The sequence below is a fragment of the Eudoraea sp. genome, from assembly GCF_049665975.1.
Taxonomy (GTDB): Bacteria; Bacteroidota; Bacteroidia; order Flavobacteriales; family Flavobacteriaceae; genus Eudoraea.
Genome location: NZ_JBATGR010000303.1, coordinates 1 through 42,541, shown reverse-complemented (window position 1 = coordinate 42,541; position 42,541 = coordinate 1). Strand labels below are relative to the sequence as shown.

Annotated in this window: 38 protein-coding genes and 2 tRNA genes; 21 read left to right on the top strand and 19 right to left on the bottom strand. The window is 36.2% G+C overall.

Annotated elements, in window-relative coordinates:
• The 3 genes from WBN20_RS10885 to WBN20_RS10875 all read right to left on the bottom strand — a co-directional run.
• Nucleotides 1-759, bottom strand: a 759-nt coding sequence (locus tag WBN20_RS10885; protein ID WP_424281687.1) for a sodium/proton-translocating pyrophosphatase, incomplete at its 3' end; no start/stop codon positions are given.
• 87 nt (nt 760-846) lie between these two features.
• Nucleotides 847-3,339: a DUF5686 family protein gene (locus WBN20_RS10880; RefSeq protein ID WP_424281686.1), complete on the bottom strand. Its 2,493-nt coding sequence runs from the start codon at nt 3,337-3,339 to the stop codon at nt 847-849.
• Between the two features lie 159 nt (nt 3,340-3,498).
• Nucleotides 3,499-4,476, bottom strand: a complete 978-nt coding sequence (locus WBN20_RS10875; RefSeq protein ID WP_424274339.1) for a pyruvate dehydrogenase complex E1 component subunit beta — start codon at nt 4,474-4,476, stop codon at nt 3,499-3,501.
• 186 nt (nt 4,477-4,662) lie between these two features.
• Between WBN20_RS10875 and WBN20_RS10870 the strand changes: the two genes are divergently transcribed.
• The 8 genes from WBN20_RS10870 (at nt 4,663) to WBN20_RS10835 (ending at nt 12,056) form a co-directional block, all read left to right on the top strand.
• Nucleotides 4,663-5,409, top strand: a complete 747-nt coding sequence (locus WBN20_RS10870) for an electron transfer flavoprotein subunit beta/FixA family protein (RefSeq protein WP_424274338.1) — start codon at nt 4,663-4,665, stop codon at nt 5,407-5,409.
• A 59-nt stretch (nt 5,410-5,468) separates the two neighbouring features.
• Nucleotides 5,469-6,437: an electron transfer flavoprotein subunit alpha/FixB family protein gene (locus WBN20_RS10865; RefSeq protein WP_424281685.1), complete on the top strand. Its 969-nt coding sequence runs from the start codon at nt 5,469-5,471 to the stop codon at nt 6,435-6,437.
• An 85-nt stretch (nt 6,438-6,522) separates the two neighbouring features.
• On the top strand, nt 6,523-7,152 hold the full coding sequence (locus WBN20_RS10860) for a bifunctional nuclease domain-containing protein (protein WP_424271669.1): 630 nt from the start codon (nt 6,523-6,525) through the stop codon (nt 7,150-7,152).
• 18 nt (nt 7,153-7,170) lie between these two features.
• Nucleotides 7,171-8,634: a NupC/NupG family nucleoside CNT transporter gene (locus WBN20_RS10855; protein WP_424271670.1), complete on the top strand. Its 1,464-nt coding sequence runs from the start codon at nt 7,171-7,173 to the stop codon at nt 8,632-8,634.
• 109 nt (nt 8,635-8,743) lie between these two features.
• Nucleotides 8,744-9,568 (top strand): thymidylate synthase, encoded by an 825-nt coding sequence (locus WBN20_RS10850; RefSeq protein ID WP_424271671.1) that lies wholly within the window; start codon nt 8,744-8,746, stop codon nt 9,566-9,568.
• Nucleotides 9,569-9,626: 58 nt separating this feature from the next.
• Nucleotides 9,627-10,787, top strand: coding sequence for an ergothioneine biosynthesis protein EgtB (gene egtB, locus WBN20_RS10845; protein ID WP_424281684.1), 1,161 nt, complete (start codon nt 9,627-9,629; stop codon nt 10,785-10,787).
• A 16-nt stretch (nt 10,788-10,803) separates the two neighbouring features.
• The gene (gene egtD / locus WBN20_RS10840; RefSeq protein WP_424281683.1) at nt 10,804-11,772 is read left to right on the top strand and encodes an L-histidine N(alpha)-methyltransferase; all 969 of its coding nucleotides are present in this window, start codon (nt 10,804-10,806) and stop codon (nt 11,770-11,772) included.
• 2 nt (nt 11,773-11,774) lie between these two features.
• Entirely contained in the window at nt 11,775-12,056 is a 282-nt protein-coding gene (locus tag WBN20_RS10835) for a DUF427 domain-containing protein (RefSeq protein ID WP_424272119.1), read from the top strand.
• A 52-nt stretch (nt 12,057-12,108) separates the two neighbouring features.
• Here WBN20_RS10835 and WBN20_RS10830 read toward each other — a convergent pair whose 3' ends face one another.
• Both WBN20_RS10830 and WBN20_RS10825 read right to left on the bottom strand, forming a co-directional pair.
• The gene (locus WBN20_RS10830; protein WP_424258638.1) at nt 12,109-12,405 is read right to left on the bottom strand and encodes an isoamylase early set domain-containing protein; all 297 of its coding nucleotides are present in this window, start codon (nt 12,403-12,405) and stop codon (nt 12,109-12,111) included.
• Nucleotides 12,406-12,558: 153 nt separating this feature from the next.
• Nucleotides 12,559-13,644, bottom strand: a complete 1,086-nt coding sequence (locus WBN20_RS10825) for an aminotransferase class V-fold PLP-dependent enzyme (protein ID WP_424281682.1) — start codon at nt 13,642-13,644, stop codon at nt 12,559-12,561.
• 61 nt (nt 13,645-13,705) lie between these two features.
• Here WBN20_RS10825 and WBN20_RS10820 point away from each other — a divergent pair, with 61 nt between their 5' ends.
• Nucleotides 13,706-14,089, top strand: coding sequence for a 2TM domain-containing protein (locus tag WBN20_RS10820; RefSeq protein ID WP_424281681.1), 384 nt, complete (start codon nt 13,706-13,708; stop codon nt 14,087-14,089).
• Nucleotides 14,089-14,589: a dihydrofolate reductase gene (locus WBN20_RS10815; protein ID WP_424281680.1), complete on the top strand. Its 501-nt coding sequence runs from the start codon at nt 14,089-14,091 to the stop codon at nt 14,587-14,589. Before WBN20_RS10820 ends, WBN20_RS10815 begins: the two co-directional genes overlap by 1 nt.
• Nucleotides 14,590-14,671: 82 nt before the next feature.
• Here the strand turns inward: WBN20_RS10815 and murI are convergent, their stop codons facing one another.
• The 8 genes from murI to WBN20_RS10775 all read right to left on the bottom strand — a co-directional run bounded on the left by murI (nt 14,672) and on the right by WBN20_RS10775 (nt 22,975).
• The gene (gene murI, locus WBN20_RS10810) at nt 14,672-15,460 is read right to left on the bottom strand and encodes a glutamate racemase (protein WP_424281679.1); all 789 of its coding nucleotides are present in this window, start codon (nt 15,458-15,460) and stop codon (nt 14,672-14,674) included.
• A 241-nt stretch (nt 15,461-15,701) separates the two neighbouring features.
• Nucleotides 15,702-16,211 carry an OmpH family outer membrane protein gene (locus WBN20_RS10805; protein ID WP_424272894.1) on the bottom strand — a complete coding sequence of 170 codons (510 nt, stop codon included), beginning with the start codon at nt 16,209-16,211 and terminating at the stop codon, nt 15,702-15,704.
• Nucleotides 16,212-16,258: 47 nt separating this feature from the next.
• The gene (locus WBN20_RS10800; RefSeq protein WP_424281688.1) at nt 16,259-17,086 is read right to left on the bottom strand and encodes an OmpH family outer membrane protein; all 828 of its coding nucleotides are present in this window, start codon (nt 17,084-17,086) and stop codon (nt 16,259-16,261) included.
• A 100-nt stretch (nt 17,087-17,186) separates the two neighbouring features.
• Nucleotides 17,187-19,793 (bottom strand): outer membrane protein assembly factor BamA, encoded by a 2,607-nt coding sequence (gene bamA, locus WBN20_RS10795; protein ID WP_424274281.1) that lies wholly within the window; start codon nt 19,791-19,793, stop codon nt 17,187-17,189.
• Nucleotides 19,794-19,797: 4 nt separating this feature from the next.
• Entirely contained in the window at nt 19,798-20,538 is a 741-nt protein-coding gene (locus WBN20_RS10790; RefSeq protein ID WP_424272619.1) for an isoprenyl transferase, read from the bottom strand.
• Nucleotides 20,539-20,546: 8 nt separating this feature from the next.
• Nucleotides 20,547-21,233: a DUF6089 family protein gene (locus tag WBN20_RS10785; protein ID WP_424274280.1), complete on the bottom strand. Its 687-nt coding sequence runs from the start codon at nt 21,231-21,233 to the stop codon at nt 20,547-20,549.
• Nucleotides 21,234-21,349: 116 nt separating this feature from the next.
• A complete protein-coding gene (locus WBN20_RS10780; protein WP_424281678.1) occupies nt 21,350-22,231 on the bottom strand; it encodes an NAD kinase in 882 nt (293 codons plus the stop codon).
• A gap of 87 nt (nt 22,232-22,318) precedes the next feature.
• Nucleotides 22,319-22,975, bottom strand: coding sequence for a CBS domain-containing protein (locus WBN20_RS10775; RefSeq protein WP_424281677.1), 657 nt, complete (start codon nt 22,973-22,975; stop codon nt 22,319-22,321).
• A 93-nt stretch (nt 22,976-23,068) separates the two neighbouring features.
• On the opposite strand from WBN20_RS10775, the gene WBN20_RS10770 reads away from it, so the two are divergent.
• From WBN20_RS10770 to clpX, 6 genes are all read left to right on the top strand, one after another.
• Nucleotides 23,069-23,782, top strand: coding sequence for a pyridoxine 5'-phosphate synthase (locus WBN20_RS10770; RefSeq protein WP_424274278.1), 714 nt, complete (start codon nt 23,069-23,071; stop codon nt 23,780-23,782).
• Nucleotides 23,782-24,552 carry an alpha/beta fold hydrolase gene (locus WBN20_RS10765; RefSeq protein WP_424281676.1) on the top strand — a complete coding sequence of 257 codons (771 nt, stop codon included), beginning with the start codon at nt 23,782-23,784 and terminating at the stop codon, nt 24,550-24,552. Before WBN20_RS10770 ends, WBN20_RS10765 begins: the two co-directional genes overlap by 1 nt.
• A gap of 136 nt (nt 24,553-24,688) precedes the next feature.
• Nucleotides 24,689-25,039, top strand: coding sequence for a phage holin family protein (locus WBN20_RS10760; RefSeq protein WP_424271181.1), 351 nt, complete (start codon nt 24,689-24,691; stop codon nt 25,037-25,039).
• A 95-nt stretch (nt 25,040-25,134) separates the two neighbouring features.
• Nucleotides 25,135-26,457 (top strand): trigger factor, encoded by a 1,323-nt coding sequence (gene tig, locus WBN20_RS10755; protein WP_424281675.1) that lies wholly within the window; start codon nt 25,135-25,137, stop codon nt 26,455-26,457.
• Between the two features lie 85 nt (nt 26,458-26,542).
• Entirely contained in the window at nt 26,543-27,223 is a 681-nt protein-coding gene (gene clpP, locus WBN20_RS10750) for an ATP-dependent Clp endopeptidase proteolytic subunit ClpP (RefSeq protein WP_424271183.1), read from the top strand.
• Nucleotides 27,224-27,319: 96 nt separating this feature from the next.
• A complete protein-coding gene (gene clpX, locus WBN20_RS10745) occupies nt 27,320-28,555 on the top strand; it encodes an ATP-dependent Clp protease ATP-binding subunit ClpX (RefSeq protein ID WP_424281674.1) in 1,236 nt (411 codons plus the stop codon).
• On the opposite strand, the gene WBN20_RS10740 is transcribed toward clpX, so the two are convergent.
• Together WBN20_RS10740 and WBN20_RS10735 are read right to left on the bottom strand one after the other, a co-directional pair.
• Entirely contained in the window at nt 28,530-29,096 is a 567-nt protein-coding gene (locus WBN20_RS10740) for a hypothetical protein (RefSeq protein ID WP_424271185.1), read from the bottom strand. The genes clpX and WBN20_RS10740 overlap by 26 nt on opposite strands.
• A 160-nt stretch (nt 29,097-29,256) precedes the next feature.
• Nucleotides 29,257-30,771: a GH3 auxin-responsive promoter family protein gene (locus tag WBN20_RS10735; protein WP_424281673.1), complete on the bottom strand. Its 1,515-nt coding sequence runs from the start codon at nt 30,769-30,771 to the stop codon at nt 29,257-29,259.
• A gap of 79 nt (nt 30,772-30,850) precedes the next feature.
• Here WBN20_RS10735 and WBN20_RS10730 point away from each other — a divergent pair, with 79 nt between their 5' ends.
• Nucleotides 30,851-31,645 carry a DUF2797 domain-containing protein gene (locus tag WBN20_RS10730; RefSeq protein WP_424281672.1) on the top strand — a complete coding sequence of 265 codons (795 nt, stop codon included), beginning with the start codon at nt 30,851-30,853 and terminating at the stop codon, nt 31,643-31,645.
• On the opposite strand, the gene WBN20_RS10725 is transcribed toward WBN20_RS10730, so the two are convergent.
• The 3 genes from WBN20_RS10725 to sppA form a co-directional block, all read right to left on the bottom strand.
• A complete protein-coding gene (locus tag WBN20_RS10725) occupies nt 31,638-34,391 on the bottom strand; it encodes an AsmA-like C-terminal region-containing protein (RefSeq protein WP_424281671.1) in 2,754 nt (917 codons plus the stop codon). The genes WBN20_RS10730 and WBN20_RS10725 overlap by 8 nt on opposite strands.
• Nucleotides 34,392-34,515: 124 nt before the next feature.
• Nucleotides 34,516-35,232, bottom strand: coding sequence for a queuosine precursor transporter (locus tag WBN20_RS10720; protein WP_424281670.1), 717 nt, complete (start codon nt 35,230-35,232; stop codon nt 34,516-34,518).
• 4 nt (nt 35,233-35,236) lie between these two features.
• Nucleotides 35,237-36,994 (bottom strand): signal peptide peptidase SppA, encoded by a 1,758-nt coding sequence (gene sppA, locus WBN20_RS10715; protein ID WP_424281669.1) that lies wholly within the window; start codon nt 36,992-36,994, stop codon nt 35,237-35,239.
• A 171-nt stretch (nt 36,995-37,165) separates the two neighbouring features.
• On the opposite strand from sppA, the gene folK reads away from it, so the two are divergent.
• Nucleotides 37,166-38,305, top strand: a complete 1,140-nt coding sequence (folK, locus tag WBN20_RS10710; RefSeq protein WP_424272410.1) for a 2-amino-4-hydroxy-6-hydroxymethyldihydropteridine diphosphokinase — start codon at nt 37,166-37,168, stop codon at nt 38,303-38,305.
• A 206-nt stretch (nt 38,306-38,511) separates the two neighbouring features.
• Here the strand turns inward: folK and WBN20_RS10705 are convergent, their stop codons facing one another.
• Nucleotides 38,512-39,054 carry an RNA methyltransferase gene (locus WBN20_RS10705; RefSeq protein WP_424272409.1) on the bottom strand — a complete coding sequence of 181 codons (543 nt, stop codon included), beginning with the start codon at nt 39,052-39,054 and terminating at the stop codon, nt 38,512-38,514.
• 233 nt (nt 39,055-39,287) lie between these two features.
• Between WBN20_RS10705 and mutS the strand changes: the two genes are divergently transcribed.
• From mutS to WBN20_RS10690, 3 genes are all read left to right on the top strand, one after another.
• Nucleotides 39,288-41,870, top strand: coding sequence for a DNA mismatch repair protein MutS (gene mutS, locus WBN20_RS10700; RefSeq protein WP_424272408.1), 2,583 nt, complete (start codon nt 39,288-39,290; stop codon nt 41,868-41,870).
• A 263-nt stretch (nt 41,871-42,133) separates the two neighbouring features.
• Nucleotides 42,134-42,206: transfer RNA gene (locus WBN20_RS10695), tRNA-Gly, on the top strand.
• Nucleotides 42,207-42,261: 55 nt separating this feature from the next.
• A tRNA-Leu gene (locus WBN20_RS10690) sits at nt 42,262-42,345 on the top strand.
• Nucleotides 42,346-42,541 lie beyond the last annotated feature (196 nt).

The following is a 42,541-nucleotide window of genomic DNA, read 5'->3' as shown; positions in this document are numbered from 1 at the left end:
CCCTAATACCATGGTACCAATAATAGAACCAACAAACGATTCAAATAAATCGGCTCCCATACCTGCAACATCTCCTACATTATCACCTACATTATCTGCAATAGTTGCGGGGTTTAAAGGATGATCTTCTGGGATACCTGCCTCAACTTTACCAACCAAATCCGCACCAACATCAGCAGCCTTAGTATAAATTCCTCCACCTACACGAGCAAACAAGGCTATAGATGATGCTCCAAGGGAAAACCCAGAAAGCACATTTAATACCATAGGAATATTTTCAGCTCCCGGCCAAATCATCTGGTAAATCATAAACAACCCACTCAATCCAAGAACACCAAGACCTACAACACCTAATCCCATTACATAACCACCTGCAAAAGCTACTTCCAAAGCCTTACCTAAGGATTTTCTAGCGGCTTGTGTTGTTCTAACGTTTGCTTTAGTTGCAACGCGCATGCCTATAAATCCTGCCAAAGCAGAGCAGATGGCACCAACAATAAAAGAAACGGCCACCATTCCATTTGAACCTTCCTCATAATTCCCCTTGAAGTACAATAAAATGGCCACAGCCACAACAAAGATTGATAAGATTTTGTATTCTGCCTTTAAGAAGGACATTGCTCCATCAGCAATATGTTTGGCTATCCTTGCCATTTTTTCATTGCCTACTTCTTGTTTGGAAACCCAAATATTTTTTATAAATACAAAAAGCAGTGCTAAAACACCAAAAGCTGGTAAAAGGTTTACTATTAATTCCATATTAGTTAGTTATTTGCTATTTAAAACGGGTGCAAAAGTAGTAAATTGGATTAGAATAAAAAAGCCTAAATATTTTCCTTGAAAGATTTAAAAACTAAAACCAAATGTTCCCTTAATACTAAAAGGGCGAGCATCCGGATTCTCCAGGTAATTGCCTCTGAAATTGAAGTCTATTCTAAAAACCTTAAAGATATTACCAATCCCAAAAGAGTATTCCCAATAAATCTTATCAGAAGGAGCTATTAGCGGAATATTTGTTGGGCTGCTTAGTGCAATATTTTCATCTGTTAAAGTACCCCATGCACCTCTTAAACCTACTATTTCTCTTAAATTCCAGTTTCGAAGAACAGGAATCCTTGAAAATAAACGACCATTAAAATTATGTTCCAAATGAACCGTGGCATAAGTATCCGTTACAAACTCGTAAAAGTTCAAATTTGGAAATGTATTATAAATGGTCCATAAGGTCTGGTTTCCCGGGATTACGCTCAAGAGGCCAAGCGGAACAGATCCGAATGTTTTACCTACCTCAACAGTACTTAACAATCTCCCAAAACCTCCAATCTGCCATGGCTGTCTATAAGAAAATTGAATTTTTTCAAATTCAAAATCACTTTGAAAAAAGCCTTTTAAGCCCTTTGTGTAATTTAATAGAAGTGTGCTATAATTATCATTTACATCTCTTCGTTCAACCCCGCTTCCAATAGTTTTTTTTCCCGGTGTGTATAATAAAACGGTATTTAGTTCAAACTGTTTTATCTCAGAAGATATTCCTGTCGAAGATGTGGGATCTATATAATCCAGACTAAATAAATCTGGTAGTGCCGAGCTCAATGTTCGATAAGAGCTCCCGAAGCGAATCCGTAAATTAGTGACAGGCTCAATATCTGTATTGAATGTAGTAAGGTTAATATTGGTAAGTCTGTCATTAGCGCCAACTGTAAATATCGCGGAAGAGGCTACACTTCTGCCTAGCACATCTGTTGTTTGGGTAAGGTTAATCCCCAATTGCTCAATGTCTCGGCGGTTACCCCCGGATAGTATAAGTCTGGTTTTTTTATCCAGCAGCCATTTACCGGAAATACCATGCTTAAATTTTTCATCTTTAAATCCATATGCCATATACCCTTCAATACGCCATGGGTCATTTTGCCCGAAATAGGTTCTGGCTCCTCCTCTCAATCTAATTCCTTCAGCCTCGTTATATCCAAAACCACTGTAAATACTTCCAAGATCGATATTCCATTTATCTATTTCAATATAACCGGACGCCAAAACACTTACAATATCATAAGCTGTATTAAAACGAGGTACAGTCTTTAAGGTATCTAAGAGAGAATAGATTCCTTGCTCGTCTTTGTTGAGAGATTCCAGTCTGTTATTTTCCCAAAATACACTATCCCTTTCAAAAGTTATTGGGTTAAAAGGGTCGGTCTTATTTTTATAAAACTGTTTAGGCCTTTCAATATTAAACTTATAATTGCCATAAACGGTAGTTCTCTTTCCATAGACCCCCTTGGATTCTTCTTTTTTAAATAGGCTAAAATCACTTAGCATATAATCTCTTTTGAGTAAAAACACAGAATCATTAACTACCTCGAATTCCTGCTCAATATAGATTTCTTTGACCCAATTTATATTGGCGCTTTTTGTAACTTCCAGGTTAATTTTCTTTATGGCGAAAGTTGAATCATTCACCCAAAAATCACCTTTAAATGTGAGTTCATTTTTACGCCTGGGATAATATATAATATGATAGCACCATTTGTTTTCTATAAAAGCACTATCTGAAAGGACGTAATTGTAAGCATCAATTCCGGCTTCAGAAACAGGGCTGGGAAAACTCTTGTCAAAAAACTTTAAATACTTATCATAAATATCATATTCCGAATAAAGGTCCTTTACAAATCCTATTATGGCTTGATTATTACTAAATCCCGAATTTTTATTTCCTAAAACATCCTCTTTAGTCTGAGCAAGAATATTATCTCCATATACCTTACTTGAGGTTTCATTTAAAAAAATTGGCAAATAGGTTTTACCTGTAATTCTTGAAGTATCCAGATCCTGAAATACAAATTCCATTCCTTTGAAAAGCTTACTCTTCATCATGGTGCTATCAATAGAATTAAGGTCAAATTCTACCTTTTCATATTTATCATATTGGTATTGCTTAAACATTCGAAGACCATTGATCTTCTTTTTTGCCCATATTTTCTTTAGGATGTCTATAGCCGGATTATTCTTCTTAGATTGTTTTCCTACATATACTACCACCTCATCTAACTGTTCACCTTGAAACAATACAACTTTGAGCTTGTAGTTTACCCGTTGTGGTAATTCTAATTCCTCGGTTTTATAACCAATAAACGATATGATAAGGGAGCTGTATTTTTCTGAAGATTCCAAATAAAATAAGCCATCTTCGTTAGTTATAGCGCCCTCAGTAGAGCCTTTAAATACAACATTAGCAAATGCGACAGGCACCCCTGCCTCATCTACTACAATACCGCCTGCTTTTGTCTGAGACCAGATAAATAAAGGCATTAAAAAAAGAAAGAATAGCAGGAATCTTTTCATTAATATGACATAATGCAATTTACGATCCAAAGTAACCGAAAATGCAAAATTAGCAACTATAGTTTAGGGTAAATTGACTTCGAATAGAATTCCTTTAATAAAAAAGCTTCGTCCAACCTTGGTCGACGAAGCTAAGATACCTTTACAAAATCACTTAATTTATTTATATAACACTTTCTTAACAGCCTTTACCACATCTTTATAGTTGGGAATCCATTCTTCCAACAATACAGGGGAGTATGGCGCAGGAGTATCAGCGGTATTTATTTTTATGACAGGTGCATCCAGATAATCAAAAGCTTCCGATTGTACCAAATAAGTTATCTCCGTTGCAACGTTTCCAAATGGCCACGCCTCTTCCAGAACAATTAATCTGTTTGTTTTCTTTACAGATTTTAATATCGCTTCTCGATCCATTGGCTTAACAGTACGCAGGTCTATTATCTCACAACTAATACCTTCTTTCTCCAATTCGTCTGCCGCTTTATAAGCTTCTTTAATTATTTTTCCGAAAGAAACAATGGTAACATCCTTACCTTCTCTTTTTATTTCAGCTACGCCCAGAGGTATCGTATATTCTCCCTCAGGAACTTCACCTTTATCTCCATACATTTGTTCAGACTCCATAAAAATAACCGGGTCATCATCGCGAATTGCCATTTTCAAAAGTCCTTTTGCATCATTTGGATTAGATGGCACAACAACTTTTAATCCCGGGCAATTGGCAAACCAGCTTTCAAATGCCTGTGAGTGTGTAGCAGCCAATTGACCAGCAGATCCTGTAGGTCCGCGAAAAACAATTGGACAATTAAACTGACCCCCGGACATCTGTCTAATTTTTGCAGCATTATTTATTATCTGATCTATACCCACCAGAGCAAAATTAAAGGTCATAAATTCAATGATCGGCCTGTTGCCGTTCATTGCAGATCCAACACCTATTCCTGCGAAACCTAATTCAGAAATTGGTGTGTCTAAAACACGATCAGGACCAAATTCGTCTAACATTCCTTTTGATGCCTTATAGGCACCATTATATTCTGCGACCTCTTCACCCATTAAATAAATGGATTCATCTCTTCGCATTTCTTCTGTCATTGCTTCCGCAATTGCCTGCCTAAATTGTATGGTCTTCATCTTAGTGTGATCCCCCTTTTTTAAAAATTCATTTTCAAATGCCAACAAAAATAGGAAAATATCTACCAATTAACCTTGCCAGTGAATTAAAAAAAGATGTAAAATTTACTATGCATGCATAGTAAATTTGAAAATTAATAGTTATCTTCGTACCCACTTTTTGAATGCATAAAACGCAAAATAAGTATGAAGATATTAGTTTGTATCAGTAACGTACCGGATACTACTTCCAAAATTAATTTTACTGAAGGAGATACTAAATTTGATACCAATGGTGTACAATTTGTAATTAATCCAAATGATGAATTTGGTTTAACCCGTGCCATGTGGTTTAAAGAAAAGCAGGGTGCAACTATTCATGTAGCGACTGTGGGGGGGCCTTCTGTTGAACCAACAATTAGAAAAGCTCTTGCTATTGGTGCTGATGAAGCTGTTCGTATAAATGCAGAACCAACAGATGGTCTGTTTGTTGCCCAGCAGCTCTCCGAAGTTGTTAAAACTGGTGATTATGATCTTATCATAGCGGGCAGAGAATCTATAGACTACAATGGGGGTATGGTTCCTGGTATGATGTCAGCCATTTTAAATTTTAATTTTATAAATACCTGTATAGGACTTGAAATTGAAGGAAATACTGCTACGGCCGTTCGGGAAATTGATGGTGGTAAAGAAAAAATATCTACTACCCTTCCTTTAATTATTGGTGGACAAAAAGGTCTGGTAGAGGAAAGTGATCTTCGTATTCCAAATATGAGGGGTATTATGATGGCTCGTCAAAAAAAGCTAAATGTTCTGGAACCAGTTGAAGTTCAACATGGAACAGAAGATATTAAATTTGAAAAACCAGCAGCCAAAGGTGCAGTGAAACTTGTGGAAGCGGATAATATTTCCCAATTAATTGATCTTTTGCACAATGAAGCCAAAGTCATATAAATATTAAATCAGGTTTCAAAGTTTGCTAAAATTTTGAAATTAATCTTTAAAAGAAAATTATGTCAGTACTTGTTTATATGGAATCCGATAACGGTAAATTCAAAAAAAATGCTTTCGAGGCTGCCTCTTATGCTTATAAGTTAGCGGAACAATTAAGCACTTCAGTTACCGCAATAACTCTTAATGCCCCGGATTCTGAAGTAATTGGAAATTATGGGGTTTCAAAAATATTGAAAGTTGCCAGTGATAAACTTTCTGTTTTTAACGCAAAGGCTGTCGCAACTGTTATTGCTCAGGCGGTGGAAAATGAAGGAGCTAAAATTATTGTTGTTAGCTCCAGCACAGATACTAAATATATGGCTTCTATCCTTGCCGGTATACTAAAATCCGGATACTGCACCAATGTGGTTGCTCCACCACTTAGTACAAATCCACTGGTAGTAAAAAGGATGGCATTTAGCAACAAAGGTTTTGTACATACGCAGTTTAAAACTGATATAAATATTATTGGAGTATCTAGTAATGCCTATGGAATATTTGAAAATAAAGTAAGTCCTAAGGTCGAAAACTTTGAACCCAACTTAGATGATTCCTATTTCTCTGTTCAATCAGTGAATATTGACAAAGTAGTTGGTAAGGCGACTATTGCCGATGCCGATATTGTTGTGTCTGGAGGAAGAGGATTAAAAGGTCCTGAAAATTGGGGCATGATCGAAGAATTAGCCGATGTTCTTGGTGCTGCAACTGCATGCTCTAAACCCGTTTCTGATATGGGGTGGCGGTCACATAGTGAACATGTTGGACAAACCGGGAAACCTGTGGCCAGTAATCTTTATATTGCTATAGGTATCTCAGGAGCAATCCAACACCTGGCAGGAGTTAATGCTTCTAAGGTAAAAGTTGTAATAAATACTGATCCGGAAGCACCATTTTTTAAGGCCGCAGATTATGGCATTGTGGGTGATGCCTTCGAAGTGGTACCCAAACTCATTGAAAAATTAAAAGAATTTAAGGCCCAAAACGCTTAATTTTTGTTAATTTGTGCCCCCAAAAGGCTGTTAAAATATATGGACACCCTTTATCTAAACAACCATTTGAGGTTTACATACAAATATGAGCTTAGTAAGGTTAAAAATAAAAGGAATTTCCTATAGCCAAACACAAAACGGGGCATATGCCCTTATTCTAAATGAAGTGGATGGCGACAGAAAACTACCAATTGTTATTGGAGCTTTCGAGGCGCAGTCAATTGCTATTGCACTGGAAAAGGAAATTAAACCTCCAAGACCTCTTACTCATGACCTTTTCAAAAATTTTTCTGACCGGTTTGATATTGTCGTAAAGCAGGTAATCATTCATAAACTGGTGGATGGTGTATTTTATTCCAGCATTATCTGTGAACGTGATAAAATTGAAGAAATAATAGATGCAAGGACAAGTGATGCTATTGCTCTTGCTCTTCGCTTTAACGCACCAATTTTTACTTATAAAACCATTTTGGACAAAGCGGGTATTTTCCTTAAGTTTTCATCCAAGGATAAAGACAAGGAAGAAGGTGACGACAGTATTGTTGTTGATGAAATTTTGCAGGAAGGTGAAACTGTAGAAATAGATCCGGGCACAACTACTCCCTATAAGGAATTAACGCTCGAAGAACTCAACAAGGAATTAGATAAGGCTGTTGCCAGTGAAGATTATGAAAAAGCCGCGAAACTGAGAGACGAAATATCCAAACGCAATTGATAATTTAGCATCTCTTATATGAACCTCAGGTTTTGGATTCTTTTATTATTATTGGTTTTTTCATTTCCAGTAATAGCTCAGGAAGTTGCCATTCCGGATTCTCTGTCAATTACGTTGGATACCACTACATTAAATGACATTTCCAACCAGACTTTGGACATAATAATCCCTAATCAGGGATTCTCATTTAACTCACTTTGGAGAGGCGTTTTAGGAATGTTCATGCTCGTTTTAATATCCTATATCTTCAGTGCAAACCGAAAAGCAATTAATTGGAAAACTGCCTCTATAGGCATTGGGGTTCAACTATTGCTCGCAATAGGTATTTTGAAGGTACCCTTAATACAGGATATTTTTAGGTTCGCCGGACAATTTTTTGTAAATATTCTTGATTATACGCTTGCTGGTAGCGAATTTCTTTTGGGCAACTTGTTGAATGTAGATAATCCAAACATTGGATATGTGTTTGCATTCCAGATTTTACCCACAGTCATTTTCTTTTCTGCCCTTACTTCAGTGTTATTTTATTTAGGAATAATACAAAAGATTGTCAAAGCTTTAGCCTGGTTACTTACAAAAACACTTGGTATTTCCGGTGCTGAAAGCCTTTCAGTTGCTGGCAATATATTTTTAGGACAAACGGAAGCACCTTTACTAATTAAAGCATATTTAGAGAAAATGAACCGGTCTGAAATTCTTCTCGTTATGATCGGCGGAATGGCTACTGTTGCTGGAGGTGTATTGGCTGCCTATATTGGCTTTCTGGGAGGGACAGATGAAATACTTCGATTAGAATTCGCGCGGCATTTATTAGCAGCTTCTGTTATGGCAGCTCCGGGTGCAATTGTTATATCTAAAATACTTTATCCGCAAACAGAAGCGGTAAACAAAGAGATTAAAATATCCAATGAAAAAATAGGTTCCAATCTGCTTGATGCAATTGCTAATGGAACAACCGAAGGACTAAAGCTGGCTGTAAATGTTGGTGCAATGTTATTGGTTTTTATTGCCTTTATCGCGATGATTAATGGTATTTTGGGTTGGATCGGGGATTTTACAATGATCAATGAATGGATTTCTTCAAACACTGTATACGATTCCCTTTCACTTGAAGCTATTTTGGGAGCAGTCTTCGCGCCATTGATGTGGCTTATTGGGGTAAATACTCAGGATATTATGCTAATGGGCCAATTATTGGGAATAAAACTGGCAGCCAGTGAGTTTGTAGGATATATACAATTGGCAGAATTAAAAAATGTCCTTAACCCTACACATTTTGCCTATAATAAATCTATAATTATGGGCACCTATATGTTATGCGGTTTTGCCAATTTTGCTTCAATTGGAATTCAAATAGGTGGAATAGGCTCTTTGGCGCCCGGCCAGAGAAAAACACTCTCTGAATTTGGAATGCGAGCGGTCTTAGGAGGAACGCTTGCTTCCTTGCTATCAGCCACTATTGCCGGCATGATTCTGGGATAGATCCATTTATTTTAAAAATGGTAGATCTGTATTCGTTAATAAGTTTTTAAAACTCAAAATCCAATCCAATTTATCTTTCATTAAATTCGTCTTCGAAAGATTATTTTTTATGAAGCAATACCACGATTTACTTAAGCATGTTCTTAAAACGGGTGCACAAAAGTCTGATAGGACAGGAACGGGCACATATAGTGTCTTCGGCTACCAAATGCGTTTTGACCTCAGTGAAGGATTTCCTATGGTTACTACCAAAAAATTGCATTTAAAATCCATCATTTATGAATTACTATGGTTCTTAAAAGGGGATACCAATATTAATTACCTACAGGAAAATGGTGTGCGCATCTGGAACGAATGGGCAGATGAAACCGGGGAATTAGGCCCTGTATACGGTCATCAGTGGCGTAACTGGAATGGGGAGAATATAGACCAGATAACAGAGGTCATTAAAACCTTAAAAGAAAATCCGGATAGCCGCAGGATGATGGTAACCGCATGGAACCCAAGTGTATTACCAGATACTTCAAAATCTTTTTCAGAAAATGTTGCAAACGGAAAAGCGGCACTTCCCCCCTGTCACGCTTTTTTTCAGTTTTATGTTTCGGACGGAAAATTATCCTGCCAGTTATATCAAAGGAGTGCCGATATTTTTTTAGGAGTTCCTTTTAATATTGCTTCCTATGCCCTATTTACACTCATGATAGCTCAGGTTTGTGGTTATGCCCCTGGTGAATTTATTCATACTTTTGGCGATGCACATATATACAACAATCATATAGAGCAAATAGAGCTGCAGCTCAGCAGAGAACCCAGACCATTACCAAAAATGGTACTCAATCCTGAGGTCAAAAATATCTTTGACTTTAAATTTGAAGATTTTAAGCTGTTATATTACGATCCGTATCCGCATATCAAAGGGGCGGTCGCTGTGTAGTTATTAAATAATTTTATCAACGAGCATAAATTCCTATATTTAAAAGAAAAATTGCGTTATGCCTGTTACGGAGACACTCCTGGACACATTCCTAGTCACCAGAAAAGAAAGTGAAACTATATGTACCCCTCTGGAAATTGAAGATTATGTGGTACAGCCCATAGAAGATGTTTCCCCTCCTAAATGGCATCTTGGACATACGACATGGTTCTTTGAAGAGTTTCTGCTTAAACCATATTTAAATGGTTATAAGGTTTATGATGAAGACTTTTCATTTGTATTTAACAGCTATTATGAAACTTTGGGTAAAAGAGTCATCCGTGCAGACCGTGGTAATCTTTCAAGGCCTTCAGTCCAAAAGGTATATGCTTACAGATATTATGTAACAAATGCTATTAAAACACTTTTTGATAAAGAACCAGAAGAAAAACTTCTTCAACTTTTAGAGATTGGTGTGCACCATGAAAAGCAGCATCAGGAACTACTATTGACGGATATCAAATACATTCTCGGTAATAATCCCCTATTCCCAGCCTATACAGATTCAATTAATGAACATATTGAAGAAAGTCATCAGCAGGATTGGGTTTCAATTGATGCCGGCATATATGAAATTGGCCACGGCCTGGATACTTTCTGCTTTGACAATGAATTAGACAGACATAAGGTGTTTTTGCATGACTACGAAATATCAAATAAACTTATTACCAATAAAGAATATTTGGAATTTATTAATGATGGGGGGTATAATTCATTTGAATTTTGGCATGCCGAGGGATGGGATTGGGTTTCCAAAAATCAGATTTCTTCCCCCTTCTACTGGCATAACATAGACACAGAATGGCATCATTATACCCTTGAAGGGCTGCAAAAAATTAGCCCAAATACTCCAGTTTCTCATCTTTCCTATTTTGAGGCCTTTGCTTTTGCACAATGGAAAGGCTGCCGCTTGCCAACTGAATTTGAATGGGAAGCAGCACAGAAATATTTCTCATGGGGCGACCGATGGGAATGGACGGAAAGCGCATACCTGCCTTACCCTGGCTATAAAAAAGAGGAGGGCGCCTTGGGTGAGTATAATGGTAAATTTATGGTAAGTCAGAAAGTCCTTCGGGGAGGATCTTTTGCAACGCCATCCGATCATACACGCCCTACTTATCGTAATTTTTTTCATCCCCATCTAAGATGGCAATATACTGGGTTAAGGTTGGCCAAATAATTCCGACAAAAGCAACATGCAACAAAAAACAACATTGATTTCAACGTCTCAATTCCACAAAGACGTTTATAAAGGGCTTACTGATTTTCCAAAACATTTATCTTCAAAATATTTTTATGATGAGAAAGGAGATAAGTTGTTTCAGGAAATTATGGACATGCCAGAATACTATCTGACAAATAGCGAATATAAAATTCTTGATAAATTTAAAGATGAAATATGCCGGGCATTTTTTAAAGATTCAAAGGGTTTCGACCTTATTGAACTAGGTGCAGGAGATGGAAAGAAAACTAAAATTCTTTTAAGACAACTTGCGGCAGAGGAAATTCCCTTTCAATATGTCCCGATAGATATAAGCCAGAATGCGCTGAATGAACTTGAGGAGTCTATAAGCAATGAGCTCCCTTCGGTAAATGTAATGCCTTTACAGGGGACTTATTTTGAAACGCTTGAACAACTCTGCACAATGCAACATAAGAGAAAGGTTATTATGTTTCTGGGCTCAAATATTGGTAATTTACTTCATCCACAGGCCGTGGAATTTTTGATGAGCATACAAGAATTAATGAATGAAGATGATCTTTTCTTTATTGGCTTTGATCAAAAAAAAGATCCGCAGACCATCCTAAATGCCTATAACGATGCAGCAGGGATTACCGAAAGGTTTAACAAAAATTTGTTGGCCAGAATAAACAGTGAGTTGGGTGCCAATTTTGATCTCGATAAGTTCATACATTGGGAAGTATACGATCCGGAAACAGGTACTGCTAAAAGTTATTTGGTTTCCAAGGAAAATCAGACAATTCATATTAACGGGCTTGATCTTACTGTAACTTTTAATGCATGGGAAACTATACATACGGAAATTTCGCAAAAATATGACGATAATATAGTCTCATGGTTAGCTGATAAAGCCGGAATGCAGATAAGCAGAATTTTTACTGATGAGAACAAATTTTATAAAAACTATATTTTAAAAAAATAGGTATGAAAGCCATTTGGAAAGATACAATTATTGCTGAAAGTAACGATACAACTGTAGTTGAGAACAATCATTATTTTCCAATTGAAAGCATTAAAAAAGAATATTTTAAACCCAGTACAACACATAGTACTTGCCCGTGGAAAGGGGTAGCCTCCTATTATACCCTAGAAGTTAACGGAGCGGAAAACAAAGATGCAGCCTGGTATTACCCTGAGATCAGTGAACTGGCAAAACAAATAAAGGGCTCTGTGGCCTTTTGGAAGGGCGTAGAAATTGTTGAATAAAAAAACCGGGATGTTCTATGATCATCCCGGTCTCTTTGATACTTTTTGTTAATTACAGCTCTAATACAGCATTTTCAGAACCAGCAAATTCATTCCACTGGTAACGGTCTGCTTCTGTTTCATTAACATAATTGCCATCTACGAGGTATCTAAACTCGTAAGTGTTCTCTTTCGGCAAATCAAACGTTCCTTTAAAAGTTCCGTTTTTAAGCTTTTTCAACATGCTTCCTTTAGGGTTCCAATTATTGAAATCTCCAACTACAGCAACTTTTTTTGCATCTTCAGCAGGTACTGTAAAAGTAACCTTGCAAATTGGCTTTGTTTTTAAATATTGTTTTGCGATTGACATAATTTTTAAATTTTGTGATTACGCTGCAAAAATAATACATTAAATCTCTCATTTCCAATGATTAAAATCATAATTATTGTTTTCTTAAAATATCAATGCCTTTTAGCTCAATTTAGTAAAAAGGTTTGCGTTCTTTTTTCAAGTAGGTAATTCCTACCTCATCTTTCTAATGATCTCTAAAATGGCATCTATGTCTTCCACCGTGTTATAGTAGTGAAAACTAAGTCGGATACCTTCTCCACGCCTCGAACAGACCACATTTTCCTCCTTTAAATGGTTATATAATCCATTATTGTCTTTAATGTTAAAAATGGTACTATGCCGATTTCTTTGGATAACATAATTATTTAACAATCCTAATTCGTCAAAACCCTTACCAGCCTTTTTACTTAAATTCTCGTTATGCGCTGCAATTTCCTTCATACCAATGTTATTTAGTATTTCCAGTGCACATTTCAGACTTCCAAAGTTTAGACTATCCAGATGCCCCGGCTCAAAGTGTTTATTAAATGGTATAGTGTTTTTTGCAGTAAGGACAGCATTGGCGGAATTGAATCCAGTGGTTTTAATTGTAAATCTTCTTTGGGCTAAATCTTTGAATAGAAAAAAACCATTGCCCGTTCCTGCCAATAGCCATTTATATCCACTCGCCCCCAGCACATCGATACCCGAGTTTTCAAAATCAATTTCAAAAGCTCCACAAAATTGAGTGCCATCTGCTATGATAAGAAGTTGGGGAAATTCTTTTTTCAATGATTTTAGAAAATCCAGGTCCACACGGATTCCGTTTATCCATTGAACTAAACTAAGTGCTAAAACTGTAACAGAATTATTCCTGACTTTTTCTAAAATATTCTGTTCTAACTGTTCATCAATTTTAGCATAAGAAATTTGAAAACCTCTGCTTTCAACTGGCCAATTAACAGAAGGGTAGTCATTTTCAAGTAGTAATATATGCTCCTCGCTATCCAATCCTTCGAGCAGCATATTCAGCCCTAAAGAGAAATTTGGAACCAAGGCAATGAGATCCTTCTTACACTTAAAAAATTCTCCAACAATTTGTCTTGTTTCGCCTATTAGGCCTAAACTTTCAATTTTCATAGAACTGCCACCAACTAGATAATCCAAATCGTGATTTTGACGCCACTCCAAAAGTTCATCATTCAAAAGACCGTATGCAGCAGTATTTGCATAAATACAATGGTTAAGGACAGGATATGATTTTCTATTATTTAGCATCCTTGATAGTTTTTGTAATTTTTGATTTGCTGTATCTTTGTATCTAAAGATAACTATTAGAATGTTTTCCAAAAATAAAAGTGAATCCATTATAGATAGAGAACAGCATGAACAGCTGGAGTATGCGCATAAACGAATTAAGCAAAAAAAAAACCTATACGTTCATTTTGTGCTATTTATTATCGGTAGTGTATTTCTTATTTTGATAAACAAAATTCTAAAATACGGTGAAGAATATAACTGGTTTATATGGGGTATTACTTTCTGGGCGTTCTTGTTTGTTGTGCATGTAGTAAATGTCTATGTTACTCAAAAGTTTATGGGAATTGACTGGGAACGTGCACAACGCGAAAAATTAATTGCAAAACAAAGGCAGAGGATAAAGGAACTTCAAAACGAAATTGAAACCGATTTCCCAATTGCTAATTATAAAAAAAAAGATTAGTGGGTAAAATTGTTATGATAGCTGCCATTGGAAAGAATAATGGCTTAGGAAAGGATAATGATCTTCTCTGGCATCTTCCAGATGATTTTAAACGTTTTAAGCAATTAACAACGGGACATAAAATTATTATGGGCAGGAAAACATTTGAAAGTTTTCCTAAACCGCTCCCAAATCGCACGCATATAATAATTACACGAGATCTCAAATATAATGTTGAATTACCTTCATGTATTGTTGTACATTCAATGGAAGAAGCCTTGAATCTAGCATCTAATGATCCCATTTCCTATATTATCGGTGGTGGTGAAATTTATAATTTGGGGATGCCGCATGCCGATTTGCTGGAAATCACCAGAGTCCATGAATCATTTAACGCTGATACTTATTTCCCGGAAATAGATAAAAATACATGGAAACTGATTAAGGAGGAATTTCACTCAAGTGATGAAAGACATAAATACAACTTCACCTATCTAACGTACAAAAGAGAGAATATCTAGAAAAAATTTAAATTTCCCATTTTAACCTTCGTATAAACAACTATTATAGGTGAAAATAAAATATTTTTTGGTGGCAGCAGCTTCAAAAATCCAGATATGCGATTTGTTTTATTTCATCAACATCTTTCAGAAAAGAAATTAAAATCTCTGTATCCTTATTGGTATAAAACTGAATTTTGCCAGGAATCTTTTTGGGATTTTTGAGACTTTCTTTATCAAGAACCGCCAGGGTTTGCTTTGCCACAGCAGCACCGCAATCTATTATTTTCACATGAGTAGGCAATATTTCCTTTAAGACCGGAATTAAATAGGGATAGTGTGTACATCCCAAAACAATATGATCCATATTTGCCTGGAGCATAGGCTTAATGTACTTGATCAATAATTGTTTAGTCTCAATAGAATTTATTTTTCCAGCTTCAATTAATGGTACAAGGCCAGCACCTTCCTGTTCAACAATCGATATTTCGCCAGCATGGTCTTTTGAAGTTTTTAAAAAGAGACTACTGCTCAAAGTTCCTTTTGTTGCTAATACTCCTACAGTTCCTGTTCCGGAATTTAGTGCTGCGGGTTTAATGGCTGGTTCAATCCCTATAAATGGAACATCGTACTTCTCTCTTAAATGTGATATAGCATTGGTAGTAGCCGTATTACAGGCAACAACTATAAGTTTACAGCCACGTGCTATTAAAAGCTCAGTGTTCTTTGCACTTAAAGCAATTATTTCTTCTTTGGTTTTTTGACCATAAGGTGCATATTTGCTATCTGCCAAATAAATAGTATTCTCATGAGGTAGGAGAGCATGTATTTCTTTCCATATGGAAGTACCTCCTACCCCTGAATCAAAAATACCTATGGGTTTTACATTCATGTAAAATGCGGTTTACTATAACTAATTTTCAATAACAAAGTTATGCTTTCCCAACACAAACGTTCAATACCATAAAAGATATTATAAAACAAAATTCTCCCTGTTACACTATTAATACTGTATTTCTGCCAATGTAGATTGATCATAAAAGAATTAATGTCCACCTATTTATTAAATAAATAAACAAAAAAAAACTGTCCTTTTAAGGACAGTTTTACTATTAAGTTGAACAAAGTAAAAATTAAAAACCTAATTCCTGTTTTACTTCGGCTAAAAGATCTTTTCCTTTTGCAACGATTAGACCGCCACCTTGAGTAGCATCTATGACGTAATCATAACCTTGAGCTGCAGCTACTTTTTCTATGGCTGCTTTTGCCTTTATAGAAATGGGCTCGAATAATTCTGCTTGCTTTTTAGCCAATTCCTGTTGTGCTGCTTGTTGCGCGTCCCCAATATTTTTTTCAAAACCCTGAAGTTCCTGAGCTCTTTTTTGATTCTCTTCTTCAGATTTTGTAGTAGCTTCGTTAGAATACTGAGTATATTTATTCTTTAGCTCTGTCATAGAGCTTTCAATATCTGCCCTGTATGTTTCCTGTAGTTTTTTTAGCTCTGCCTGAGCGGCCTTCATTTCTGGCATCTCGCCCAATAATTCCGTTACATTAATATGCGCGACTTTGCTTTGTGCATTTACAAAACTAGTAGCGGCTACTAATAAAACTAAGGCTATTGCTACTTTTTTAAACTGTTTCATGATTTCTAAATTTACTATTTGAATGTTAATATAATTAATTTCGAGTTTTAGTTTTTAGTTTCTTCGTTCTTTTCAATTGCTTGCTTTCTTTCTTCTTCTTTTTCTTTCCTCTTTGCCTCCCGTTCTTCTAATAATTTCTTTCTTCTTTCTTCATAGGCCTTTTTACGTTCTTCTCTTATTCTTAGTTGTTCTTCTCTCCGTTCTTCAGCAGTTTTAACTCTTGTTTCTTCCGCTTGCTTTGCCATTGCCTGTCTCTCGAGAAGGGCATCACTTATTTCCTCTTCTTCCGAATCACCTTCAAAGTTTTCTAACTGGCTTTTGTTTTTCGCCTTCGCCTTTGGCGCACTAACTTTCCTGGTCCTCGCTATTCCCCTCAGCACCAATTCACTTATATCGTGTCTTTTTTGGGAGTACAACATTACAACATCCGCCGATTTATCAAAAATAAAATCGTACTTTTTATTTGATCCAATTTTTTGTACTTCATTAAAAACCTGATCCTGTATAGGCTGAATTAACCTTTTCTTTTGCAAAACCAAATCACCATTAGGTCCAAATCTATTTTGCTGGTATTCAATCATTTCCTTTTCCAGGATTTGAATTTCTTCCTCTCGTTCCAGGATAAGCTCATTTGTCAATAACACTTTTTCTGCCATCAAATCCTTCTTCATTTGATCCACTTCGCTTTGCTTCTGCTCAATTTCTACTTTCCATCTTTGGACTTTATTTTCTAACTGCTCGCTTGCATCACGGTATTCTTCAACATTTTCAAGGATATACTCCATATCTACATAACCAATTCTTACACCCCGTTGTGAAAATGTGTTAGACCAAAGCAATAAACCTACAACTACTAAAAGAACTTTTGTCTTCATCATTTAATTCGTTTTATTACATAGAAAATATCGTGCCAAAAATACTAATTATTTTAAAATGAGTGGATTACCCTAAATTTTATTGGAAAAAATACCGAGGTTAGAACTGTTGCCCTATAATAAAGTGCGTTTGCCATCCGCTTGGACCCGTACCTGCGGACTGAGGACGGCTGTCTTCATCAAAACCATAACCAAAGTCAATTCCCAATAGACCAAAGGCCGGCATAAATATCCGGACGCCCACTCCGGCCGATCGTTTTAAAAGAAACGGATTATACTCCTGAAAATTGTTGAAATTATTTCCTGCTTCTAAAAAAGTTAAGGCATATATAGATGCAGATGGCTTTAATGTTAATGGATATCGAAGTTCCAGAGAATACTTATTAAATACAATTCCTCCATCCTGTTGCCCTGTGACAGGATCAATTGGTGTTATTGAATTATTCTCGTATCCTCTTAATTGAATGGTCTCTCTGCCATCTAATGTAAAATTACCACCAAGACCGTCTCCACCCATAAAAAAGCGTTCAAAAGGTACTTCTCCCACATCACTGTTATAACTTGCCAGAAAACCAAACTCAATATTTGTACGCAGTACTAATTTCCCCACTATTCGCGTATACCAATCTCCTTTAAATTTAATTTTAAAATACTCCAACCATTTAAATCTCTCCTGCTCTATTGTCTGCTGTTCCGAAATTTCATCTGGGGTTAAAGGACGTATCTGGCCTATCACACTAAGTTCATCACTTCGATCTTGTAAACCCCTATAGTCTTTATCGCTAAAAAGAGAATACGGTGGTGTTAACTTGGCGGTCACTTCAAATATTGACCCTGATAAAGGAAATATTCTTCCAGGTCCTGCAGAACTCCTGGATAAGCCCAAGGTATAAGCAAGGGAATTAGATGTCCCATTACCAAACCGAAAGAGGCCTGAATTATAGTTTTGAAAATCGTATAATTGATACCCCAATGAATGAGATATTGTAAAAAAGTCATCGGGCCATTGCAATCTTTTCGCAAGTCCAAGGGAAACACCTGTTATGGAAAATTGCTGATCTTTATTTACCTGAACCCTTCCTGAACTGTCAAATGATGCCAAGAATTGCTGAGTCCTGGAAAACGACATATTAAACCTCACTGGTTTTTTACCTCCAAGCCAGGGTTCTGAAAAACTAAGACTATAAACCCTAAAAGTTCTACTCGCTTGTAAACGAAGTGCAAATGTTTGCCCATCTCCCATAGGAACGGGCTTATAAGCCTTCCCATTAAATATGTTTTTTATAGAAAAATTATTAAAAGACAGGCCTAGAGTGCCAATAAATCCACCTCCACCATAACCACCTTGTAATTCTATCTGACTAGCTCCGGATTCTACCAGGCTATATTTCAAATCAACGGTTCCAGAATTGGGATCCGGATTTAGAATATCCGGTTTTATTTGTTCTGCATCAAAAAATCCTAGTTGTCCCAATTCCCTGACACTACGTACAATGTTATCTTTACTATATTTCTGTCCGGGACGAGTTCTTAATTCTCTAAAGATAACATGATCATTGGTTTTGTCATTCCCTGCAACATAGACATGATTTAAAAAAGTCTCTTTCCCCTCAATAATCCTGATCTCAAAATTTATAGTATCGTTCTGAGCAGATACCTCTACCGGGTTTATTTGTGAGAACAAATAGCCATTATTCTGATAGAGGTTTGTGATATCTTCAGCATCAGGTTTAGATTCGTCCGCAATCCTTTCTCTCAGGAGTACACCATTATATGTATCTCCTTTTTTAATTCCCAAAACCTTATTAAGTTGAGCGTCAGTATAAACAGAATTCCCCACAAAATCTATTTTTCCAAAATAGTATTTGTTACCCTCCTCAACTTTAATATCTATATTTATTTTCTTAGTATTAATTATTGAAATTGAATCTTCAATCACTCGAGCATCCCGGTAACCTTTCTCCGCATATTTATCGACCAATGCTGCCAAATCCTCCTGATAATCAGCTTCAATATATTTCGATTTTTTCCAAACCCTGCCAAATTGAGCTTTTTTAGTATTCTTCAGAGCTTTTCGCAGCTGTTTATCTGAGAGCATTTTGTTACCGTCAATAGTAATATTCTTGATCTTAACTTTATCTCCCGTCTTAATATTAACCACCATGCTTTCAGCATTAGTATCTGATGTGTCTACAGCGGTAGCAATAGTGACCTTGGCATTTAAATATCCCTCTTTTTTATATTTATTCTGAATATAATTTCTGGTATTAGAAATGAAGCTCTCTGTTACCTTTTTCCCTTTCTTAAGATCTGTTTCTTTAATTATTTCATCTATTTTTTTCTTCTTAATCCCATAAACCGTAACCTTGGATAAGGTTGGTCTTTCCTCTATATCAAGTTCCAGGAAGACCTTATCTCCGTCTATATTTGAAATATAGAATTTAATATCACTAAACAATTCAAGATCCCATAGCTTTTTAATTACGTCACTAATTTGATCACCCGGAACTGTAATCGGCTGGCCCTCTCTAAGTCCGGTAAAAGTTTTGACAGTCTGCTCGTTATAACTTTGCAAACCTTTAACTTCAATTCCCCCAAGTATATACTTTTTGCCATTTCCATAGGAAGCTTCCTGAGCAGAACTGAAAGTAGTAAAAAGGAGTAGTAAAAATAAAATAAGAAGTTCAAGTGATATGAACTTCTTCATATCGCTAGTTGAGTTGTTCGCTAGTTTTTCCAAATCTTCGTTCTCTGTGCTGATAATTTTTTATAGCCTCTAACAAATGATGCTCTTTAAAATCGGGCCAAAATACATCAATAAAATATAATTCGGCATACGCTATTTGCCAAAGTAAAAAATTGCTAATCCTGTGTTCACCACTGGTTCGGATTAGCAAGTCTACGTCTGGTAAATTTCGCGTGTAAAGATGGTTATTAATAATGGTTTCATCAATATTTTCAGGAGAAATTATATTATTTTTAACTTTGACACTAATACTTTTAATCGCATTTTTTATCTCTTCTCTTGAACCATAACTAAGAGCAAGAGTCAGGGTCATTGTTGAATTCTGACTAGTTTTGGCCATGACTTCTTTAAGTTCTGCGAGAGCCCTGGAGGGAAGAGATTCAATATTGCCAATGGCATTTAGTTTTATATCATTCTCGTTTAGAGTAGGAAGTTCCTTTTTTAAGGAGGATACCAATAACTTCATTAAGGTATCAACTTCTATTTTCGGTCGTTTCCAGTTTTCTGTAGAAAAGGCATATAAGGTAAGGTACTTAATTCCCAGCTTAGAACAGTTTACTGCTACATCGCGTACAGCTTTAACACCATGCTCATGACCAAAAACACGCAGTCGTCCTTTTTGTTTGGCCCATCTGCCATTACCATCCATTATAATAGCCAGATGTTTCGGAAGTTTTCCGTTTTTTAAATCATCATTAGTATTCATCATAAGTGTTACTCAAAACAATCGGAACATGGTTTTCTACCAAAGGTATAAGTTAATGTAATTCCTGAGAAAACATACCAATCATCACTAAAAATATTTCCAAATCTAAATTGTTCAAAGTTAGATCCTTCTGGATTACTACCATCCAAATTGTCAGTAAAAGTCAATCGAGCTCCTATTTCTGCACCTATGATCAAAAACTGCGACAACCTCGCTTTCAAACCAACAGTCATTGGAATGGCAAAAGAACCATCCTTTTGATCTATATCCTGCACCTGCCCCGCATCAAAGTATTTATACCCATATCGGAAATAGGTAATACCAGTATACAAATATGGTGTAAACGCTGGTCCTAATTTATGTAAATTATATTCAACAAAATTAAATTCTAGGCCTGCAGAAGCTTCTAACACAGAATTATCCATCTTATAGCCCCTTTGGCGTCTGGAAGAAATACCTGATTTTGAATCATCTGCTGTAAACTTTCCATAAATTACGCTAGCTCTCCAGGCATAACGCTTACTTTTATTCCATTTAAAAAGACCTCCAATCGCCGGACCAGAAGGTGCTATATAGTTTGTTCTGCCAACATCTCCAATATTATTGGTACCCCCTGCATATAATCCAATTTCATAAGTTTGGGCATTTATCAAGCCAAATCCAAGTAAAAGAATAACAACAATAAACGCTCTCATTAAATTCAAAAGTTTGCAAATATAATTAATATAGCATTTTACAACTAATATAATATATACCCCTATTTACCTTTGATAAACAGTATTTGCAGTTTTTTATTGTTTTAAGGAAGTATCTAATTCCGCTTATCCTGACCCCATAGCAATTTGTTTCTAATTGTTTCCAAAAAGCTCTCAGAAGTGTAGGCAATCATTTTTATGGTAAATGGGGCCCTTTTAACAGTAATTTCTTTACCATTTTCTATAGTGGCGATTCGGGAATCTAATGAAACAAGATGATTTACCTCTCGTCCTGAAACTTTTAATCGGATGATTGTGTCGTCCGAGATAACCAGGGGTCTTGCGTTTAAATTATGGGGGGCAATAGGTGTAATTACCAGTGATTGTACTCCCGGCATTATAACGGGGCCTCCACAACTCAAAGAATAGCCTGTAGATCCTGTTGGCGTTGCTACTATGAGTCCATCTGCCCAATAAGAGGTCAAATATTCATTATTAAGATGTGTTTCCACAGTTATCATTGAAGTGGTATCCTTCCTGCTTACAGATACTTCATTCAATGCATAATTCATATCCCTGAATTCAGGGATATCAAAATCGGCATTCACTTCTACCAGACTACGTTCAACTATGGAATAGGCTCCGGAAACAAATTCTGTAACAACTCTTCTGACTTCTTCCTTTTTTAAAGTGGAAAGAAAACCAAGTCTACCCGTATTTACTCCAACTATGGGTATTCCCAGATCACGTATATATGTAATAGCTCTTAAAATTGTTCCATCCCCTCCAAAACTCACAAACATTTCGAAAGACCGATCCAAACCAACTTCGCGATCGAAGGTGCCGTAGTTTGCAATTTGTCTTGAAGCGGACAATTGAGTGTAAAAATGTGCTTCAATATATACTTCTGCGCCAACATTTTTACATTCATCCAGTAACTCCACAACATAATCTAAGGTTTCATTCTCGTAGATCTGAGCATATATTGCAATTTTCATATTAGAATGGTTTATGTAATTAGCCTTTAATTGGGGAGGACAATGGGGGCAAAATCACCTTTTTCAGAAAACTTCCCCACATAGAATTTAAACATTAAGATATTTATCAAGATAATCCGATCTTTCTTTTAAATTCTCAATAAACTGATCGTCCTTATTACCAAAGAGTATATTATAATTGTATCGTCGGAAGGTTTGTACTACTTCACTAAAATTACCAGTGCTGATTTTCATTGTAATCTGAATGACATCATTTCGAATATCAGTAATAAATGCTCCGAGTAATTTGGTGTTATTACTTTCAATTATCTGCGATATTTCACTAAAAGAATAGTCTTTAATGCCTTTTGCCAACACTAGAATTCCTCCCGGTTCTGTAAAGAAAGGCGTATCTATAAAAACACCAACAATATCATTAAGGTCATAATAACCTATTACCTGTTTTTCGTCGTCCAACACTGGCAACAAGTTACATTCGCTCCTGGCGAATTTTTCAAGAACATCGAGCCATGAAGTACTTTTTAATGCAAAAAAGGATTCAAGATTATATTTGTAGTCTTCAATTTTTTTGTCACTCTCAAAGGTTTCAAGATCATTTTCTGATAAGACTCCCAAAAAAAAGCCATTCTCAACTATCGCCACATGTGAATAGGTGGAATGCTTAAAAAAGTTAATAACCTCATTAAGTGCGTCCTCCAAATTAAAAATTGGAATTGTCGTAATTATATGGGATTGAATCTGCATGTCATTAAAATCTTACGCAAAATACTAATTTTAAACATCAAAAGGTATGCCTTATTTGTATTTTTGAGCCCTGGAAAATATAAATATCGTAAAATGACAAAACTTAGTGTTAATGTTAACAAAATAGCTACTCTGAGAAATTCAAGAGGTGGGAATGTCCCAAATCTAATAAAAGTAGTTGCCGATATAGAAGATTTTGGTGCGCAAGGAATAACTATTCATCCCCGACCAGATGAAAGACACATTAAATATGAGGATGCTCGTAAGCTCGGGGAAGTAGTAACTACTGAATTGAATATTGAGGGGAATCCAATTGATAAATTTATTGATTTAGTACTGGAAGTTCAACCGGCTCAGGTCACCCTGGTTCCCGACTCAATTAATGCTATTACCTCAAATGCCGGCTGGGATACGGTAACTCATAAAGACTTTTTAAAAGAAGTCATTGGGGTTTTTAAAGAACAAAATATTCGAACCTCAATATTTGTAGATCCCGAAATAAGGATGGTTAACGGTGCTGCCAAAACTGGTGCCGACAGAATTGAGCTCTATACGGAACAGTATGCGAAGGGCTATGAATCTGGTAGCAAGCTTGGAATTCAACCTTTCATTGATGCGGCTAATGTTGCACATGAACTAGGTCTGGGTTTAAATGCCGGACACGATTTAAGTCTCAAAAATATAAAGTATTTTAAAGAAAATATCTCTAATCTGCTTGAAGTATCCATTGGGCATGCGCTAATTTGTGAATCGCTTTATCTGGGCCTGGAAAATGTAATTAACATGTATTTACACCGATTGAAATAATGACTTTACTTCATTCAAATATTATAGGCAAAGGCAAACCCCTGCTGATATTACACGGCTTTTTAGGAATGTCCGATAATTGGAAAACGCTGGGTACCCAATATGCACAAAATGGTTATGAAGTTCATCTTATAGATCAACGAAATCATGGTAAGAGCTTCTGGTCAGAGGAGTTTAATTATACCATACTTGCTGAAGATTTAAATCACTATTTTAACCATTTTAAGTTTTCAAGTGCTTGTATCCTTGGTCATTCTATGGGCGGTAAAACGGCAATGACCTTTGCTTGTACGTATCAGGATTTAGTTGATAAATTAATAATTGCCGACATTGCTCCAAAATTCTATCCCCCTCATCATCAATATATTATTGATGCCTTAAAAACACTGCGTATGGAAGAAATTTCCTCTCGAAGTCAGGCCGATTTTCTGCTTGCGGAGCACCTGCATGATTGGGGAATAAGGCAGTTTTTATTAAAAAACCTTCATTGGATAGAAAAAGGAAAATTAGCCTTTCGTTTTAATCTCGATGTCCTGGCGCAAAAAATGGAAGAAATTGGGGAATCCCTTGGTCATACAGAATACTTTGCCGGCCCAACCTTATTTTTCAGGGGCAGCAAATCAGAGTACATTACTACTGAAGATCTTTCTGAAATTAAGCATCATTTTCCGAAAGCAGAGCTTGAAACCATTGATGATGCAGGGCATTGGTTACATGCCGAAAACCCACAACAGTTTATTGAAAAATCTATGATTTTTCTGAATTCATAAAAAAAGGGGCTAACCTACCTGGCATTGACCTTTTGAATTTTGAAAGTCTTAATATTATTTATAAAAAAATATAACTACTTTTATAAATGTCAATGAATTATGGCGCCATTTTAATAAATGCTTAAGACCTGACCAAATGAAACTTATTATTAGAATTTTATTGAGTGCTCTTGCGGTGATAATACTGGCAAATATATTGCCTGGTGTTGGAGTAGACTCCTATACGACAGCGATCATTGTGGCTATAGTCTTAGGCCTTCTAAATTTTATTGTTAAACCTATTTTGGTAATCCTTACCTTGCCCATAACCATATTAACATTAGGCCTATTCTTACTAATTATTAACGCACTGATTATATTGCTGGCAGACAGGTTTGTCTCCGGGTTTACTGTTGATTCTATTTGGTGGGCGTTATTGTTTAGTCTCCTATTAACCTTCCTTGAATCTATCTTTTTCTCATTTTTAAAGGAGGATAAAAATTCCTGATTCAGGATTTGATAATCAGCTATTTAAAAACTTGTTCCTGTTTATAAAATATCCTATTTTTGCAACCCATTTTAGAAAGCAAATTAGAGATATCGATGAATATTCAGAAAGAGCAGATAGACGAGTTAAATGCTATTGTAAAAGTCGCAATAACGAAAGATGACTATAGTGACAAGGTAGATAAAATTCTAAAGGATTATAAAAAACAGGCGAACATTCCAGGTTTTAGGAAAGGTCAGGTTCCTATGGGATTAATAAAGAAACAATATGGTAAAGCCGTATTGGTGGATGAAGTAAATAAACTTTTACAGGATAACCTTAATAAATATCTAACCGAAGAAAAACTAGATGTCCTTGGAAATCCACTTCCAAAACAACAGGATAATTTTAATTGGGAAGCAGAAGATTTTTCTTTTGAATTTGAATTAGGCCTCGCTCCCAATTTTGAAGTAGCACTAAAGACAAAAAAAGCGATTACTCATTATAAAATTGTAGCTGACAAGAAAATGATTGATGAGCAGATTGACCGTATAAGAAAACAATACGGAAAACTGATTAGTAAGTCTGAAGTTAGCAAGAACGATGAAATTACAGGCACTTTTAGAAATGAAGAAGAGGAAATAGATCATAAGTCTAACCTTGAAATGTCTAAAGTGAAAAGTAAAAAGGCTATAGACGGTCTTCGCGGGAAAAAAGTTGGTGACACTATAGTTTTGAAAACCAAAGGCCTTTTTAAAGAAGACTATTTGTTATCCGGAGCTTTGGGAATTCAAAAGGAAAAGGCAGAAAAACTGAATATTGAAGTAAGTTTTACTATAGAAGAAATCAATGAAAGGGAGTCTGCGAATTTAGATCAGGAATTGTTTGATAAACTTTTTGGTAAAGATGCCATTACTTCAGAGAAAGAACTCAGAGAAAGAATAAAAGAAGATTCGGAGAAACAATTTGAACAACAGGCAGATCAGAAACTATTGAATGATGTTACGGAACGGCTTATTGAAACCATAAAATTTGATCTTCCATCCGGATTCCTTAAAAAATGGATCCAGACCACAGGGGAAAAATCACTTTCCGAAGAGGAGGCCAATGATGAATATGAGAAGTCTGAAAAAGGACTGCGTTATCAATTAATTGAGGGGAAAATTATTAAGGATAACGGCATTGAAATACAATTTGACGAATTAAAAGAGTTTGCCAAAGGCTTTATTAAATCTCAAATGGCGCAATACGGACAGTTAAATCCGCAGGAAGATGAATTAGACAATATTGCTACCAGAGTTTTGAGTAATCAGGATGAAGTAAAAAGACTATCTGAGCAGCTAATGAGCCAAAAACTAATTTCACTTTATAAAGAGAAGGCCAATTTGAAGAAAAAAGAAGTTACCTATGATAATTTCGTGAAAGAGGTTTACGGTTAAAATTAAAAAATAAATTAAGTATCTTTACGGTGCCGAAAGCAGTAATTTCGGCACCTTTTTTTTATTTAAAAATATCATATTAAATATGGATTTCGGAAAAGAATTTCAAAATTACGCCATCAAGGACCAAGGCATCAATAGCATGTACTACGAGCGTATTATAAGCAGTATGTATCCGGTGAACATGACACCAAACATTATTGAGGAAAGGCAATTGAACGCAATTGCAATGGACGTTTTCTCAAGACTTATGATGGACCGTATCATTTTTTTAGGAACTGGAATTAATGACCAGGTAGCCAATATCGTACAGGCACAATTACTTTTTCTGGCCAGTGCAGATTCCTCTAAAGATATTCAGATTTACATTAACTCACCGGGAGGAAGTGTCTATGCCGGGCTTGGGATCTATGATACCATGCAATTTATTAAACCGGATGTAGCTACAATTTGCACGGGAATGGCAGCATCTATGGCTGCTGTTCTTCTATGCGCGGGAGAAAAAGGCAAACGCAGTGGTTTAACGCATTCACGGGTAATGATACATCAACCGATGTCCGGAGCCCAGGGACAAGCAAGTGATATAGAGATTGCTGCCATTGAAGTACTTAAAATTAAGGATGAATTATACCACATTATATCTAAACATTCTGGTCAAAAATTTGATAAAGTTTATGAAGATAGCGATCGGGATTATTGGATGAAAGCTCAAGAAGCCAAAGACTATGGTATGATTGACGAAATTTTAGAAAGGGATAAGGATTAATTTCGACGAAATACTCATATTTAAGCTGTTAAGGGCTTATTTTAATGAACCAAAATTACTTTTGTTTCGTTATTGATTAGAAATCTAGTTAAAGTTATGGCTAAGGAAAACCTGGAATGTTCTTTTTGTGGAAGAAAAAAACCTGAGACCAATCTATTGATTGCAGGTTTGGATGCACATATTTGCGATAGATGTATAGAACAGGCACACGGAATTGTTGCTGAAGAATCCAAGCAATCTAAAAATGACGACCTGTCTTCCGAACTTATCTTAAAAAAACCTATTGAGATAAAAGGTTTCTTAGACACCTACGTAATTGGTCAGGAACGTACAAAAAAAGTATTATCTGTAGCGGTTTATAATCACTATAAAAGGCTTTTACAGCCCCATTCCAAAGATGACGATATAGAGATTCAAAAGAGTAATATTGTGATGGTGGGTCAAACCGGGACAGGCAAAACATTAATGGCCAAAACGATTTCCAGAATGCTTAATGTACCATTGGCCATCGTGGACGCTACCGTATTAACAGAGGCGGGATATGTTGGTGAAGATGTAGAAAGTATCCTAACCAGGCTTTTACAGGCTGCGGATTACAATCTAGAAAAAGCGGAGAGAGGCATTGTTTTTATTGATGAGCTCGACAAAATAGCACGTAAAAGTGATAATCCTTCTATTACACGAGACGTTTCCGGGGAAGGTGTACAACAGGGATTGCTTAAATTACTGGAGGGAACAATGGTTAATGTGCCTCCCAAAGGCGGAAGAAAACATCCCGATCAAAAATTTATAGAAGTAAATACAGAAAATATCCTGTTTATCGCTGGGGGTGCTTTTGATGGAATAGAGCGGATAATAACTAAGCGGTTGAATATGCAGGCCATTGGTTACAGTGCTGCAAAAAAAGAAGAAAGTTTGGATAATGCCAACGTACTACAATATATAATACCAAGAGATCTGAAAGAATTTGGACTTATTCCTGAAATAATTGGAAGACTCCCTGTCCTTACACATATGAATCCTCTGGATGAAAAAACTTTAAGAGCTATATTAACTGAACCAAAAAATGCCATCATTAAACAGTATGAAAAATTATTTGCTATGGACGGCATTAGTTTTAAAATAACTGAACAGGCATTAGATTATATAGTGGAAAAAGCTATTGATTACAAGTTAGGAGCCAGAGGTTTAAGATCCTTGTGTGAAGCTGTTTTTACGGATGCAATGTTTGAGCTTCCCAGTAGTGATGAAACAGAATTTAAGGTTACAAAACCTTATGCAGAGAATAAGTTATCCTATGAAACCATCAAGAAACTAAAGGCCGTTTCTTAAAACTCAGCTTATTTTTTAATAAGGCATCCAGTAAATCCATACATACTTTTTGGATTACTTTGTCGTCACTATATAAATCTTTGCCGAATTTAGGCATGATTTCCATATTCACATCCATTTCAGACAACCATTCAGGGGTGGGTTTATCCTCTTGATATTCTCCAAAAAGCAAATTAATCTTACAATCTGGTTTTTCCCTTAGTAAATGAATATTCAATGGAGAGATTGCTGTTAATGATTTCATTGGCAACCCACATAAAGCAGCTTTCCAGGCAATAGTACCCCCGGCACAAAAGGTAAGGTAATGACTTGCTTCTCTTTCTTTAACTAAAAGCTGAGCCAATGCCGTATTCATACCGCCATTAATAAAAGCCTCATAGACATCTTCAGCTGTATTACTTATAAGATTTACATCGGAAAGTTGACGGATATCATAGAAAACAATATCAAAATATTGTTGCAAATAGCCTAAATATGAAGTAATCCAAAGGCCCTTTTTCGCACCCCACATGTCTGATAAAACTACCAATCGTTCTGCCATAAAAGTACTGTTTATTAATAAACGGGTTAAGTTAGGACCAACAATTTGGCCATTTTTGGCTTATTTCCAGCATTTTTTGGTTTACTTGGTGCATTTCATCGATATAGTAGCCTAATCAAAGGTAATCTGAAGTAAGAATAGTTGAATTAATTAATTTTTTCTAGCTATTCATTTCCAATAATTCATCTACATAGACTCTTTCATTAGACAATCGCGGAATTTTATGTTGGCCACCCAATTTTCCTTTAGAATTTAACCAGTCATAGAAAAGGTTTTTTCTGGCTATATGAACTTTAGGCATTTCTAAAGTCATACTATTGTATCTCTTGGCCTCATAATCAGAATTTAATGATTTAAGGGCGTTGTCCAATACTTCTGTAAAGTATTGAATTTCTTCCGGAGCTTTTCGAAATTCTATTATCCATTCGTGTGTCCCTTTTTCATTTCGAGACATAAAGACAGGAGCCGCCGTATAATCTATTATTTCAGCACCAGTCTTTTGACAACTATTTTTAAGTGCCTCTTCTGCATTTTCTATAATAAGTTCCTCCCCGAAAACATTTATATGGTGTTTGGTCCTGCCTGTAATCTTTATCCTATATGGATTGGTAGAAGTAAAACGAATGGTATCCCCAATTTTATATCGCCAAAGTCCGGAATTTGTAGTAATTATAATGGCGTAGTTCTTATTAACCTCCACCTCCCATAGTGGAAGCACTTTTTGATCTGGAAGCCCATAGACTTCCATCGGAATGAACTCGTAAAAAATGCCATAATCAAGCATTAATAATAAATCATCTGCATTATTCCTGTCCTGAATGGCAAAAAACCCTTCAGACGCATTGTAAATCTCATAATAGTTAAAACTTTTCCCTGGGAGTAGATTATTGTATTGTTCCAGATAAGGATTAAAACTTACTCCGCCATGGAAATATACTTCCAGATTTTCCCATACCTCTAACAAGTCCTTCTTACCCGTTTCTTCCAATACTTTATTTAACAGAACTAACATCCAGGATGGAACACCAACCAAACTGGTAACATTTTCATGTATGCTTTCCTGTATAATGGCACTCATTTTAGTTTCCCATTCGCCCATAAGAGAAACTTTGCTGCTTGGTGTACTACTTAGTTCTGCCCAAAAAGGCATGTTATCTATTAAAATAGCTGAAAGATCCCCAAAAAATGTACCGTTATCTTCATATAACTCTTTGCTACCTCCTAAGCGAAGACTTTTACCTGTAAATAACTGAGAATTCTCATTATTGTTTAAATAGAGGCATAATAAGTCCTTTCCCGATTTATAATGACAATCCTCCAAAGCCTCAGCACTTACGGGAATAAATTTACTTTTTGCATTAGTTGTACCGCTGCTTTTTGCAAACCACTTAATGTTAGTTGGCCAGAAGATGTTTTGTTCCCCTCTTCTTGTACGCTCTATTAAAGGTTCTATTTCCTCATAGGAAACAATAGGAATACGTTCAGAAAAAGTCTTATAGCTCGTAATTGAATTAAATTCATGCTTCCTGCCAATCTTTGTGTCTTCGGCAATTCCCAATAACTGAAACAATACTTCCTCCTGTACTTCGCCAGGGTACTTAAGAAAAAGTTCTATCTGATGATAGCGCTTTTTTAAAAGCCATGAAGCTATAGAATTAAATAAAGGTATTGGCATTTTTGGGTATCTTTAGCGGTTTAAACCTAACTGCTAAAGTTAGTATTTTCAAATGAATTTTTAACAAAAATCACCATTCATGCGTTACGAGGGTGTATTGCGCAAAATGCAATCTGAAATAGGCCAACCTATTCAGTATTATTTGATATTTAATGATGACTTTTTAAATGTCAATCAGATATTGGGTAAAGAATTACAGTTTAATTTTATAAAATACCAATGCCTGAATTGTAAAGAAGACAGGCCAATTTTTAGGCAAGGTTATTGTCAAAATTGTTTTTTTGAAACTCCTTCCGCCGGTGCCTGGATAATGAGACCAGAACTCAGTGTTGCTCATTTAAATAAGGAAGACCGAGATTTAGAATATGAAAAAAAAGTGCAATTACAGCCTCATATCGTTTACCTGGCTAATTCCAGCAATGTTAAGGTAGGTGTTACACGGAAATCACAGATCCCCACAAGATGGATCGATCAGGGTGCACATGAGGCCATTGAAATTGTTGAGGTTCCCAATCGCTATCTGGCCGGTATAACAGAAGTAGCCTTAAAAGAACATGTTAGCGACAAAACCAATTGGCGAAAAATGCTAACAAATACCATTGAAGATGTAGATTTGGTAGAATGGCGAAATAAGTTAATTAAATACATCCCCGAAGAAGCTTCTGCATATTATATAGAAAAAAATCAGGAAACCCATATGGAGTTTCCAGTACTACAATATCCGGTAAAAGTGAAAAGCCTTAATCTCGAAAAGACCAGAGAGTTTAAAGGTGCTCTAATAGGAATAAAGGGGCAATATTTAATTTTTGAGGATAATACGGTGTTCAATATTAGGGGTAATGAAGGTCTGTACGTTTCCCTTGGTATTAGTTAATTGTATCCTTCTCTTTCTTCGAAATACTTGAATTTTTTTTCTTCCCACCTAAAATTCCTCCCAGAATTCCTTTAGCTGTGGTGGTCATGGGATCTTCTTTTGCCAACGAGTCCTTAGTTAAGGTTGCCGTGTCTTCCTTTTTTGACTGGTTTGTCAGTACATCACCGAGCACATCATTTAATTTTACATTTTCTGCACGCTCCCCACTCAAAGAATCCTTTTTATTGTCCTTGGACGATAAAAGACCTCCGAGCAATTCTCCTGCCTTCTCAGAACCCTTATTAATCAATTTTTGTTTTTGCACAGCAATTAATCTTGAAGTTAGGTCTTTAATTCCCGTTGTGAGGTCAGTATTAATTATTGGTGCGTCATAAAATCCGCCAACAGTTGCCTTAACCGGGAGCGTTAAATTCTCCAGTTCTTTTTCGTTAATCTGTGCGATAAGCGAATTAAGCTCTTTGCCTAAATACTTTCTGGGAACCTCGATATTTAAATCATAGTTCAACTTCTTATCAAATGAATGACTACCATCCACGGTAATAGCGATATCCTCATATTTAATGGTAAATGGTTTAACATTAACAGTTCCATCTTTGAATGAAAGAGCGGTTTTTAAAGTCTTTAGATTGAATTTGTCCGCTTCAATAAAATTTAGCCGGGAATTTAAGCTGTTCAAAATTTTAGCATTTTCAGGATTCAGTTTAACTGCTAACGCTTCTGCAAGTACGTTCCCGGAAATTGTATTCAGATCTGGAGTGAAATCATCATTCAGGTTTCCTGATATTTCTATAACGGAATTAAGCTTCCCTTCCAGAGCAGCAGCCATAGGGGCCAATACCCTAAAAAGTTCTACATTCTTAAACGTATCTTCCAAGTTTACACTGCTCATATCAACTTGCATTGAAAAACTAGGTATTTCTCCTTTTGTACTTGTAAATCCATTTAAATTAAGGGTTCCATTGTATAATGATGACTGGAAATTGGAAAGGATTGCCTGTTGATCAAAAATTTTTAATTGCCCCTTTACATTTCTCAAAATTAAGTTGTCATAAATAACAGAATTTGCTCGGGCGTCTACGGTGCAATCGAGAAAAGCAGGGATTTGTATTTTTTCCGCTGCCATTTCTTTGTTTTCCTGGTTTAATGCAGTTTTATCTTTTCCTGGTTCCTCAATATCTTCCTGTGACATAAAATCGCCCAGATCAAAAGTATCAGAATTCATTTTGAAACTACCTGTTACTTTCTCATCATTAAACAAAAAACCCAGTAGGTTCTTAATGGTTCCGTCAATTTTAAAATCTGTTTTTCCAAGCTGTCCATTCATATTATTAAGCAGTACCCTGGCTGGTGAAAATTCCATACTTGCATCATGAATTGTAAGAGGTCCAGATAAATTATTAGAATTGTATCTTAATTCATCTACCCTTAAATAACCGTTTAGTGCTGTATTTTCATACCGCTTTTTATCAATAGATTCCATATCAAAAGAGGTATTTATATCGGCATTGAGCAAGCCTTTTAAATCTATTGCCTCAGGCATAGGGTATGCCTTGGAAATATTTGCAAGATTCATATTGCATACTATATGCGAACGAACTTTCGTATTACCTAATAATTCTGTAAGCATTGAGCTTAATTCAAAACGGTCATTTTCTATTGCGAAGGATGCCTTTGTAATATCAATATAAGTATCCTCAGCAAGGCCTGAAGTATTTTTAATACTAAGGTCCATATTGATATTCTTTATTGCCTTTGGCAAATCGGGATACTTAACGGACGCATTCCTTGCATCAATCTTAATATTAAATTCCGGGATATGTTCATCATCCATAATACCGGCCATCTCTCCTTCTATATTGAAAATTCCTGTGGTTTGGACATCCTTTATATTTTTAGCATAGACTTCCGGAATAACTGCTAAAAAATTATCAAATTCTGATGAAGGAGTTTTAAATTTAATGGCTATTTCCTGTTTATCATCAAAATTCCTGACAAATCCCTCAAACACCAGAGGAAGCTTATTTATAAAGCCTTCATTCTTTAAAAATGAATAAGTATTGGTTTTAAGATCAACTCCTATTAACGCATCCAACATAACCTTTGTATTATCAAGATAGCGAGTGCTGTCTAATTCAAATGATACAAGAGCACTGGTTTGCGTTTCTAATTCACTTATTTCCAAAGAAAGATCTCCTTTGCCTTTGTGCTCAATATCTTTCACTTTAAGAAGTATCCCGGAATTTAAGTCTTCATAGCTTATTTCAGAATTCATTAGCCGAAAAGATTCCAGACCAAAAGTAAAACCAGCAGATTCCGTATCAACTTCAGACTTTGTCTCCTCCTCTTTGGCTATCTCGTAATTTGCATTTTGCTGCATATCTGTTTTGAGCTTCAATACTGCTTCGTCAAAAACCAGACTATTTATTGCTATTGGTTCACCGGCGCCTTTTAATAGTTCTTTAATCCCCATTTCTAAAGAAATAGATTTGGACTTAAAAAGGGTATCACCTTCAAACGGACCTCTAGTTAACAAATACAAATCCTGAAATCGAAGTTCCGCCTTGGGAAAGCTCCGCAGCAGACTTAGATTAACTTGGGAGAAATCCAAGGTGGCATTAATGTTCTTATTAACATTGTTTTTAATCAGGTCGCCAATCTTAGCCTCCAGGAAAAATGGTACAGCAACCAGAACACCAAGAACTAGTAACAGAAGCAGGCCGGCAATTTTTATAATTTTCTTTTTCATAATATTTGAAGCTCAATCCGTTTAGAACTTAAAAAAGTGAGTATTAGTATACCTTTCGTCGAAAAGATAAAAATTAAAAAAGCGGGTCAATGCACAGGACAAACTTTAGATTCAATTCAACTAATCAGTTCTGGGTATCCAGGTTTATTTCTTCACCCACAGCAAGATTAAATCTCCTCCGGAAGATATATACGAACAAATAGAGAAAAGGGGTGTCCAGAAAAGCTATAAAAATTTTAAAAATAACACCACTAATAATCAACCCCTGGAACATCTTCCAGGGAATTACCCCAAAAATGCAAAGCAGTCCAACCACGGTTGTGGTGTCAATAATCTGAGATAAGAAAGTAGAAAAATTGTTACGAAGCCATAAATATTTGCCTTTTGTTAGACGTTTCCAAAAATGATAGATAGCAATGTCTACATATTGTGCACAGAGATAGGCCAGCATTGAAGCCAAAACAGCTAGGGGAGACAATGCGAAAACACTACTAAAAACTTCATCATCCACAGGTGAGGAAGGAATTGCCGGTACCAAATTTGAAATCAAGATGATTCCCATGGAAAAAAAAGAAGCAAAAATACCAGTCGTAACAATCTGATTCGCTTTTTTCCTTCCAAATATTTCTGATATAAGGTCTGTTATTAAAAAAGTAATAGGATAAGGTAATACCCCAACGGAAATTTCAAATAATGGTGCTCCAAAAACAGTTACATCTCCAAAAGGATACCAAAAAAAGAATTTTTGGAAAATTAAATTGGAAACCACAAGGGAGGTGATAAAAAGTGCCCCCAGGTATATATAAATACGATATGCCAGTTTTCTATCTTTGGCTATCATTAAGTTATTTAATGGTTAAGGTAAACGGCAATCGTGCCTGAATTCCTTTTTGTTCCATTGCAGACTTGACTTCCTTATAAACTTCGTAAAATTCAACACCCATTTCTTCTTGGATCAAATGTTCTTTATTAAGAATACTTGCACCTCCAAAATCTTCCATAAATCTTTCCAAACTGGTTTTATATCTAGGATATTTTTTGATGGAATAAGAATCCACATTTGCCAGTAAAGCGGCAGCTTCAATTGCATCTTCAAGACCTCCCAATTCATCTACCAGTCCTAATTCTTTTGCTTCGGTGCCACTCCAAACTCTCCCCTGGGCCAGACTATCTGCCTGAGCCATTGTAATATTGCGACCCTCAGATACTTTACTTAGAAAAGTCTGATAAGTTGTTTCAATGCCTTCTTTTACAAAACCTCTAAATTCATCTGTCATTGGTTCAAACAAAGAATAATCAACAGAATTCTTATTGGTCCCTACCTGTTCAGCATTAATGCCAATATTACCTGCCAGTTCACTAATATTTGGAATAGTTCCAAAAACTCCAATAGATCCGGTAATAGTGGTGGGTTCAGCAAATATTTTATTCGCTCCTGCGGAAATATAATAACCTCCTGAGGCCGCAACATCTCCCATTGATACGACTACTGGTTTTTTCTCCTTTGCCATCTCAATTTCACGCCAAATAATGTCTGATACAAGTGCACTCCCTCCTGGAGAATTTACCCGCAGAACAATTGCCTTGACCGATTCATCATCTCTGGCTTTAATAATCGCCTTATTCATTATGCCCTGTCCAATAACATTCGGACCTCCTTCTCCATAGAGTATATTCCCCTGAGCAAAAATGATCGCTATTTTATCTTTACCATTTCGCAATTTCTTTTTACGCGAAATCTTTGTATAATCTTCCAGTGAGATAGAGTTGAGTTTATCCTCCTTGCTAATACCCAAGGCCTTTTTTAAACGGTTTTCGTATTCATCGAAATAAACAATGTCGTCTAGTAATCCGGAAGCTTTCGCATATTCCGGTTTTCTGCCCCCCAGAGTATCTGCTATTATATTTATGTCCTCCATCGTAATTGACCTATCTATTGAAATTTCAGAAACAATTGAATTCCAAATAGAACTCATAAGCGCTTTAATCTGAGTTCTGTTATCCTCACTCATTTCATTAGATAAAAAAGGCTCAACTGCGCTCTTGTATTTACCATGTCTTATCACTTCCATTTTTACCCCGGTCTTATCCTGTAAATCCTTAAAATACAGAACTTCGGCAGAAAGTCCTTTAAAATCCATTGCTCCTACAGGGTTAAGAAATATACTATCTGCAACGCTGGCCAGGTAGTAATCTTTCTGAAAATAATAATCCCCGAAGGCATATATAAATTTTCCACTTTCCTTAAAATCCAACAAGGCTTTTCTTATGGCCTGAGTAGTAGAAATTCCAGCTGTAATATAATTGTTATTAATACTGATCCCCTTAATATTATCATCCTCTTTTGCCACTTTTATTGCGTGCAGAATTTGATCTAATCCCTGCGACTTATCAAAAAGAATATCGAAAGGATCCCCTTCATTATTCCCCGTATAGTCATTAATAGGGTATTTCATTTGTAATTCCAAAACGGAATTCTTCTTTACGGATACACTTTCTTCTGTGTTTACCAGACTCACAAAAATGACAAACATGAAGAACATGATACCGAATGCTATCAGAGTGCCTATGATTGCGGCCAGAAGGTTTCTTAAAAATTTCATACAATACATTAATTATTTCACCCCAAAGATAACCAAACTTAGGATGATACAATCTACTTATTTTTTACTTAAACACAATTGAATCTTAGGAAAAGAAGCATTAAGTAATTAATAAATAGAATCTCTTTATTGTAATTTGGTTGTCATCTGACTTACCTTTGTTTACATAATATGAAGGAAGCTAAAACTATATATCTTTCGCTTGGAAGCAACCTTGGGAACAAACTTTTCAATTTGCAGCGGGCCGTTCTCCTTTTACAAAAAGAGCTGGGAATTATTCTTGAAATATCCGGGGTATATAAGAGTCCTTCCTGGGGATTTGAGGGAGAAGACTTTATGAATGCATGTTTGTCTCTCGAAACTAATTGCACTCCTGCAGAAATATTGAGCATAATACTGAAAGTTGAACGGGAAATGGGTAGGAAACGTGTTCCGGGAGAGGGTTATCAATCCAGAAATATTGATATAGATCTGTTGTATTATGGTTCCGAAATAATTAAAACAGATGAGCTTACAATACCCCACCCCCATTTGCATTTAAGACGATTTGTTCTAAAACCCCTGGCAGATATTGCTCCCCAATTTTATCATCCTGTATTAGGCAAGGATACCAGGAATTTGTTGCAGGAATGTAAAGACAAGAGTAGCTTAAATCAAACCACGCATAAGTTATATTCCAGCAGGGAGTTACTCCTATCTCAACTACATCTGGTGGCAATTGAAGGTAATATAGGTGCAGGTAAGACCACACTTGCCACGAAAATAGCGAGCGATCATAATGCAAAGCTGGTATTGGAACGTTTCGCTGATAATCCGTTCTTACCCAAATTCTACAAAGATCAAAGCAGGTATGCCTTCCCATTGGAAATGTCTTTTTTGGCAGACAGATACCAACAGTTTACAGATGACACCACCCAATTTGATCTTTTTAAGAATTTTATGGTAAGTGATTATGACATCTACAAATCCCTGATTTTTGCTCAAATAACCCTGCAAAAAGAAGAATTTAAGCTCTATCGTAAAATGTTTAATTTTATGTATAATGAAGTAAAAAAACCGGATATCTATATCTTCCTTTACCAGAGAACCGAACGTTTGTTGGAAAACATTAAAAAAAGAGGTCGGGATTATGAACAAGGAATAAACAAAGAATACCTGGAGAAAATTAATAGGGGCTATCTTGATTTTTTAAAAGGTTTTCCACACCGAAAAAGCTTGATCATTAATATTGATGATCTCGATTTTGTTGCAAATAAAGCAGATTACGAATTGATAATAGATAAAATTCTGGAGCAGGCACTTACAGACTAAGGCCTTTATTTAAGACCAATTTTTAAGTATAGGATAAAATAATTAACACATATTTGGCAATTTTCTTGCGTAGTTGAAAAGGAATTACTTTATTGCACCTCAATTTTTGAGAAACTAACTAACTCAAACTATATATCCAAAAACCCTGACATTTATGTCGGGGTTTTTATTTTCTGCCTATTTAAAGTCCAGATACTCGATAAAATTTAATTCTTTTCTGAAACACGTTGAAGTTTGGACCAGAGGTCCCAAATAACTACTCCGGCACTTACAGATATATTTAAAGAATGTTTAGTACCGTACTGAGGTATTTCCAAAACACCCTGGCAACTATCCACTACTTCCTGTGAAACCCCTTTTACTTCATTTCCAAAAACCAGAGCGTATTTATTTGAAATTTGAGGTATAAAGTGATTAAGCGGAGTGGCATTTTCTGTTTGCTCTACTGCTAAACAAACGCAGTCTTTCTGAAGTTCCGCAATTAAATCTACGGTGTTCTTTTTATACTCCCAGGCCACGCTCTCCGTAGCCCCTAAAGCTGTTTTGTGAATATCCTTGTGTGGCGGAGTAGCAGTTATGCCACATAAATAAATCTTTTCAATCAAGAAAGCATCGGCAGTTCTGAAGACGGAGCCAATATTGTTTAAACTCCTAATATTGTCCAAAACAAGAACCAGAGGTGTTTTTGAAACACTCTTGAACTGATCAATATCCAGGCGGTCTAATTCACTGTTTTTCAGTTTGCGCATAAATAAGTTAGGTTTTACTAATGCAGATTTTTAAATTAATTTTTATCAATGGCGAATTTAATCTGCTGATTTAGCCTTTGTTTAAAATAAGCTATATTAAGTTATCCGAAAATATTAACAAGGAGTGACAATCCCCTGTAAAAATAGTATTTTCGTTTACTCTCTGGTTCACAAAAATAGGAGAATAAACAACTTTGGCCAATTCCGGTAACATAAAGAAAGAAACGCCTCTGATGAGGCAATATAACACCATCAAGACAAAATATCCTGATGCACTTCTGCTATTCAGGGTTGGTGATTTTTATGAAACTTTTGGGGAAGATGCAGTAAAAGCAGCAGGAATTTTAGGGATAGTGCTCACACATAGAAATAATGGGGGTGAAAAGACAGAATTGGCGGGTTTTCCGCACCACTCCCTTAACACCTATCTGCCTAAACTGGTTAAGGCAGGCCAACGTGTTGCCATTTGTGATCAATTGGAAGATCCTAAATTAACCAAGACCATTGTTAAACGCGGGGTTACTGAATTAGTTACCCCCGGGGTGGCTTTGAATGATGATATCCTAAGTGCTAAATCCAATAATTTTCTTTGCGCTGTTCATTTTGGAAAAAATATACATGGCGTTTCCTTTTTGGATATCTCTACGGGTGAATTCCTTATTGCAGAGGGCAGCTTGGAACAAATCGATAAACTTTTACAGAATTTTGCCCCAAATGAAGTATTGGTTTCCAAATCGCACAAGACAGATTTTACAGAATCTTTTGGCACGAGTTTCCATACCTTTTTTGTGGAAGACTGGATCTTTCAGGAAGATTATGCTCTTGAGACACTTACCAACCATTTTAAAACCGCTACTTTAAAAGGTTTTGGTGTAGCTCAGCTAAAGTATGGTATAATTGCCTCGGGAGTAGTTATGCATTATCTATCAGATACAAGGCACAGTCAATTGCAGCATATCAGTAAGATACAAAGAGTAGCAGAAGAAGAATATATCTGGATGGATAGGTTTACCATTAAAAACCTGGAATTGTACCATTCACACAATGAAAACGCTGTAACCTTAATAGACGTTATTGATAAGACTATTTCCCCTATGGGAGGGAGAATGCTAAAGCGCTGGCTGGCACTTCCCCTAAAAAATATTGAAAGGATACGGCGCAGACATGAGGTAATTTCCTATCTGAAGGAAAATGAAGAAGAGCTGGAAAAATTACAGTATGGGATTAAACATATAGCTGATCTGGAACGTCTGATTTCCAAAGTTGCTACCGGTAAAGTGAATCCGAGGGAAACGGTACAATTAAAAAATTCTTTGGAAGCCATTGTTCCCATCAAACAATTAATTTCTAAAAGTGAAAACGATTCCTTACGTTTGATAGGAGATCAGTTAGATACTTGCAGTACCGTTCGTGAAAAAATAAAAAAACTATTGCAGGAAGATGCCCCTGTAAATGTTCTCAAAGGCAATGTTATTGCAAAAGGATATTCCGTGGAGCTGGATGAGCTGAAGGACCTGGCCTTTAAAGGAAAGGACCACCTGGATCAGATGCTGAAAAGGGAAACGGAACGAACCGGGATTTCTTCTCTGAAAATTGCCTCCAATAATGTTTTTGGTTACTATATTGAAGTGCGGAATACCCATAAGGATAAGGTACCTGAAGATTGGATTCGTAAACAAACTCTGGTAAATGCAGAACGTTATATTACCGAAGAACTTAAGGAATATGAAGCTAAGATATTAGGGGCTGAGGAACGTATTTTAAGTTTAGAACAACAATTATTCTCCCAATTGATTGTATGGCTTCAGGAATATATTTCTCCGGTACAGAAGAATGCCCGTCAGATTGCTAAACTTGATTGCCTTTGTGGTTTCACACAATTAGCCATAGAAAACAACTATGTGGCTCCATCTTTAAACGACAGCACTCAAATATCTATTAAAAATGGCCGGCATCCTGTAATAGAAAGGCAACTCCCTTTAGGCGAATCATATATTCCCAATGATTTAATTTTAAACAGGGAATCACAGCAAATTATTATGATAACCGGGCCTAACATGAGTGGTAAATCGGCTATATTAAGACAAACTGCACTAATTGTTTTGTTGGCACAGATGGGAAGTTTTGTTCCTGCCGAAGCAGCTCAGATTGGTTATGTTGACAAGATATTTACCCGGGTTGGTGCCAGCGATAATATTTCGTTGGGAGAATCTACCTTTATGGTTGAAATGAATGAAACGGCATCCATCCTTAACAACCTTTCTGAAAGGAGTTTGATATTATTGGATGAAATTGGAAGGGGTACCAGTACCTATGACGGCATTTCTATTGCCTGGGCCATCTCTGAATACCTGCATGAACACCCGTCCAGAGCCAAAACCCTTTTTGCAACGCACTATCATGAACTCAATGAAATGGCTGCAACTTTTGAGCGGATTAAGAATTATAATGTAGCTGTTAAAGAGTTAAAGGATACGGTATTATTTTTAAGGAAACTAGTTCCCGGGGGGAGTGAACACAGTTTTGGGATTTATGTGGCCAAAATGGCGGGGATGCCGCAACAGGTTGTCCGCAAGGCAGAAAAGATCTTAAAAAAATTGGAAAAATCACATTCCAGTGAAGAGCTCACTGATAATTTACAGACGGTACAAAATGAAATGCAACTTAGTTTTTTTAACCTGGATGACCCCTTGCTGGAGCGAATTAAGGAAGAATTATTGCATTTAGATATCAACACCTTAACTCCTGTAGAAGCTTTGATGAAGCTCAATGAAATTAAACGGATGCTCAGCAAAAACAAAAAAGCTACTTCCTGATTCATTGCCGCTATTAATACAAAATCTACCTAAAGAATTTCCGGTTTAAAATTATTTTATCATTATTAATAAACTACCCATTCTTTTTGAACAAAAGTTCTTTGCTTTTTATAGAATTGTATTAAATTTGCCTCCGCGTCCATTTTTTGGATGCGACGTTCTTTAAAACTCGCGAAAATAGCTTCCCGATAGTTATCGGGAGTTGAGCGCCACATTGCCCTGGTAATTAGCACTCGACTTGTTACTGGCTATTTTCCATAAACGCGAAAATAGCTCAGTTGGTAGAGCGCCACCTTGCCAAGGTGGAGGTCGCGGGTTCGAATCCCGTTTTTCGCTCAAATTAAGCACCACGTGCTGCCCGTGTTCAGGCAGCCACTATCTAGGTAGTTAGGCTCGAGTGGTGGAATTGGTAGACACGTTGGACTTAAAATCCAATGGCCATTAGGCCGTGCGGGTTCAAGTCCCGCCTCGAGTACAGATGAATAAAAAACCATAGTGAAAACTATGGTTTTTTACTTTAAGAGCTTGGCCAACCTTGGTTGAGCCAAAGCTTGAGAAGTAAAAAACAATCATGTAATGATTGGTTTTCCATTCTCAAAATGTTTGAGTGGGGACTCACCGACGAAGGAGGTAATTCCCGCTTGTACTTTAACTTCAAGACTAAATAAATG

Bases quoted from the DNA above. Each gene is read 5' to 3' on its own strand.
- tig (WP_424281675.1), top strand. From the start codon at position 25,135: ATGAATATTCAGAAAGAGCAGATAGACGAGTTAAATGCTATTGTAAAA.
- WBN20_RS10875 (WP_424274339.1), bottom strand. From the start codon at position 4,476: ATGAAGACCATACAATTTAGGCAGGCAATTGCGGAAGCAATGACAGAA.
- WBN20_RS10855 (WP_424271670.1), top strand. From the start codon at position 7,171: ATGAACCTCAGGTTTTGGATTCTTTTATTATTATTGGTTTTTTCATTT.
- bamA (WP_424274281.1), bottom strand. From the start codon at position 19,793: ATGAAGAAGTTCATATCACTTGAACTTCTTATTTTATTTTTACTACTC.
- WBN20_RS10735 (WP_424281673.1), bottom strand. From the start codon at position 30,771: ATGCCAATACCTTTATTTAATTCTATAGCTTCATGGCTTTTAAAAAAG.
- WBN20_RS10830 (WP_424258638.1), bottom strand. From the start codon at position 12,405: ATGTCAATCGCAAAACAATATTTAAAAACAAAGCCAATTTGCAAGGTT.
- WBN20_RS10865 (WP_424281685.1), top strand. From the start codon at position 5,469: ATGTCAGTACTTGTTTATATGGAATCCGATAACGGTAAATTCAAAAAA.
- WBN20_RS10760 (WP_424271181.1), top strand. From the start codon at position 24,689: ATGAAACTTATTATTAGAATTTTATTGAGTGCTCTTGCGGTGATAATA.
- WBN20_RS10730 (WP_424281672.1), top strand. From the start codon at position 30,851: ATGCGTTACGAGGGTGTATTGCGCAAAATGCAATCTGAAATAGGCCAA.
- WBN20_RS10880 (WP_424281686.1), bottom strand. From the start codon at position 3,339: ATGAAAAGATTCCTGCTATTCTTTCTTTTTTTAATGCCTTTATTTATC.
- WBN20_RS10785 (WP_424274280.1), bottom strand. From the start codon at position 21,233: ATGAGAGCGTTTATTGTTGTTATTCTTTTACTTGGATTTGGCTTGATA.
- WBN20_RS10820 (WP_424281681.1), top strand. From the start codon at position 13,706: ATGTTTTCCAAAAATAAAAGTGAATCCATTATAGATAGAGAACAGCAT.
- WBN20_RS10775 (WP_424281677.1), bottom strand. From the start codon at position 22,975: ATGCAGATTCAATCCCATATAATTACGACAATTCCAATTTTTAATTTG.
- WBN20_RS10705 (WP_424272409.1), bottom strand. From the start codon at position 39,054: ATGCGCAAACTGAAAAACAGTGAATTAGACCGCCTGGATATTGATCAG.
- WBN20_RS10835 (WP_424272119.1), top strand. From the start codon at position 11,775: ATGAAAGCCATTTGGAAAGATACAATTATTGCTGAAAGTAACGATACA.
- egtB (WP_424281684.1), top strand. From the start codon at position 9,627: ATGCCTGTTACGGAGACACTCCTGGACACATTCCTAGTCACCAGAAAA.
- murI (WP_424281679.1), bottom strand. From the start codon at position 15,460: ATGAATGTAAAACCCATAGGTATTTTTGATTCAGGGGTAGGAGGTACT.
- folK (WP_424272410.1), top strand. From the start codon at position 37,166: ATGAAGGAAGCTAAAACTATATATCTTTCGCTTGGAAGCAACCTTGGG.
- WBN20_RS10805 (WP_424272894.1), bottom strand. From the start codon at position 16,211: ATGAAACAGTTTAAAAAAGTAGCAATAGCCTTAGTTTTATTAGTAGCC.
- mutS (WP_424272408.1), top strand. From the start codon at position 39,288: ATGAGGCAATATAACACCATCAAGACAAAATATCCTGATGCACTTCTG.
- WBN20_RS10850 (WP_424271671.1), top strand. From the start codon at position 8,744: ATGAAGCAATACCACGATTTACTTAAGCATGTTCTTAAAACGGGTGCA.
- clpX (WP_424281674.1), top strand. From the start codon at position 27,320: ATGGCTAAGGAAAACCTGGAATGTTCTTTTTGTGGAAGAAAAAAACCT.
- egtD (WP_424281683.1), top strand. From the start codon at position 10,804: ATGCAACAAAAAACAACATTGATTTCAACGTCTCAATTCCACAAAGAC.
- WBN20_RS10800 (WP_424281688.1), bottom strand. From the start codon at position 17,086: ATGAAGACAAAAGTTCTTTTAGTAGTTGTAGGTTTATTGCTTTGGTCT.
- WBN20_RS10790 (WP_424272619.1), bottom strand. From the start codon at position 20,538: ATGAATACTAATGATGATTTAAAAAACGGAAAACTTCCGAAACATCTG.
- WBN20_RS10720 (WP_424281670.1), bottom strand. From the start codon at position 35,232: ATGATAGCCAAAGATAGAAAACTGGCATATCGTATTTATATATACCTG.
- WBN20_RS10825 (WP_424281682.1), bottom strand. From the start codon at position 13,644: ATGCTAAATAATAGAAAATCATATCCTGTCCTTAACCATTGTATTTAT.
- WBN20_RS10725 (WP_424281671.1), bottom strand. From the start codon at position 34,391: ATGAAAAAGAAAATTATAAAAATTGCCGGCCTGCTTCTGTTACTAGTT.
- clpP (WP_424271183.1), top strand. From the start codon at position 26,543: ATGGATTTCGGAAAAGAATTTCAAAATTACGCCATCAAGGACCAAGGC.
- WBN20_RS10770 (WP_424274278.1), top strand. From the start codon at position 23,069: ATGACAAAACTTAGTGTTAATGTTAACAAAATAGCTACTCTGAGAAAT.
- WBN20_RS10780 (WP_424281678.1), bottom strand. From the start codon at position 22,231: ATGAAAATTGCAATATATGCTCAGATCTACGAGAATGAAACCTTAGAT.
- WBN20_RS10860 (WP_424271669.1), top strand. From the start codon at position 6,523: ATGAGCTTAGTAAGGTTAAAAATAAAAGGAATTTCCTATAGCCAAACA.
- sppA (WP_424281669.1), bottom strand. From the start codon at position 36,994: ATGAAATTTTTAAGAAACCTTCTGGCCGCAATCATAGGCACTCTGATA.
- WBN20_RS10740 (WP_424271185.1), bottom strand. From the start codon at position 29,096: ATGGCAGAACGATTGGTAGTTTTATCAGACATGTGGGGTGCGAAAAAG.
- WBN20_RS10765 (WP_424281676.1), top strand. From the start codon at position 23,782: ATGACTTTACTTCATTCAAATATTATAGGCAAAGGCAAACCCCTGCTG.
- WBN20_RS10870 (WP_424274338.1), top strand. From the start codon at position 4,663: ATGAAGATATTAGTTTGTATCAGTAACGTACCGGATACTACTTCCAAA.